Origin of the sequence: Chitinophaga sp. H8 (assembly GCF_040567655.1) — a bacterium.
In the GTDB taxonomy this organism is placed as follows: Bacteria; Bacteroidota; Bacteroidia; order Chitinophagales; family Chitinophagaceae; genus Chitinophaga; species Chitinophaga defluvii.
The window spans coordinates 2,537,543-2,595,213 of sequence record NZ_JBEXAC010000002.1 but is presented as its reverse complement, the minus strand read 5'-3'; the positions used below and the strand labels follow the sequence as shown (position 1 = coordinate 2,595,213).

The following is a 57,671-nucleotide window of genomic DNA, read 5'->3' as shown; positions in this document are numbered from 1 at the left end:
AGTAAATACCTGCTCCGGTAAATTCCGCAATACCTTTGGTGGGCAGCTTCCGGTAGTCTACGCCTGTGGTGATCACTACACTCCGGGTATTAATACAGGTATCATCCTGCAGAATAATCCGGTTATACCCATCTACCTGCTGAATATCTTTTACTGATTGCGGGGCTATAAACTCCGTACCCAGCCGGGTGGCCTGTGCAATAGCCCGGCGTGTCAGCTCTGCACCGCTCAGTCCTGCCGGAAATCCCAGGTAGTTTTCAATACGTGAGCTGGTGCCTGCTTGTCCGCCGGGGGCATGCCTTTCTATAAGTAATGTTTTTAATCCCTCGGAAGCGCCATATACCCCGGCGGCCAATCCTGCCGGACCGGCGCCTATAATCACCACATCATATACCTCTTCCTTGATCCTTGGATTCAAACCTACCTTATCTGCAATGGCAATAATAGTAGGATGCGCCAGATAGGTACCATCTTCAAAAAATATCACCGGCAGGTCTTTTACTTCCAGCCCGTTCAGGGAAAGTAAACGGCTGCCTTCTACCGCTGTCTGAATATCCAGCCACTGATAAGGAATAAGATTACCTGCCAGAAAATCTTTAATGGCATGAGACGATTGTGAAAACTGATACCCTACTACCTTGATGCCCTTAAAATCCGGATGATACGTGTTTTGCCAGTCGTCCAGCAATTCATCGATAATTGGATATAGCTTCTCCTCCGGTGGTGCCCAGGGCTTCACCAGGTAATAATCCAGCTGTACGGTATTGATAGCTTTTATAGCAGCATCGGTATCAGAGTAGGCAGTAAGCAGTACACGTTTGGCTTCCGGATAAAATGTCTTTGCCTTTTCCAGGAAAGCGACTCCCTCCATATCCGGCATACGCTGGTCCGAAATAAACATCGCTACCGTTTCTCCCTTATTCTTCAGCTCCAGCAAACTGTCCAGTGCCTCTTTTACAATCGTGGTGCTGATCACCCGGTAGTTATCCCGGTACTTACTTTTCAGGTCACGAACAATCGCCCGTAATACCTGCGCATCATCATCAATGCAAAGAATGATTGGTAAATTCATAACTATTTAAATATACTATTTCCTGCCCGGTTATCCATTGATGGGCAGGCAAACAACAAATTGTGTACTGCCGGGCATACTGGTTACTTTAACCGTACCGCGATGCTGACGGATGATCTGCATAACGATATCCAATCCCAGCCCCGTCCCTTTTCCAATTTCTTTGGTAGTAAAAAACGGATCAAAGATCCGCGTAATGATCTCTTCCGGAATACCCGGCCCATTGTCTGTAATAGTGACCTGCACATTGGTACCAGACTTTTCCGTTTTGATCTCCAACACACCATTACCATTACTTTCCATGGCATCCAGCGCATTGTCGATCAGATTGGTCCACACCTGGTTCAACTCTCCGATCAATGCTTTTACCGGCGGCAGGGTATTGTCAAACTGCTCCGTTATTATTATCTGCCCCTTGCGGATTTTATGCTGCAGCATCACCAGCGTATTCCTGATTCCATCGTGAATATCGGCCCACTGTTTGTCATGCCCCTGGTCCATATGTGTAAAGGTCTTTACCGACCCTACCAGGTGGGCTATGCGCTGGGAAGCATCTTCTATATCGGTGACCATCTTTTCCGTAACCAGGTTTGTATTGATCCAGTTAAAGATGGGGGATATATAAGCCGCTGGAATATGCGCCTTAAACCCTTCCAGGTCTTCCAGGGTAAATCCAAAATCAACAAAATTTTCTGCTACCTCTGCACTATTGGTGGTGCCGTGCTCCTCCAGCCAATCCATGATTTCATCCTCTTGGGCCGACCTTTCCATCATGGAAAGCGTTGGTTTTTCCTTTTTTTGTAATACTGCAAACAGCTTGTCATTCACGATATCCACATCTTCTTCCGGCATGCGGATAGCAATGATCTGTTTAAAGGATTCAGGCAGCAGCTGCAAATGCTGCTTCAGGGAGGTAGCTCCCCGTACCACTGCCGCGGCAGGATTGTTCAGCTCATGTGCCAGCCCGGCAGATAGTTTTCCCAATGCCATCATCTTTTCACTTTGCTGCTGTAAAGAGGTAAACTCCCTCACCCGGCTGGTCATAATATGCACCAATGCCTGTGTTAGCTCAAAATGTGTACGGATCAGCATATCCATTTTATCAATGGGAAAACGCATGATGTACGTGTCTTCCATAGCGACTCCATTCAGCGCGGCAACTTTACCTCTTGAAAAAGGGAGATAACCGGTAATTGTCCTCGCCTCCATGATACTCACCTCCCGGTCGCCCGTTTTTTGCGGCTGGTACACCCGTACCTTACCACTGAAGATGAAGGTGGTGCCCCGGATAGGAGTTCCGGCCTCAAACAACAGCTCCCCTGCGGGAATCATCTCCTGCTCGCTCTGATCAATCAGCCATTGCAGCTGACTGGCCGGCACATCCTTAATGGCATCAATAGCCTGTAACCATTCAACAGTAACCTTGTTCATAGCAAAATGGCTTTATCCTTTTAAAGTTACTTAGAATTATCTTCCGTTTTGTTTGCCGAACAGGTGAGGCCGGCATACAATAAGTGCAGCAGCGGTATCTCCGGATCCCCTTAATTTAAGCTCCGGTACTCCATAGGTGAGTAGCCTACCTTTTTCTTAAACAAACGGGTAAAATGCTGGGGATACTTGAAACCCAGCTCATAGGCAATTTCACTGACGCTTTTGGTGGTATCAAATATTTTCTCCTTGGCAATATCTATCAGCTTCAACTGAATATATTCCTGTGCCGATTTTCCGGTTTCTTTTTTGATAAGATCACCAAAATAGTTGGGGGATAAATGCAGTTCGCCTGCACAATAGGCTACTGACGGCAGACCCATGGTCTGGGGAGTATCTGCGGAAAAATATGCGTTCAGTACTCCCTCAAATCTTTCCACAATGCCACCATAAATACTTTCGCGGGTAATGAATTGCCTGTCATAAAACCTGTTACAATAATTCAGGAACAGTTCTATATTGGCGGCAATTAGTTTTTTGCTGTGCTTGTCAATGGATTGCTCCAGCTCATACCCGATTTTCTCAAAACAATCCAGTACGATCTGCCTTTCCTTTTCAGACAGATGAAGTGCCTCATTCGCATCATAGGAAAAGAAAGAATATTCCGCAATATGTTTTCCCAATGGCGTCCCCTTTATCAGATCAGGATGAAAAACCAAGGCCCGGCCTTTAAGCTCCGGTGCTTTGGTGACTCTTGGTTGTACCCCCAATACCTGACCAGGAGCTATAAATACCAGGGTGCCTTCCTGGTAATCATAATTGTTACGCCCATACTTCAGCTCTCCGCACTTCAATTCCTTCAGGTAGATGGCATACAAGCTAAAATTGAATGTTTTCTCAGGTAGTGATCTGGCTTTTGACAGATCCAGCATACTGATCAGCGGGTGCTGAGTGGCTACTCCCCGCATTTTATTATAGGCGCTTATACTATCCAGCTTTACAATGGCTTCCATATCAATGGCTTTAATGATACGAATTTACGCTTTCCGGTGTTACCCGGCATGCTCCCTGGCAGGGGCCAGTAATATGGGTAGATAATTCAGTAATCGGTATAAGTATCCATTCCCGGATACTTCGGAGATTTGTAGTGGAAAAAAAGTAGCATATGCTACACCAGTTACAACGTTTAAATCATTTTTCATGAAAAAAAGAATATTAGGAAACAGCGGATTGCAAGTATCTGCATTAGGTTTGGGCTGCATGGGCCTGAATTTCGGCTATGGCCCGGCTACCGGCAAGCAGGAAGCCATCAGATTACTGCATGCTGCTGTTGACCTGGGCATCACCTTTTTTGATACCGCAGAGGCTTACGGGCCTTTTACCAATGAGGAATTGCTGGGGGAAGCATTGGCCCCGTTCCGCGACAAGGTGGTAATTGCCACCAAGTTTGGCTTTAAAGAAGGTAAACCCGGTTTGGGAATGGATAGTCGTCCCGAAACGATCAGGGCCGTGGCAGAAGCTGCCCTGAAACGGTTAAACACAGATTATATTGATTTATTCTATCAGCACAGGGTAGACCCTGAAGTACCTATTGAAGAGGTGGCCGGTGTAATACAGCAGCTGATAAAAGAAGGGAAGATCAGGCATTGGGGCTTATCGGAAGTGGGAGCGGCTACCATCCGTAAGGCACATGCCGCACAACCGGTAGCGGCAGTGCAAAGTGAGTATTCTTTATGGTGGCGCGAACCGGAGCAGGAAGTATTGCCTGTACTCGAAGAGCTGGGAATTGGCTTTGTACCTTTCAGCCCTTTAGGCAGAGGTTTTTTAACGGGTGCCATCAATGAAAACACCCAATTTGACAGCACCGATTTCAGAAATACTTTGCCCCGGTTTTCGGCCGAAAACCGGAAAGCCAACCAGGCGCTGGTAGACCTGCTCCATGAAATTGCTGTTAAAAAGGAAGCGTCACCCGCACAAATTGCATTAGCCTGGCTACTGGCACAGCAACCCTGGATTGTACCTATCCCCGGCACTACTAAACTGCAGCGTTTACAGGAAAATACAGGTGCGGTTGCCATCACCCTGTCGACAGAAGATTTACGGCAAATTCAGGAGGCAGCATCAAAGATCTCCATACAGGGTGCCCGGTATCCGGAACATCTGCAAAAAACAGTAGGCAAATAAAAATATCACAAAAACAGTGTTAATAAAAATAGCCAGTCCTTTCGCGGGACTGGCCATTTTTATCATTTTCATTTTTCAGTTATCCGGTTAATACTAAGACGCGATAGGTTCCAATTGTGCGATCTTTTCCAGCGTTTGCCATACCTGGTATAACGCCCGCGGTACATGAAAACAACCTTTCCATTTACCACCCTTGAGTGATAATAAGGGTTGCCCCTGACGGGTAAGATATCCAAACCACTCTCCATGTTCCTGGTCTTTAAAATGTGCCCAGGTGTAAGCATGAACTTTCTCAAACCACGTTTTACAGGCTTCATTGCCAGTAATCTGATATCCCTTTGCCAGACATACCAGCGTTTCCATATGCACCCACCACAGTTTCTGATCCCACTCTAATTGCTGTACCGGATGCCCCTGCACATCCATAAAATAAAATATGCCACCATGCTCCTGGTCCCATCCATATTCCAGCGTGCGCAAAGCAATGGCCACGGCCTGTTCTGCCAGCTCCGGTCTGTTCAGTCGTACTGCCAGGTCCATAATGAACCACATCGCTTCAATCGTATGCCCCGGATTGATCAGGCGACCTTCAAAGCTATCGGAAAAACTCCCATCTGCATTGACGTTTTCCAGGATCAACCCCTTGTCAGGCTGGTAGAACACGTCCATTACTTCGTGCAGCACTTCGGGGATAAAACGGTTCACCGTTTCACTTCCCAGGATATGCTCCAGCTCCAGCGACAAATTGCAAAGGATCATCGGCAGCGCAAAGTTTTTCAGCTCACGCGTACCAGGAAAGGCTTTATTGTAAGCACCTTTGGGGTTATTACGTCTTTCCAGAATGTTATTAAACGTATCTTTTGCGATATCATAATAACGTTGTTCCGGCTGAATCTTATACAATGCGCCAAAACCCATGGCTGCAAAACAATCAGAAAAAATATTATAAGGCTGTGTCAGCGGCTGCCCCTCCCGGGTCAAAGAGAAATACCAGTTGCCTGCTGCATCCCTTCCATATTTCTCCATAAATGCAGCGCCCTGCTCGGCCAGCTTACGCCATTCTTCGCGGGGAGCTACCTTATCAAACAGCATGGAAAACAACCATACCTGCCTGCCCTGCAACCACATGAATTTATCGGTATCATACACCGCACCATCTCTTTCCAGACAAGTAAAATAACCTCCGTAAGTTTCATCCGGAGAATTTTTCATCCAAAAGGGCAGCACATTCTCCAGCAGTTCCAGCTTATACTGTTCAGCAAATTGTTTCATCTTAGTAATCAAATCTTTTTTATAGCCAGGTGCGATGCCGTACCGGCTATCAGCACTATCAGTCAGCTTAGGTTTATTTAGTTTTTAATGTTTCGAGATATTCCTTGTACCGGTTATATAAATGAGCTGCTTGTCCATAAGCAGACTGCGGGCTCATAAAATGGGAGAACTCAAACGTGATAGCCTTATCATAACCTGCCAGCCTGGCCGCTTCCAGCTTCAAACGCAGCTTCTCAAATTTAATAGGCAAAAACTTGATAGGCATATCCCGGTCAAATGACTCTGCATTGGTCCAGCATTGCAGCCCATACCGGTCAGCCATCTGCTTATTCACGGCAAAAAAATCAGGCAGCTCGTGGTAATCAATATGTCCATCCTGAAAAGCAACAGCATCTACTGCGCCACTGATATTCTCAAATATTTCGCTCCACTCTTTTTCATGTTCCTGAATAGACACCGCATCTTCTTTAGTTAGTTCAGCATGCGCCGCCATCACGGCCTTCTTGCCATCTATCCAGGGAGAAATAAAGGTGGGCAGCCCACCGCTGATCTCCTTGCATTGCAGTCCCAATGTACGGAAGGCATCTCCGGCGCCTTTTGTCCGCCGGCTGATTTCCATACTCAGGTACCACCCCCTAAAACTTTTATGGTGCCCATACTTACGCCACACCTCGGCTATCACAAACCGGTTGGCATCTATTTCAGGCTGCATATTGCCGGTATCCCAGTAATGTCCGCTATCATACAAACCAAAATAAAACTGCATGTCATATTTATCTGCCAGCTCCAGGTACATACCTACCAGGTCTACCGGGGGAGCATAACAGCCAAACTGCTGCTGCAGGTATTGGGAAGGATAGGTAATAAAACGACGGTAACCACTGCGGATCAGGATCACCGTGTCAATGCCTAGCGCTTTCATGTAAGCAAAATCCTTATCCCACTCAGCACGCCCCCAGTTTTGATGAGGAATATCGTGGCTGATCTCGTCCAGGAACGTTCCCGTTATTCTCATAGCAATCGTTTTGATGTATGCCGTTGCATCCAACCCGGCGCGTCTATCAAGCACACCAGGGGATGGCAACGGTAACAGTTATATGAATTTCTTCGCTTTCAGATATTTTACCCACTCCACATAAGCCATCGGCTTCAGGTGGATCCCATCTTCTGTCAATTCCTTTTTCAATTCTCCCTGCTCATCTGCAAATACTTCATGCAAATTGATATAGGTAAGGTGATGCTCCTGCACGACCTGCTGTATAGCCACATTCAGTTCCTGCACCTTTACATTCTTCCCTTTCAGATACGCATAGGGCAATACCGCTTCATTCAGGGGCAGCACACTCTGGATATACACTTTTGTTTTAGGCGACAGCTGTTTGATACGTGCTATGATACGCTGGTAATTATGGATGATCACCGCTATTGGCAATCCTCTTCCCAGATCATTGATGCCAATGAGCAGGTAGATGCGGGCGGGCTTTTCTGCCAGTATACCATCCAGCCGGCCCAATACACCAAAAGTATTATCACCGCCAATACCCCGGTTAATCACTTTCATGCCCGGCAGCAGGTCCTGCCATTTTCCTCTTTCCGTAATGCTGTTGCCCAGGAAAACAATATTATTATGCTGCTTGGGTACCTGATTAAAGTATTCCATCCTTTGCAGATAATATGGATTAGCGTAGTTGCTGTCTATTTTTTGTTGTGCTATCAAAAGATGCCCACAGGATAATAAAGATAGCAGCCCGAATATTTTTTTCATACACATTCAATTAAAGGAGCTTTTTTTCTTTTAAACCGGCTACCCATTTAATATAGGCAGCGGGCCGCAAATGCAATCCATCAGTGGTCATATCTCTCTTCAGCTGCCCGTTCTCATCTGTAAATACCGGGTGCAGATCTACATAAGGTACCTGGTTACGTCCGGCAATTTCCTGCAACAAACTATTCAGGCTTTTAATCCGCTCGTTGGTGATCTTCTTGTAGATATCCGCCAGTATTGGCTCATGTACGGGCAATACACTTTGCATATACACTTTAGTACCAGGACTTAATGCTTTGATCCGCTGTACTATCCGTTCCTGGTTATGGGCAATAACGGTTACGGGTGTTCCCCGTTTGATGTCATTTACCCCTATCATCAGAAATATCTTTGCCGGCTTTTCCTGCAGCGTTTCATCCAGTCTTGCCAATACACCATAGGAGTTATCCCCACTGATACCGCGGTTTTGCACCGGCTTGTTGCCAATGATCTCCTGCCAGTCGCCTACCTCTGTAATACTGTTGCCAAGAAATACAATCGCCTTCTTCTGTTTAGGTACATGCCTGAAAAAATCCATCCGTTGTTCATACCAGCCGTTGGCATAGCTACTGTCTGTAGACACCTCCGTTTGTGCGGTGGCAGACAAAAACATCGTAGCTAACAACGCACCGGTACCGATCATCTTTTTCATCATAGTTGCGCTTCTTTAATTGTTAGATGGAGTGATATTGGCAGGCATTTCATCCGCTTCTTTCAAACGGTTCCACCAGTATTTTTTCAATAGCCAGCTGGTAACGATAAAGATCAGTACCCATACCAGCATGTGATAATTTTCACGGATCATAAAGTAGATAGGAATAACTACCTGCGCCATCTGCCAGGTGATGCCCACTACAATATTGAACATATCGCGCTTGAAATCGTTATTGGGTTTAAAGCCGGGATCTTCTGCCATCACCTCCCGCTTGATAGGTCCCCAGAAACCCCATGGGCGGGTTTGACGGTAAAACTGTTTTACCGCTTCCCTGTTTTCCAATGGTGTCAAATAAGTGCCAATGATACAGCCCACAAAAGAAAACAGTAACATGATCGGGAACACGTAGATATCCACAATTTCCGGGAAGAAGAACAACTTCACGGAAGAACCGATCAGCCCGAATAACATGCCATAGAAATAACCATTCCCGGTAAAACGCCACCAGATCCATTTCAGCACGTTAGAGGCTGCGTACCCGCCATACAGGGCGGAAGTAATCCACAACGTCAGCTTGTTCAGGGAAGAAGCATTAAAGCCGAAAATGATCCCCAGCATCACCAATATTACAGACGACCAGATACTGAGCCGTATGTATTTGGCATTGGAAGCATTAGGGTTAATATATTTTTTGTAAATATCATTCACAATATAAGCAGGCGCTGCATTCACAAAGGCGGAGAAAGTACCCATGAACGCAGCCAGTAAACCTGCCAGCAATAACCCCTGTAACCCTACCGGTACAAACCGGGCAATCGCCAGCGGCAATACCTTTTCAAAATCAATGTCTTTCCCCATCGCACCCAACTCCGGCCCAAGGTATACCAGCCCCAACACCGCAAAAGCAGCTACCATCAGATAACGGGGAATGTATAATACCAGGATCGAACTCACACTCATTTTAGCAGCATCACTGGGGGTACGGGTAGACAATACCCGCTGCATATCATAGCTGGGCACCGGCCCGGCAATAGAAGCAAAAATCCCTTTGAACAGCATCATCATAAACAACAACCCGAACAACCCAAACCCATCCGAAGTGATCTTATCACTTACATTCGGCAAGGCCGTGGTGGTCCAGTCCAAACCAAGATTCCATCCAAAGGAAAGATCCTTCCACCCATTCGGTACCACGGCGTTGATCTGTTCTGCTGTAACAGAAGTATAGCCTATATAACCAATGATCAGACAGGCAATCGTCATAATAAAGAACTGAAGCACTTCGGTGGCTACCACACTGTACATCCCTCCTTTAATGGTGTATAAGGTAGTCAGGATACAAAGGATCAATGCATATCCTCTTTCAGAAGTTAAATGATAGGTGCCGATCTGCATACTCAGGTCCCACGGAAGAATAGAGGTACAGAACTTTCCAATCCCTTCAAAGAAATAAGCAATGAACCCGATTACACTGATAATGGCAAAAGCTACAATAATGATATGCGAAAGACGGGCGCCCTTCCCATCTCCAAAACGGAAGGTGATCCATTGTGCTCCCGTCATCGTATTAGACCGTCTCATCCAGATAGCCAGGTATACAAACACAAATACCTGGTTCCATACCGGCCATAGCCAGGGAATAAAAGCGCTTTTTAATCCGTAAATAAACAGGATGCTTACCGTCCACATCGTACCCGAAATATCAAACATGCCCGAAGCATTACTCAACCCCAGATAGTACCATTTCATGCTATTACCTCCCAGGAAGTAGGATTGCAGATCTTTGGAGGCCTTTTTGGAGATATAAAAGCCCAGGAAGATAACACCTATGATATAGGCGAAGATGATAACAATATCAATTACACTTAAGGACATCGGTTTGATTTAATGATAAAAACTGCTGTTATTCGGTTGATAAACAAGTTACGTTTTCCAGAACCATTTCCGTTTTACAAAAAAGATGGTGATCAGGGATACTACTCCGGTAAAAAGTATACCGCTTACATATCCTCCCCATACACTTTCCTGTAGTTTTCCATACCACGCTATTACACCGGTCAGCTTCAACACTGGCAGCAATAACAGGTTGCCTGCTGTATAAGCCACCATCGGGTTCTTACCGTTCAGTGCCAGAAAATGGATCAGTTGTTTAAGATAACCATATCTTTCCAGGATGCTGAATGCCAGCAATACCAGAAAAGCCAGTCCGCTGGTAACAAAATAATAGCTGTAGGTGGAAGGATCTTTTTTTATCCCTCCTTCCCAGGCTTCAAAAAACAATCCCAATAATAACAGGTAAATACCTGCCTGTAATAATCTGCTGAAATAAGCCGTATCACTGTTAGCTTCCATTTTACGCACCAGTAGCAACAGCGGCACGCATAAAGCAAAAGAGGCAAGCAGGTTTCCGTTTAATGCACGTGTATAAAGCCCCACCAGGTTTACCACGCATAACGCTACGCATATCAGCGCAACGATCAGCCATTTTGTACTGCCAGCTGCTGCAGGCGCTTCCTCCTTTGCTTTCATGCGTGTCAGCAACCACTCACCGGCAAACGTGCCGGGAATGATGATGAACAAATATTTGAGATAATAGAACTTATACATCCAGGGTACAGGCGACCAGTTAAACACCAGGTTATTCCAGGTGTCCGGCAATTTACCTGTCAGAAACACTGCCATAACAAAAGGCAATATCCCTATCCGCAGCCAGGGACGATCCCAGGTGGCCCACCAGATCAGGGAACCGAAAAAAGCCATATTCCCCAATACAATGATGATCACATCACTACGGTCCAGGCTAAACCCTTTTCCGGAAGCAAAAGGTAGTAATGCCAGCAAGGCAATAGCCAGTGCATAGGCCAGTACTTTTACCCCTGCTGCCAGTTGTTTACTGCTCCCCTCTTTCCAGCGGGTATACATCAGGCACAACAGCACAAAACAACCTATGGACAATAATTGCTCCAGGGCGCCGGGTGTCTGGCTCATCACCCATGCACGGGCATGCACGGTAAAGATGGCAAAGAATGTAAGCAACAGATAACGCTGCAAGATCTGGGAAAATATTGCAAAGGCAGGCGCCCCTTCTTTTACCTTACGCTGCAGGGCCAGTGGAAAGGCTGCCCCCATAGAGAACAGGAAAAAAGGGAATACCAGATCCACCCAGGTAATACCGGGTATCTCCGGATTGTAGCTGTTAGACGGCGGCGGCGTTTGCGCATGGTACATCCAGCCGGGCAAAATGCCAAAGGCAATGCTGCTGGATAATACCATGGCAAGGATAGCAAATCCCCGAAGCGCGTCCAGGCTGTTGCTTCTATTCATTTAAGCCGCGTTTTAACTCATCCCACCAACCCATATTAATCACGTGAACAATATCAAAGATCATGGCGCCATCAGAATGCGCACGGCACATTTTCAATGCTTTTACAAACTGCTCAGGATGGCCCTTGTATTGGTCTACATACAGACCGGCATACACCGGTGCTTTTCCTTTTACCAGTTTATTCACCAGCTCGGCAGAGCCTTCTACTGTATAAAAATCTTCTTTCCCTTTTCCCTGCCCCGCTTCGCCACGTTTTTCAATACTCTGGTTATTGATAGCTGCTGCTTCTGCTTTGGTTACTTCATAATAATAGTTGCCCGTGGTAAACAGGTCCAGCGCTTCTGCATAGGCATATTGCTGATACTTGTCTGTAGCCCATGGGTAATCCTTTGCAGGATCATAGGTTTTGCTGGCCCAGTTTACGCCTACCTCATAATAGGTGGGATACCAGGAACCGGTATAATCACCATAGCTCAGCTGGGGATTGATTTTTTTCAGTGCGGCCTTTGCTTCGTACACAAAATCATGGATCACTTTCGTGCGCCATTCCAGCCACTTTTTATATAAAGGCCCTTCTACCCTGGCTGGTTTTTCACCAGTACCATAAGAGAAAATATCTGCAGGCCAGTTTTTCACTTTTGCTTTGTTGTATTTTTCAAACAACTTCCTGGACTCATCAGAGAAATCAGCGGTAATGCCATCATACCGCACCCTGTCCAGGATAATGCCATCCATCTGCGGATACATTTTCACCAGCTCCTTCAGAATAGACAACTCGTATTGCTGTACATCCTTACGGGCCGGATTCAGCATAGCTGAATACTTGTTCTTCTGTTGTGTAATTGGTGTCATCCCCTCCGGCAGATAACTCAGTGTCTGCCATTTTGCTTTGGCAGGATCACTATATACCACGCCACGGTCCATATGATTATGCCCTGCTACAAACACATTGGTAGAGGCATGTACCTTCATCCCGCGCTGATGCGCTTCCGCGATGAATACGGTCATCATATCAAAACTGCCATCCTTCTTCACACCTGCCCATTCGTTCATTACCGGTGCAATACGGCTGGGATACAATACTTCTCCGGAAATAGGTTTCAGATCCACTACCACATCTGTTATCCCGGCATCTTTTGATTTGTCGAGGTAATAGATGATGGAATCCTTCACAGAAAACCTTTGAAAATTAGCGGTAGCATCAAACCACAGGATATGCTTACGGGCATGTTGTGCATTTACTGCAGACATCCCACCTAACAGGCAACTAAATAACAGGCAGACAACTTTTCTCATCGTTCCTTTTTAAGACTAATTCAATTTATCAGTATGCCAGGCTGGCTAAAGGATTCCTTCTTTAGCCAGCCTGGCAGCAATTATTCCCAACCTGGGTTGGTGGTCAGTTTATCATTCAGGTTACGCTCCTGCTGAGGAATAGGGAACAGGTAATGACGAGGCAGGAATGCCCGGTCGTCACGACTCATGATCTTATTCGCTTCGCTGGTATAGTCCGGAATGTTGTTCAGATCTGTAACAGCAGATTTTTTAAAGTTAGGTTTGCCCAGTGGATCAGCCTGCGTTTTGGCAGCACCATATACCTTACCTGGCATCACCAGTTCAGCAATCTTCCAGCGGCGGATATCAAACCAGCGGAATCCTTCCAGTGCCAGTTCCACCCCACGCTCCCGGCGTACCAGCTGACGCATTTTATTTGCATCCCCTGCTACTGCTGCAGCTACATCCGGCATACCGGAACGGTTACGTACTTTGTTGATCGCATCTGTTACTGTAGCATCCAGCTGTCCCATTTCAATCTTCGCTTCTGCATACGTCAGCAGTATTTCAGCATAACGCATGAAGATCCAGCTCACCCTTGCCTTGGTGATATCCTCATCGGTAAAGGTATATTTTGCCCACAGGTAACCTACCCCACTTTTGGCCGGGCCATAAGGACTGGATAGATCCTGGTTATCACCGGCAGCCCAGGTATTGGTGGTAAAGTTGTAAAAATTGGTCTGAGTATTATACACATCAAATACACAACGGCGGGGGGCATTGCCACTGCCATACAGGGTGATGGTATCTCCGGTCATCATCACGGTCCAGCGTAAACGGGAATCACGGTTCCTGGATGGATGAGCAGGATCATAGATAGTGGATTCGTCTATACGTTTACCTTCCTTATCTTCAAATAGATCCACCAGTCTTTGTGTCGGAAATTTACCGGACTGTGCACCCAGGTTACGGGAGCCTTGCCCTAATGCCAGGTAGTTCAGTGAATTGGCAGCGGCATCTGCAAACATCAGTTCAAACATGATCTCCTTACCGGCATTGGCAGTCTGACCAGAGCGGGTAAACAGGTCCTGGAATTTAGGGTTTAACCCATAACCCCCTTCCCGGATCACTTCGCCAGCTGCCTCTGCAGCTACCTGATACTGCCCGTCAAACAAAGCAATACGTGCTTTCAATCCCAATACTACGCCTTTGGTTAAACGGCCACGATCCGGAGAAGCATATTTTAATACCTTGGCGCAACTATCCAGCTCGTCCAGCATAAACTTCACCACCTCTGCTTTGGGTGTTCTGAGAGGCTTATACTCTGCTGGTGTTAATACCTTGGTGATCAATGGCACATCTCCATACATGTTTACCAGGTGAAAATAAGCAAACACTCTCAACGTCCGGGCTTCTGCACGGATACGCTCATACGTGTCCGCTGCTACATTGTTTTTACCTACTACCATCCCGTCCAGTAAAGTATTGGCGCGCTGGATCATTACATAGGAAAAGTTCCAGATGTTGGCCACATTACCATCATATGTATCATAGATACCTGCTGCCAAACCCGGTGCACGCTCTACCCCAAAATCTGTCCAGTGGTCAAAGGTAACCTGATAAGGTACGGAACCGGAGTTCCAGTAAGTAGATTGATATAACCCGGTCAGTGCACCGTTCATCTCTCCTTCTGTGTTCAGAAAGCTACCGGTGGTAGGTGTTGAAATCGGACTTCTGTCCAGGAAATCCTTACAGGAAGTAAATGCAAGTGCTGACAGGCAAATGCCTAATATATATAAATTCGTTTTTCTCATGTCCTTTAGAATTTAATGTTCATACCAACAGTGTAGGTTTTCATGATGGGATAAAAATCCCCTGTAGAGTTCCGGATCTCCGGATCAAAGCCAGGATAGAAATTATCTGCGGTAAACAGGTTTTGCCCGCTTACATATACCCTCCATGATTTGATCTTTGCTCTTTTCAAAATTGACTCTGGCAAAGTATAACCCAACACCAGGTTCTTCAGGCGCAGGTAAGCACCGGAACGCATCCAGTAACTGGAGTTTTTCTGGTTGTTATCAATATCCACTGTTAAGCGTGGGTAAGAAGCATTCGGATTGTCTGGTGTCCAGTAATCTTTATGCTGCTCATAGGCAGTACCCTGGAATTCAGAAGAATAAAATGCCCATGCACCGTTACCGGACAAGTAATTATCTCTTTTGCCCACACCCTGGAAAAACACGGTCAGGTCAAAACCTTTCCAGCCAGCATTCAGGTTCAGGCTATATTCATAGCGCGGGATATTGCTACCCAATACTACCTGGTCAAAAGCATCTATTTTACCATCCGGTACACCATCTGGCCCGCTCACATCCTTATAACGGATATCACCAGGTTTGGTATTGGTATAATGCGTAGGTGCCTTGTCTATTTCTTCCTGGCTCTGGAACAGTCCTTCTGCGATATAACCATAGTAGGCATCAATAGGATAACCTTCTCTTTTAATGGTCAGCCCTTCCATATAATCCAGGCCATTCAGGTTGATCAGCTTGTTACGCACATCAGACAGCGCAAACTGTGCACCATAGGAAAATTCACCTACACGGTCTCTCCAGCCCAATGCCAGTTCCCATCCTTTATTTTCCATTGCCCCCACATTCACAAAAGGAGCATTTAAACCGGTTAATTTAGGAATAGGTAATTTCTGCATGGTGTTAGCAGTACGGCGGTGGTAATAATCCGCACTAACGCTCAGTTTGCTGTTCAGGAAGGATAGATCCAACCCCGCATCAAACTGGTTAGCTTCTTCCCATTGCAGGAAAGGATTGCTGGCATCTGTTACTGCATAACCTGAATTAACAGCATTGTTGAAAAAGTAATTGTACCCTGGCAGGAAAGCAGAAACAGTAGGGTAATAATTATCCAATCCCTGCGTACCCAGTTTACCGTAGGAAGCTCTCAGTTTAGCATCGTTGACTACAGGTGCAATACCACTCCAGAAGTTTTCCTGCGACATTCTCCATCCTGCAGATACAGAAGGGAAAAAGCCCCAGCGGTTACCTTTAGCATAACGGGAAGAAGCATCCCAACGGCCATTTACTTCAAGCAGGTATTTGTCCTTATAGCTATAGTTGATCCTGGAGTAGAAAGATAACATAGCCCACTCTGCTGCTACACCATTATTGCTCATGGTATTGGCATCTCCTACGCCCAGGTAAGGCATATCCGGGTTATTAAAATTCCGGCGGGAACCCAACAGGGTATCTCCTTTATACTCTTCTGCAGAAAAACCACCTAATACTTTTACGGTATGCTGGCTCAGCGTTTTTTCATAGCTGGCCTGTGCACGGAAAATAGATTGTTTAGTTTCTCCCCTGGATTCGCTCAGACTATTATCACCAGGATACCTGGTCATCAGTTTTAAAGAGTTGGTAGTAACATCTCCGGCATATATATCATACTGCTTCTGCATGTTTTTGTTATGCAGGTTAATATTATTGGAACTATAGGTAGCCAATAATTCCATACCCGGGATAGGCTTATAGTTCAGGGTACCGGTCAGTACCTGTGTATTAATGATACTACGATTGAAACCGGAAGCTTCCGCCAGGGCAATGGGGTTCCTGTTGGCCCAGCCTTCGCCGTATTCGCCGGTATCAAATCTACCAGCTACATAAGCTGGCAACCCGATCATCTGGCGGATCAGGAAACCGGGAGTAGCAATACCCGGCCAGTTGCGCTCGGATTTGTTCATCACCAGGTCCATGGAAGCTGTCAGATTTTTAGCCAGGTTGATATCTGTATTAAAACGGAAATCGGTACGGCGGAAATCGGTATTGGCAGTCAGCCCTTGCTGGTTCAGTAAAGCACCGGAAGCAAATAACCGGATCTTATCTGTACCCATACGCAGGCTCACGTTATGATTATGCATTAAACCGCTGTTGGTCAATACCTGTTTTTTCCAGTCGGTATTAAAACGGGTAAAATTATCAGGTCCCAGGGTTTTGTAATCTTCTATTGCCTTTTCAAAAGCAGCTGGTTTACCCACATTTTTCAGTGCCACATCATACATCTGCATGTGTTCCAGCGCACTTACTTTATTAGGCAGGTTCGTAGCATTCTGCCAGGAAGCATACCCGTTATATTCTACTGATAAAGGTTGCAGAGTACCTCTTTTAGTAGTTACCAGCACTACCCCATTGGCAGCACGGGAACCATAAATAGAAGCTGCCGCCGCATCTTTCAGTACGGTAATGGATTCAATATTGTTGGCATCGATCGCATCCAGGCTCATCTCCACATTGTCGATCAATACCAGCGGATTATTACCACCAAACATACTGCTGATACCACGGATACGGATCGTACCCGCATCAGCACCCGGTGCACCGGATTGCTGGGTAACGGTGATACCTGGTGCAGCCCCTTGCAAAGCCAGGGAAGTAGAAGCCACCATCCGTTTGGAGAGTTCTTCTCCTTTTACTACGGATAAGGCCCCGGTCAGGTTCACTTTCTTCTGTGTACCATAACCTACTACCACTACTTCATTCAGATCGCTGGCTGTTTCTGCCAGCTTTACTTTTAATTGTGCAGGTACTTTGACAGGGATTTCCTGCGTGGTATATCCCATCATACTGAATATCAGCGTAGCCTCTGCAGTATTTATCTGCAGGCCAAATGCGCCGTTTCCATCAGTCTGCATGCCCTGCGATGTACCTTTAACCTGTACAGTAACGCCCGGCATCGGATTCCCTTTTTCATCGGTAACAGTACCTGTTACATTTTTTGATTGCGCCTGTGCAAACTGGAAGGAAGTTATTGCCAGCAATAACAACCAGATCCATTTGCTTTGCCTCATTTTGGTACACACGTATTTCATAAGTGATCCAGATTGGTTTGAAAATGTTAATGATGTGATAGCTTTTAGTTTTTCAGATTTCCGTTAAAATCTACCTGCTTTTCAAAAGGATGCAGGTAATGGTCCAGCATGACAGCCAGTGTGCGGCGTGGTAGTGTTCCATTTTCATTCCATGAACTATTTGGAGAAAGTGTTCCCCAACTGGCCTGTAGTTGTGCCAGCGTAACGGGTTGTTTGATCACTTCCATAATTTCTACAAAGCTTTTTGGGGTGAGCATTTCGCCAGAACCACCCAGGTATGTTTTTAACGCCGGATAGTAGCCTGCCAGCCCGCTCACCAGTTCATACTGACTCATGGGCTGTTCCGGGTAAAACCAGGTTTGGTTGGCCCACCTGTAAGGTACTCCTGTACCTTTCATAATACCGGTAGCGCCCACACGCTGAATAGCTGCAAACTGCGGATCAGTTACAGCTACATCCATAAAAGGCATGAGGTAAGCTTTGGATTGCAGTAATGCAGCCTGTACTTCCCGGATATTTACCTGCTCCGGCTGTTGCTGGTTTTTCAGGCTCACCGCAGCGAGTGCACCTGCTGCCTGACCAATACCCAGTACTACCGGTTGCAGGCGGGTAGCGCCATTCACAATATTGGATACACTGATGCTCTTTTCGGCTACGATCAATCCGGATACACCTTTAGGTACTAAAGACCCCAGCGGTATATTATAGGAAGGCACGCGGATCTTCACAAAATCGATCTGCGGTGCAGCAGTATTTTTCAGGTGATGGTGATCAATGGGATAATCCCCTACAGCAATACCCGTACGGTAAAATGCATCCGGCTGGTCATATGGCTTCGCCACATGATTCACGGTAAAGGTAACCTGTCCTACTACCCGGCGGGATTCGCGGTGATAAGGAATAAAAGGCAGTTTATCTTTAGTAGGGTATTCGTCGTCCGCAATACCCAGATGTTTGTAGCCCAGTACCGTTTGCAGGTAATAGAGGAAACGGAGGGTGTGCAGCTTGGCTTCCTTCAGCGCTGCTTCTCTTTCTGCCGGTGTTTTTTCTATGATGTTCAGGTAAATATCATTGCCGCATTTGGGCCAGTTGATCATATATTTATTATTGGGCAACTTGCCATACTGCATCATGGTGAAGCAGTTGTTCTTCGGACTGTCGAAGGAGGCGGGATCAGATACATCGCAACAGCAATCAAATTCCGCCGGATTGTATCCCGCAGGTTTAGGGATCGTTTTATCCGCACCCTTGCCATAATCTTTCAGCACCACTACATATGTCAGGTCCTGGATAATGTCGTTGGCTTTTTCCGGTGCCTGGGCTTCCCCTATTTCATCCCTGGCATCCATGCCAATACGGTATTTTGCACCTGCGGCTGCCATTACATCGCCCAGCTCGGTAGCATCTATGATCAGGCGGGCCTGGATAGTACGGCGCTTTTTACCCTGCACGACGGTCATTTCCCAGCCATCGTTCACTTTTTTCACACTTTCCCAACGGGTATCATACAATACCTGTACATTTTTCTCTGCCGCCATCATTTGCTTAAAGATCTTGTTGGCCACAGATGGTTCAAACAGGGTATTGCTCACCCAGCCGGTGGCTACCGCCTGAGGACCACCATAATAGTCGTACAGGTGCTGACGGAATTCTCCCCACAAGCCACCAGGCATATGATGGTTACCATCAATAGCCGTTACCCCTGCTGCGGTAAGCATGCCACCCAGCCAGGGTGTTTGTTCCACCACCGTTACCTGCACGCCCATGCGGGCTGCCTGTATAGCCGCTGTAGTGCCGCTGGCGCCGCCGCCTGCAATCAATAAATCCGTCTTAATCGTTTGTGCGAAGGATTGTAAACCAACCAGAGAACAAACCATTGCGATCAGCAAGTGCCGTGAATGCCGTAAAAATCCCATTATCTAATACCAGGTTTCGTTTATTAATAAGCGTTTATTTCCGTTCTTTCCGTTTGATTGATGCAGACAATAAATTGCCCGGAGGATAACCAGCAGTCATCCCTGATCTTATTATTAATTATTACGTGTTATTATCAGGTTGGTCTTTCTCTAAAGCTGCGTTAAATACACAAGTGTTTTTCTCTTGGAACCTATAATGTTGTTTGTTGCTCGTTCTGACCACTAAATAAGAATATTTTTAACAATTAATCAAATCTTTTTAATTTTTTTTCTTAACTAATACTTAATAGACTCCCGGATAATGGAAAGGAGACTGCCTGGTCCGGACTTCCAAAATGCCTGAAAAGCAAATCCATCCTGACAAAATAGCCCTCCGTTTCCCTTTTTCTGGTCTGTGAAAACGGGCGGAGAACTTTCTTTTTAATTTTTTTTATAAACCCTATATTTGTCCCTTAAGTACCACGTAAACCCGCGGGATATTCCCCGGGATTTAATCCGTACCCCCTTAAACAACGCCAAGCATGCCCGGACAGCACTCCTTTTTTGAAGAGTTGAATACAGAAAACCTTTCAGGTGTAGCCTATAAGAACCTGAATCTCAAAAAGCAGATCATTGCCTATTTTGCCAATACCGGCAATGCCACCATTGCCGACCTGAGTAAAGAACTCAATGCCAGCGCACCTAAAGTAACCCACCTGCTCACCGAACTGATGCAGGACGGGCTGGTACAGGACTATGGAAAAATAGACTCTACCGGAGGCCGCCGGCCTAACCTTTACGGCCTTACACCGGATGCAGGCTTTTTTATCGGCGTAGAAGTAAAAAGATATCATATCAACCTGGGCCTCCTGGACTTTAAAAAGAACCTGATCAAATTATCGGAAAGGGTGCCCTACGAGCTAAATAATACAGAGGCCTCCCTGGATGAACTCTGCAAGATTATCTCCCGCTTTGCGGATGAACTGCCCGTTCCCCGCGAAAAAATATTAGGCGCCGGGGTAAACCTTACCGGCCGTATCAATTATGCGACCGGTTATAGCTATAGCTTTTTCCACTTTGGGGAAGAGCCGTTGAGCAAAACAATTGAGGCCCGCACGGGCATACGTACTTTCCTGGAAAACGATTCCCGCGCTATGGCGTACGGAGAATTCAGCAGCGGCATCATCAACGGGGAAAAGAACGTTTTATTTATCAACCTGGACCATGGCATCGGGATGGGTATCCTGATCAACGGACAGCTCTACTACGGCAAATCCGGTTTTGCCGGCGAATTTGGCCATATTCCCTTCTTTGATAATGAACTGATCTGCCACTGCGGCAAAAAAGGATGCCTGGAAACAGAGGCCTCCGGACAGGCCCTGGTACGGATCTTCCGCGAAAAACTCCAGGAAGGATCCTCTACCGTTCTCACCCGCAAGCTTAAACGCCCGGAGGATGTTATGCTGGAAGATATTATCCATGCTACCAACCATGACGATGTACTGGCTATTGAACAGGTAGCCCTGGTAGGAGAAAAACTGGGTAAGGCTATTGCCATGCTCATTAATCTCTTTAATCCGGAACTGGTGATCCTGGGCGGCAGCCTTTCCAGCACCAATGATTATATACGCCTCCCTATCAAAAGTGCCATCAATAAATACTCCCTCAGCCTGGTATACAATGATACCCAACTTAAAATTTCCAGTCTGGGTGAAAAAGCAGGTATCGTAGGGGCTTGCTTGTTGGTAAGAAATAAATTACTCACCTTGTCTTAAATGCCTGAACGAAAAAAGCAGGCATCATAGGGCTCGCTTACCGGTAAGAAAATAAATTGTATCAACACCGCTGCACTTAATCTTCCTAATTTTTTTATAAAAGTTACTATTTCGGGGGATAAAATTTTACATATGCAGCGGCAGTTCCTTTATACCTTTTCCCTTTTTTTCTTGCTCTCCTGTATAGGCACTACCGTTACCCAGGCGCAACCTGCCCCGGTAATACTCCGGGAAAAAGGATACCTGAAAAAGTAATCAATATTCTTTTGTACTTTTCACCTATGCAACAAAACACTTTCCTGCTTTACGGTGCCAATGGTTATACCGGCGAACTGATTGCCCGCTTTGCCAGTCAATACGGGCTGCAACCTATTCTTGCCGGCAGAAAAAAAGAAGCTATTGAAACGTTGGCGGCTAAGCTCAGACTACCTTACCGGGTATTTGAGCTGACCGACACCACAGCGCTGAAAAGTGCCCTGCAGGAAGTGAGCCTGGTAGTGCATGCTGCCGGACCTTATGATCATACGGCTGCACCGGTAATCAGAGCCTGTATGGACACCCATACCCATTACCTGGACCTGAACGGAGATGTGGATGTATTTGAGATGTTGCAAGGATACGATCAACAGGCAAGAGCCAACAATATCATGGTGATGCCGGGGGCAGGCTTTGATGTAGTACCCACGGATTGTATGTCACTATGGCTAAAAAATCAGCTGCCGGATGCCCATGCGCTAAAGGTGGCCTTTGCTACTTTTGGCAGTACGCTCTCGCATGGCACTGCTGTTACTACCTTACAAAAACTGGGCATGCCCGGCGCTACCCGGAAAAACGGGGTCATTGTTCCGGAACCGGTAGGCAAAAGCGGGATGTGGGTGGAATTTCCGGCTTATCAGCAAAAGGCTTTTGTGATGACCATCCCCTGGGGAGATCTGAGCACCGCTTTTTATTCTACCGGAATCCCCAATATCGAAACCTATACCGGGATGAATCCTGGTACATGGCGGCTCCTGAAAGTACAGTCTTTGTTTAACTGGTTACTACGCACCAAACTGGTACACCGGATAGCCAGGAATATTATTGACCGCCGGTCGCCCGGACCGGATGATGCCATGCGGGAAAAAGCCCAATGCCTGGTATGGGCGCAGGTAACCAACCCACAGGGCAAATCGCTCTCCGCCACCATGCGCTGCCCGGAAGCCTATGATCTTACGGCACATGCTATTCTGCTCATCTCACAGAAAATATTAAACAATCAGTTTAAACCAGGGTATCAAACACCGGCCAGCGCTTATGGGCCCGACCTTGTGCTGGAAATTCCAGGCGTCACCAGGGATGCCGCTCCTACAGCATCATAAATTAGAGAATCCGGGAAAGCGATCCGCAGCTCCTTTCACCACGCATCTGCCGGAGGGATCAGATTGGATTATTCCTCTACCAATACATTTTTATTACAGGCAATTCTGTGCAGCATTTCGTATAGCTTTACCGGTAAGAGCGGCTTGTCCAGGATGTCATAGATTTGCATACCGGCAAGTTTTTCCTTTACTTCCACCATAATATCCCCGGTAAAAATAACAATGTGGGTATCCGGATATTTTTCCTGGATAATTGCGGCCAGTTCATAGCCATCTATTTCCGGCATATGAAGATCTAACAGGGCAACATGATAACTGGTTTTTTCAAGCTGTGCCAATGCTTCTTTCCCACTTTGAGCACAATCAGGCACCATGCCCATGTTTTCCAGTTGTTTTCTGATGATCATCAGATTCACCAGATTGTCTTCCACGTACAAAATAGTAAGCCCTTTTAACTTCTTCTCCATACTTGTTGTGTTAGGGATATTCATAAGGAAACCAGGCAGGTTGCTGCCCTTTACATATTCAAAGCTGATATCAAAATAAAACTCCGCCCCCATGCCTGCGGCACTTTCCAGCGCGATGCTACTGCCATGAAGCGCCACCAGTTCCTGCGTGATGGTAAGCCCCAATCCCGTTCCGGTTTGTTTGTAACTGGTTGTCTGATGCCCTTGCATGAAACTTTCAAAAACCGTTTCATGAAATTCGCTGGAGATCCCTATTCCCGAATCCTTTACGGAAAAGTGAATCGTAGCCCGGTCATTTTGTAATGCTACTAACCGGAGTGCAATAGTGACCTCTCCGTTTTCGGTAAACTTAACCGCATTGCTGACCAGGTTATTTAAGATCTGAGCAAGCCTGATCGGATCTGCCAGCAGCTTTCGGGGAATATTGTTGTCAATAATGCAATTGATATTCACCCCTTTCGTGGCGGCGATAGATTTAAACTGATTCCTGATATTATGAATCAACTCAAAAATATTTATCTCTGTTTGTACCAGCGCTACCTTCCCGCTTTCTATTTTAGCCAGGTCAAGGATATCATTAATCAAATTCAGCAGGTGATCAGCAGAAAAGCTCAGTCCATTGATATATTCTTCATACTCCCGGCCGGCACTGTAGTCCAGCTTCAACAGGTTGGCAATGCCTATAATACCATTGAGCGGTGTTCTGATCTCATGGCTCATTTCAGATAGAAAATCAGCTTTGGCCCTCGCAGCTTTTTCTGCCACATCTTTGGCACGGATCAATTCAAGTTCCCCTTCTTTTTTCCCGGTGATATCCATTGCCGCCCCATGAATTGATACCACCCTGTTTTCTTTTATAACAGGTATGCCAATTATTCTGGCCCATCTTTTTTCTCCGCTGGAAGTATGTATCTGAAATTCAAATTCATAGGGTTGTCCATATTCAATAGCAGCTTTCATTTTTTCTTCCATCACCGGCAGATATTCTGCGGTGCAAAGCCCCATAATATTATCATAGCTCAGTTTAAAATCAGCACTCACATCGTTAATCAGGTATACCTGCTTGGTCCAGAATATTTCACCAGTCAGCACATTAAATTCCCACCCCCCGGTTTTGCTCAATTGCTGGCTTACTTCCAATAAGCGGTTACTTTGTTCCAGCTTGTTAATGGTTTCCTGCAACATTTGTTCCCGCAGCTGGTGTGCGGTAATGTCTTCCACAAAACCAATATAATACAGGGCATTCCCCACAGCATCAAAAATAAATTTGCAGTTTACTTTTACCCAACGAATCCCTTTCAATGGATTTTTAATCCTGTACACTAATCCAAAAACTTCCTTATTGTTGGCAATCCCTTCCGCCAGTGTGCGCTCAATCAGAGGCATATCTGCTTCGTAAATTAATCTCATCCACCCATCCCCCATTGATTCTGCTGTTGTAACACCTGATATATGTTCCCATTGCTTATTAGCGAATATGATATGGCCTTTAAGATCTGCCTGAAAAGCACCAAGCGGGCTTATTTCAAAAATGGTCTGGAGCAGTTTGGCATTTGTTTCATCAGTGGTGGTATTCATAAAAAATGGTTTATATCAGCGTTGGGGAACAGCTAACGGATTATTTCAAAAGAACATGGTCAGTTATTCCACCCCAACAATCAAAGTACAGTAGGTCTTTCGTGAATCAACAAGCAATCTTATAACAAAATAACGATTATTACCCTAATTTCCAGCGCTGCCGGTCATAATAATTACCTAATCATTTACCATGCCGTAATACCATTATAGCAGGCATTTTTGAGGGACCACCTTAACATGGTCCCTCCCCTTTCCTGCATCCGTGATTTATTGCTGGTTTTCTTCCAGTATGCGTAAAGCGTCCTTGTCTTTATACTGCTGCATCAATGCTTTTAACCGCGCTTTCAGCGTGGCTGTTAAAGCAGTGGTGGCAGGTGTACCATACAGGTTATGCACCTGTCCGGGATCTTTTTGCAGATCATACAGTTCCCAGGTATTGATCTTCCCATAAAAATGTACCAGGGTATACCTTTCCGTGCGGATACCAAAATGAGGGTGCACATGGTGCGGCTGAGGAAATTCGTAGTAATGATAGTAGGCATCTTTTCTCCAGGCCGTTTTGCTGCCCTTATTTTGCAACAGGGGCATAAAAGATTCACCCTGTATATCTTCCGGCACCTTTACCCCCGCCATATTCAGGAAGGTAGGCGCCCAATCAATATTCAGCATCAGCTGGGGGATGGTGGTGCCTGGTTTTACCACGCCCGGATAACGTATGATAAAAGGCGTGCGTAAGGATTCTTCATAGATAAATCTTTTATCGAACCATCCGTGCTCTCCCATATAAAAACCCTGGTCGGAAGCATAGACCACCACAGTATTCTCGGATAATCCGTTTTTATCCAGGTAATCGAGCAGCTGGCCGATATTTCTATCGAGCGATCTGGCAGTAGCCAGGTAATCTTTCAGGTAACGCTGGTATTTCCATTGTACCAGTGCCGGCCCGCTTAGTTTTTTCTCATCAAATTCCCTGCTCACCTTACCCTCATAATAGGCTTCAAACACTTTGCGCTGTTCCGGTGTAAAGCGGCCATAGATCCCTTTTTCGTAGTTGGCATGTACCTTCAGATCTTCCTTCAGGCGCATGGTTTTATCAATGGTCATGTCCTGGTCCATTGCTGCTGCGCGGCCCTGGTATGTATCATTAAAAGTAACAGGCAAAGGAAAGGTACGGTCATCATAAGCACCCAGATCTTGCAGATCGGGCAACCATTCCCGGTGAGTGGCTTTTTCTCCTATCACCATAAAAAACGGTTTAGTCGTATCGCGGTTGTTCAGCCAGTTTTCTGATAACTGCGTAATGATGTTGGTCACATAACCCTCCATGCGGGTAGTATCACCGGGGCCGATCAGATCGGGGTTATAATAAGTACCCTGCGAGTTGAGAATACGCCAATAGTCAAATCCCTGTGGCAGACTGCCCAGGTGCCATTTCCCGATCCAGGCAGTCTGATATCCATTTTCCTGCAGGATACGGGGAAAGAGTTGCTGACTTACATCAAAGCGTTTTTCATTGAGGGTATATCCGTTGATATGGCTATATTTTCCGGTAAGCAGGGTAGCCCGGCTGGGCCCACAGATGGAATTGGTGACCAGGGCGTTTCTGAAAATGGCCCCCTGCCTTGCGATACGGTCAATATTAGGTGTTTTCACCAGCTTACTGCCATATGCGCTAATGGTTTGATAGGCATGATCATCAGAAAAGATAAAAATGATGTTGGGGCGCTTACCACCAGGTGCTGTTACCTGAGCAACCGCGTGGGCAGCATTGATCAGCAATATCCCTGTCAGAATCCAACCAAAAGAGCGTAGACATGTTTTCATACCATTCATTTTATTGCAGTTAAAGTAATTGAAAGTAAGCGAGGGAAACATCACATGCATTCTGTTATATTTATCGTTACTTTGCTATATCAATTAATAATCATTTTAGTTATGAGTACAATTCCCAGGTTTTTAGCGTGCGATAATTTTATGGAAGACGAAGACACCGAATACGTTTTCCATACACAGGCCCCCCGTTTCCTGGCCAGATGGGATGACGAAAAAGAGGCGTTCGACATTGCAGAAGAGTATGATGATATTCATGCACACTTTAATAACAACGAAGCCAAAATACTGGCATTAATGCAGGAAATGGTGCAATGGTTCAGCGATTATGATGCCTGGCTGGAAGTGGATGAAGAAGAGTAGTCCATGCCGGTCATCACAACCATTGACTATTGCATGAACACCCATTTGATATTTGCATACTGCTGCTGCAGCTTCAGAGGATTGCGAACCTGTACTGTTCCTTTCCAGCGGCCATGCCGGTCTTTAGCTGCAGTCAGCAGGTAAGTGGTATACTTCCCCTGCTGATAGTCAAATGTTTCTCCATCATCATCATACACCTGGCTGCTTCCTGGCAACTCACCATAATGACGCACTTCCAGGGGTAACACGCCATTCCCCGTTGCCCGCATTACCGGCGGGATCATGGGAATAATACCACCATCCTTTACAAATACGGGAATCTTATCCAGGCCGGGAGCCACTTCTATCACCTCTCCCGCACCGGCATACTTACCTGTATAAAAATCGTACCATTTCCCTTGGGGCAGAATCACCGTCCGCTTTACTTCGCCCGCAAACATTGGTGCTACCAGCAGGTAATCACCCAGCATAAACTGGTTTCCCACATCTTTTCTTACCGCCATTTCATACGGATTGTCCGTAGCATTCAACGCACCTTTTACCGCCTCATTCCGGAAAGCAAATCCATCTACCAGGTTCATTGCCCGCACCGGAGGTTTGCCTTCAAAATAATACTGTGCAAAAGTGGAATACAGGTAAGGCAGTAAACGCATCCTTAGCACCGCCACTTCATTCACCTGTTTTTCCACTTCCGGATAGCTCCAGGGTTTAGTACCATCCGCCCAGGCATTCAGCATGGCCATAGGAGAAAAACATACCGATTGCATCCGGCGCAGCCATTCCTCTGCTGTTTTGGAAGCGCGCACTTCCGGTGTCCACAGCACCCCGATAAAACTACTGTTGCATAGTGCGGTGATAAAATCACGATGATTGTAATAATCGTTGTAAATGACATAAGGAAAAGAAGAGGCACCTGCATTGGACGCGCGGATCAATCCATATGTCCTTTTATTCTTTTCCTTAAACCAGGCGGTCGTCATACGCTGTAGCAACAGGCCATATACCTGCCGCATCTGTTCGGCAGCAGTGCCTGAAGGGAAGGTTGCAACATCCGGCCACAGCCAGAAATCATACCCATCTACCTCATCAATTTTATACCCCGAAACACCAATATCGAGATGTGTTTTGGTGAACAGGTTTTTATAAATCTGCTCCGCGGCAGGAAGGGTAAAATCGGGTACCAGCCCATTCCATACGGTATGGGATCCTGACAGTGGTTTTACCGCCGGATACAGCGAAGAAGCAGGTGACAGGTAGGGATTTAACCACAGGTTCAAACGGATACCTTTGTCCAGCATCTCTTTAGTAAAGGCAGCAGGATCGGGATAACGTCTTTTATCCCATTCAAAAGTGCAGGGATACGCCTTTGTTTGCCATCCGGGTTCCAGTCCTATGAAGTCCAGCGGGAACCGGTGTGTTTCAAAAGCAGCCACTTCATTCCGTATATCCGCAGCGGTCGAGAGGGTAGGCATACGTTCTGTAAATCCCAATCCCCATTTGGGTGGTAATACCCCACCGCCATTAAACAGGTTGTAACGCTGTACCACTTCCATCGGGGTATTTCCGGCAAATACATATATTTCTGTACCCGGTGCTGGTACTAACATTTCTACTGCGTCGGAATAGGGTTGAGGATTCCAGGAAGGGTCCGTATTCCGGTCCTGAGGCATGGCAGGCGTTTTGCTATCCACCCGTACACCGGTACCCGCATATACGGTAATATAGCGTGCGCTGTTGATCAATACCCCATATCCCTTATCCGAAACATAAAAGGGTACCGGAGCATGTGTACGGCCATTATCTGTTTCTCCGTAATGATCTACATGGAGGTTTAATATCCGGCCACGCTGATTCACTGTCTGGAAGTGCAGCCCCAGACCATACAATTGTTCTTCCTGCTGTAATGGAAAGCGGAGGTATATTTTCCCCTCCTGAATAGCGGCATAACAATCTTCTTTCGGCAACGGGAAATTACGTGCGCCCAATTGTTGCAATGCTTCCTGTCTGGGTTGCGCCCCGGCAGCCTTCAGCAAATTCACATTTTCCGGCTGGCCGATAGTCGCCTTCCATATCCCCGCAGCCACCTCCTGCCATTGCAAGGGTACCGATTGTGCCCGAACAGTAGCAGCCGATAAAAAAAACAATATGCAGTAGAAGAAACCTGCTTTTTTCATAGCCTTTGATGGTTTAAAATGATGGGGATGAAAAGCGGTCCTTACTTAGGGTATGATTTACTCTTTCCAGGAATATAAGGTCCTTATTTTTTATATGATGTAATTTAAGCTACCAGCCTCATATCCTTTTGTAATTAATTCTCCTTTATCAATGTTATTTTCTCTGCGGGAGGAGGTGATGGGAAAATGCGGAGGAAAGGGCTGGTATTTCAACTGCATATACGTCAACAAGCCTCCCGCGCGCAATCCCGATTTACTCCGGAGTTAGACCAGCCATGGTGTAGTGTTTCCTTAGGGATGTTCCACATATGTTCCACTGTTGTCCCACTTATGTCCCACTGTTGTTCCACCCTAAAAAGCAGTGGAACATCTATGAAACATTTCTTGTGCATGGGTCTGTTGATCTCGAGGATTTTACTTATATTGAATAAGTAAACATTATTAATTTATTAAACCAACCAAAGATGGCTATTTTAAAGAATAGTATCCAGTTTACTGGAAAGCTAAACGATCTTTCCGCCTACACGTTGAAAGGCTCTGACAAGATCATCCTGCGGACTAAAGGCGGCCCTACAAGAAAACAGGTCAAAAAATCTCCTGCCTATCATAATACCAGGCTGAATAATTCAGAATTTGGAGGTAGTGCTAATGGTGCCAAACACATCAGGATGGCCATATATCCGGTAAAGCATCTTGCAGATTATAATTTTACGGGCCCCCTTATTGCCTTATGTGGTGCTATTCAGAAAATGGATCCGGTAAACAAATGGGGAGAACGGTCCGTCTTGTTTTCGAAGCATTCCCATATATTGGCCGGCTTTCAGCTGAACCGGCAAAATCCGCTGGACAGTGTTATCAGGCATCCGCTGCGCACCACGATAGATCGCGCTACCGGTACTGCCACCGTACAAATACCTGACCTGTACCAAAACCTGAACCTGTTCCTTCCGTGGGAAGCTCCCTGCTTCCGGCTGATTGCAAGCCTGGGCGTGGTGGCCGACAGGATCTATAACGGTCAGGACTATAAAGACGCTGCTACCACAACCAGTTTTCACACCCAGACCTTTTACACACCCTGGCAGCATACCCAACAGTCTTTTACCGCAACTACCATTACCCTGCAGCTGGATCATCCAACCGCACTGCAGGATCATCATACTCTGATACTCTCTTCTGGTATTGAAATGGGGATGCCGGTGTCTGATGGTTTGATCAACCGGATACGCCATACCGGTAGTGCCAAGATTATAGCAGTAGGGTGAGCGGAAGATGATATCTTTGTCATGTAAAAAAAAATGGAATATATTTACATGACAAACACCTCATGCTAAATGTTTTTACATGACAAAAAAAACAAGCAACACTTTTGTCAGTGCTGAAAAACCTTTCAATCATCTTCCTCTCTTACCACCAGCAAGGGAAAAAATTGAAACATTAAACGTGTTAAGGCAACTTGTACATTCATCTGTAGCTTTAGCAGAATTAAAAGGGCTTGCTAATACTTTACCTAATCCACATATTCTTCTCAATGCAGTAATTTTAAAAGAAGCCAAAGCAAGCTCTGAAATTGAAAATGTAATTACCACACAAGACAAATTATATCAGGCCCTTTCAGCCAAAGGAATTGAAATAGATGTGGCAACCAAAGAAGTACTGCGTTATCGGGAGGCAGTACTATTTGGATTTCATTTAATTGAGAAGAAAGAATTCATAAATACAAATGCTATCATTTCAATTCAAAAGATCCTAGAAGAAAGTAATGCGGGAATACGCAAATTACCAGGTACTGCATTACGCAATGCATCAACTGGACAAGTCATCTATACTCCACCGGATAATCACGAAAGCATCCTAAGGCTAATGAAAAATTTGGAGGAATATCTTAATGAGAAGGATGATCTATCTCCTTTGGTAAAATTAGCTGTCCAGCACTATCAATTTGAAAGTATTCATCCCTTCTATGATGGAAATGGGCGAACAGGTCGGATCATTAACGTATTGTACCTGGTTCTGCATGGGTTGCTAGCAAGTCCGATATTGTATTTAAGTGCGTATATTATAGCAAATAAAGCAGCCTATTACAGGTTGCTGCAAGAAGTACGATCAACAGGCAACTGGGAAGAATGGGTACTTTATATTTTAAAAGGTATTGAACAAACTGCCAGAGAAACCATTAGCCAGATAGCCCTTATTAACAACCTATTCAAAAAAACACAAGAGAAGATAAAAACAATATCTCCAAAGTCCTATAACAAAGAATTACTTGAAATTTTGTTCGAACATCCCTATAGCAAAATAGAATATCTCACTGAGCGATTAAATATTTCACGTATCACAGCATCTAAATACCTTAAAGTTCTAGAAAAAATGGGCATTGTCGAATCAAGAAAAGTATGGAAGGAAACATTATATATTAACACCCAACTCTTTGATCTATTAAAAAAATAGGTTGAAATTAATATTCCATCAACTTAATTCAGCATCAGCAATCCACTACATGTCCTTCAAAACATGCTATTCTTAACAAAAATCTCAACTCTCCCTATTAATGCTCCCCTGAAAACAAAGCAATACCCATTTTTATTCCACAAAAAATTCCTGGATCATTATATTTACGGATATATTCTCCATAAATCCGGAAGGAAATGAAAAAACTGTTGCTGCTATTGCCGCTTATTTTTCTGCTGACTGCTTTCACTAAAAAAGATACTACCTGGCTGGCCCTGGGCGATTCCATTACTTATCTCAATGATCATCCGGACGAAACAGGCAACCGGGTCACCAAAGGATATTTAACCCAGGTAACCGATCAATTAAAATATATCCGGTATATCAATAAAGGCTATAATGGCTGGACCGCCGTAGGCATTGCGAAAGAAATTGAAAAGCTGGGCCTGCAAAAGGCAGATGTATATTCTGTTTTTCTCGGTACCAACGACTGGTGGGCAGGAATGCCACTAGGTACCATCCAGGATTACCAGAATAATACCGGCAATGGTACTTATTACGGCGCTTACCGCACCATCATTAACAAACTCCGGGAATTAAATCCACAGGCTAAAATCATCCTGATCACTCCTATGCAACGGGCCGATTTTGTATACCTGGGAGATATGAACAACAACGCCTGGGGATCTTATAAAGAGAAAAACGGACAGTCACTCGAACAGTTTGCCAACGCCGTAAAAACAATAGGCAGCCAGGAACATTTTAAAGTAGTAGACCTCTATCACACCAATAGCCTGTCCGTAAAAAACCTGGTGAAATTTAAGCGGCTGAAAGATCCTGCTACCGGTGCTTACAAAAACTACCCCTATCCCGACTTTATCAACATCCCTTTAAATACCGCCTCGGACGAATATCCTTATCCGGTAGATGCCATTGATGTTACCTATGATGGATTGCATCCATCCGATAAGGGGAATCAGATCATTGCAGGTATGCTGGTAAAGGTGATGAAGAAATTATAAGCTGCCTATTGCGCTTTGTAAGGTTCATTTCTCCTTCCTTTCCATTGCTGCCATTCGTTGCTCTAAAGCGGTATTTTTCTTATTCAGCTCAATGATATGCAAAGTCAGCTCTTCTATTTTTTGTAAGAGCTTCGCATTCATTTCTCCCAGGTCGATACCATTTTGCTGGACTTCTTTGGCAGAAGGGATATCAGGCAGGTGTTTGTTTTGCTGAATATACTTTTCCAGATCAGGTAACGCTTGCAATTGGTAGTCGTCCTGGAATACAAAATCGGCCCAGGTAGTCTGCTGGGTAACTTTCACTTTACGGGCACCAATTGTACCCTCTACTGCCAGTTTATAAGATCCGGGGCTGGAAGTACCAATCCCCACATTACCATTTCCCTTCACCACCATCCGCGGAGTTGGTGTACTACCAGTCACAAACACCAGGTCTTTATTTACTGTGCCCGCCTGTAGTATCAGATTATCGTAAGTATCAAACGGATAGGTAAGACCGTTTACACCACTACGATAGATGGTTGGCTGGGTGCCATCCACATCAAGCGTAAATGTAGTGGGATTGCCAAAAATTTTCAACTTTCCGCCTAAATTTAAAGCATGCTCAGGCAAACCAGCGAAGGGAGCCATGCCTACCCAGATGTTTTTAGTGGTAGCATTTCCATTATCTGTAACAGATTGTAAAGTTTGGATTTGTGCATTCACACATAAAGTACAAAGCATACTCAGGGTAACAAGGGATAACTTTTTCATTATTGGTAAGGGTTTTCTTTCAACAATGATAATACTTTTTTCAGGAAATATAAACACTCCATATACATACCGCCAATCCTGTATTAGCAGTTAGGAAACCAGTAAAAAGTTGCCTTTCCTGTATTATATTCGTACAAACTGTATTTATAAAATCATACCAGATGGAAATAAATGAACGGTTTACCTGGGCTGCCGGCATTATTGCACCCAAGCCCGGATCACAATTGCTGGAGATAGGCTGCGGGGCTGGCCTACTGGCGGGGTTATTAGCGGATAGGTTAAACACCGGGCATATCACGGCTATTGATAAATCCCAGCCTATGATCAAGCTGGCGGTTCAACGCAATCGGGCATATATTATGGCAGGCAAAGCCTCCTTTCAAGCGGCAGATTTTGCACAGGCAGCGCTACCGGAAAACACCTTCGATAAGGTAGTAGCTTTTAATGTTAATTTCTTCTGGAAAAAACCTGCCAAGGAGCTGCTACTGATCCAACATAGCATGAAACCTCAGGGAAAGTTGTTTGTTTTTTATCAAACACCTTATGGCATTGATATGAAATTATGCGAATTGATAAAAAAGCATTTGCAGGAACATGCTTTCCGGGTAGAAGATACCATATTGGGCAGGTTTACGGCTTCAGCAGCTTTCTGTATACTTGCAAAACCGATGACCGTCTCCTGATCACTGACCTACTTATCCGTTTTCCAGAACGGTTTTGTTTTCAGGTTTTGTGCCGGGAACCCTCTTTCCTTTTTAAAGTAATTGTGCAACATCACACTGGTATCCGGATCCCCTACAATATAGGCCATCGCCTGATCAATATCTTCCGGCAGATACAACATTACCTGACGGGTAATCACCTTTGCCGATACTGGATAAATGAGATGATAACTAAACGGAAGACTTCCATCAATATCCGGAAAAATATCTGCGGCTGCTTTTGCATAAATAAAGCTGAATATTTCTTTCTCTGCCGGAAGATGACGGTATATTTCATACAGGTGCGAAAGCGCGGTAACATCTCCAATCAGCAAATATTTATCTGCACTGGTATCTGCCAATAATTTCCCTCTGGGTGGTTTAAAATAAACCATCTCTCCCGGTTGTAATGTTTGAATCCATGCCGCTCCTTTTCCTTTGGAGAAAGTGCAGATAGCAATGTCTGCAATTTGATTTTCACTGTCATAATTCCAGAAGGAATACTTCCGGTCTGCTACCTCCGGTTCGGTAAACGGATCGCCCAGGTACATATCCATTGTAAATCCCGGTACATATGCCATCTGTTTAAAATCATCGCCCTGAATTTTCAGGTGATAGGTATGCCGGGCAATTTGCCGGATGTCCAGGATCATTGCCTTTTGAATATCGGGTATCACTGCTGTCTGCTCCATACACTTATTATTTAGTAGTGCAAAGTTGGTAGTTATCATTTACCTGAACATTGATCTATGTCAATAAAAAACGCTGTTGTTGCTAACGCAAATACAACGCGCACCTGACAGATAACTTTGATCCTGTTGTATTGTTAACCCCAATTTTAAATCAGTTAAAAAAGTATGTTACCCTGATCCTTTAAATGAGTGCTATCCCTACCTATGGACTACACTCCCATTTCAAACAGCGTATTACATCCCTATGAGCAAATGCATGGCAATCATTGCCTTGCCATGCATTTGCCACCCTATTGAAATCACTGCGCCTGCTGCAAAGTGTTATGCAGGCTTACAATAAAGTAGTTATTAATAACGATTCTTCATTTTTTAAAACAAAAAACAATTATGATTATTGCTACCAACTCTGCCAGATTGATAAACACTACAGAAGACATCAGCGGAAAATTAAAGAGTTTATCTGCTAATCAAACCACTGAATTTCTGGCATTCAAACCCACCACTGTTTGCAGGGTTTCAGGGTATTTAACATTAGAAATAAATGGATTGGTCTACATGTATGAGGATAATATGACGTTCAATCTGGATTTAGGAATCACCATTCCGGGATCCACTACTTACACTTATCCTATTATACTTGACAGGGTACTTATGCAGGGCACGACAAACTTCACTGCAAAAGTTAACATTCCGCTGATAACGTCTCCCACCTCGGATGACAGGTATGTTTATGCGACTTCACATGTAGGTAATTTCACTGCTGTACAAAAAACATTAGGAGTCATATTTGTTGATGCAGATCAGGTGGTTACCATGGGATTTTCGTACAATATTCCAGGGGTTCCTGCTACTCCGACAAGTTCGGTTATAGTATACAACGTCATCGCTGAATACAAAGAGAACTAATCTTTTCCCTCTCTTTAAAGGCTATACTACAGTGACTCGCTATCCAGTAAAGCTGGACATATATCACGCCGGTCTGCCGGGTTAAATCCCAGCTGTTTGTATAGTTTCCCGACAAGCCGTTACCGCTGAATAACCAGCGGCAGCGGCTTGTTGCGTAAGGGCTGTTAACGGCTAAATAAATGGAAATTTTATCAGTTTTTATGGTTATTTTAGTAAAAAGAACTATATGCGTTGCCCCATCCGCTACTCCTGTGGCATGTTTGGTATTTGTTTAACCATCCTGCTACTCTTTTCCGGTTGTTATTCCTATCGTGTTGCTACACATGCGTTGCCTGTTACAGATGTGACGCCTGCCAATACCATGAAGGCCTATAGCTTGTTCTGGGGGCTGATTAACAAACCCCAGGTGATACAGACCCCCATCTGCGATTCGCTGCGGGTAAATGGTGTGGCAGAGGTAAGGGTAAGAACGAACCTGGGTAATTCCCTGCTCACTATTTGTACACTGGGGATCTATTGTCCGATAAGAATTGAATGGAAATGCGCAGCCCCCTGCCCGCTTCCGGTACAACCTTTATAACCTGTTACGCTATTCTTTTCACCCCATCATTCATCCCGTTTATGAAAATTGTTAAGAACGGTCCTTTCTCCTGGAGCAATGAGCATGACACTTTTACACAACCTGTAAAAGATCTTTATGATCTGGCCAATGAACACCTCAGCAGAACGTTTGGCACTACACTGGACATTTACAATGATACCACCAAAGGGATCCAGCAGATTATTAAAAAGGCCATACAAAGCGATACCCCGCTGCGTGCATTGGGAGGGAGCTGGTCATTTTCTCCGATAGCAGCGAGCAGTGGTATCCTGCTCAACACCAAACCGTTGAACATCCGCTTTTCCATTACTGAAAGCAGTACTGCCGCCGCATATACCGGCGAGGCATCGCGGTTATGCCTGGCACAATGTGGCAACCGGGTATGGGAGCTTAACCAATACCTGCGTGATCACGACCTGTCCCTGTCTGCCTGCGGAGCCAGCAACGGGCAAACCATTGCAGGGGCTATTGCCACAGGCACGCATGGCGGTGCTATTGATTTTGGCGCTATCCAGGAAGCGGTAGTAGGTTTGCATATTATTACCGGGCCAGACAGCCATATCTGGCTGGAACGTGCCTCCTATCCGGTAGTAGCCAGCTCTTTTGCCAGCAAACTGGGGGCTACCCTGATGCGCGATGATGATGCTTTTAATGCCGCGCTGGTAGGTATAGGCTCATTTGGATTTGTACATGGCGTGATGATAGAAGCAGAAGATGATTATCTGCTGGAATGTTATATGCGCCGCATCCCCTATGATGATGCATTGATACAATTGCTTACTTCAATGAACTTCTCTCATCCCGGCCTGCCCTTTCCGGGTGAAAGACCTTTTCATTTCCAGGTAATGCTGAATCCTTATGACATGGAGCATGGTGCCTATATGACAACGATGTATAAACGGCCTATGCGGGATTATGATCCTCCGGTAGCGGAGGGAGGAAAAGCCGGTCCGGGTGATGATGCACCCTGCTTTATCGGAAAAATTACCGGCGCAGTGCCTTCCCTTGTTCCGGTATTGGTCAACAAGATCCTCGCCAACAGCCTGGAACTGTTTGAAGCAAAGTACGGCCGCCTGGGAGAAATTTTCAGTAATACCACCCTACAGGGTAAAGTATCCAGTGCCGCGGTAGGCATACCTATCAGTGCAGTAGGAAAGGTAATGACTGCAATGCTGGAGGTCAACGAAACACACGGTCCCTTTGCAGGACTATTCGCCTTCCGCTTTGTAAAAGCTTCCAGTGCTACGCTTGCCTTTACCCGCTTTGCACCCATTACCTGTGTACTGGAATTGGATGGGGTACTATCTCCCGCTACCCAACGGTTTTACGAGGCTGCCTGGAATAAACTGGAACAACTCAACATCCCTTTTACTTTTCACTGGGGCAAGATGAGTATACTTACTCCCGAACGTTTACAACGCATGTACGGCGACAGCCTCAACAAATTCCTGACGGCAAGAAACAGCATTATAGACCCCGCTATGGTTCGTATTTTCGGTAACGACATCATGCGCCAGTGGGGAATTGATCCAGCAAGCTGATCAGTACCATCCGGGAGCATTTCTTAGAGATTTGTTAAAAAGCAGTATTCTCCATTGCGGCAGCTTCCCCACGCAACATAAAAGGGATATCTTTATTCCATGCTGCAATTGATGAACGTCACAAAGTATTACAATAAACATTTAATACTTGAAATACCGGCGCTGCTACTAAAGAATGGATTCTACTGGATCAAAGGTGCCAACGGCTCCGGTAAAACTACTTTACTGAAAATGATCGCAGGACTGATCCCCTTTGATGGTGATATTTCCTTCAATGGCATCAACCTGCGTAAACATCCGCTTGCCTACCGGCGAAGTATCAGCTGGGCAGAAGCAGAGCCTTCCTATCCTCCGTTTATGACGGGAGCAGAACTCATCGCGCTTTACCAGCGGATCAGGAAAGCTACACTCAGTGAAGTCCGTGCTTTTCTCGACCTTTTTAACATGCACGATTATGTAGATAGTGCGATTGGCACCTACTCTGCCGGTATGGTTAAAAAGCTGTCGCTCGTGCTGGCATTTATCGGCAGCCCGGCGCTCGTTATATTAGACGAACCGTTGATCACCCTGGACCCGGATGCGCTCACAAAGGTATGCACGTATATTCACGAACAACATCAGCACAGTAACACTACTTTTATCATGAGTTCGCACCAGGAACTGGATGCCCACTTATTATCATCCGGCGAAGTGCTTACCGTCAACAATAAGCAGATTTCCTCCTAAATGCACTACCCCGCCCGCATATTATTTCAATCGCTGGTAAAATCTTTTTACCGCGAAAATGCAGGCGCGCTGTTTTTTTTCTTTACCATCTTATTTTTCATTGTAGGCGATTTCCATGGGGCAGGTATCATTGAATACCATTATTCCCTGATCACCGGAATGCTGGAAAATACTTACTTCTTACTCTTTGTGTGTTTTGTCTGGCTGCTATATGCCAGGAAATGTGCTGCACATGTAACGGGGATATTATACAGGCCGGAGTACGCCTTTCTCCATATACTCAACTACCTGAACAAAGCAAAGCGATACAGCCTCTTCTTTTTCACCGCTGTTTTATTGCTCATACCGGTATTGCTCTATGCCTGCCTCATTATCATCGTTGGCTGGAAAAGGCAGTTTTATACTTCCGCAATAGGGGTAGGATTATACCTCGTGCTATTATGTGCGGCTATGGCCGCCCGCCATGTTCACCAGTTAAATAACCTGGAAAACATAACAGTCCGCCCCGTAAAAAAAGCCGGGTGGCTTACCAGACTGCTGGCCACCTATCCGGTGGTGCTACTCCGGTTTGTTGCGCATAAACAACGTTTTGTATGGCTGGGCATCAAACTATTTACCTGTGGGATCCTATATGCGATATCCCGCAATAATACCTTAACCACTTACGATTTCAGTACCGTATTTTGGTTTTTTAACTTTGGGATCATTGCCAATGGCATACTGGTGTATCGCATCCGGGAATTTGAAACCAGTTATCTGACCTTTTACCGGAGTTTAGCAGTGTCATTACCCAAAAGACTGCTGGAGTATGCGCTTGTTTATTTTGCGCTGCTGCTGCCGGAGTTTATTACATTAGGTAAACTCGTCCCTGTACACCTGCATTACAATGATGCTGCTGGTTTTGCACTCAGCAGTTTTAGTTTATTATTACTCCTGCACAGTATCACCTTTCTTCACCGTTTCAGCATGAACGCTTACCTCAGGATCGTATTGCTGATTGCTGTTATCCAGTTTATCTTTTTAATATTTTCGTCTCTTATCCTGCTATCATTGCTGTTTTTGCTGCTGGCTATCCTGCTGTTCATGTTCCGCTATTACAAATCCCACTGCCATTAAACAACATCATCTAAAGACAGTGGGACTTTTTTAGCAGCAGACTAATTCATCCATACCGACATAATCGGTTGCTCCCGGTTGGTATCCTGCACCGGTAAATCATACATTGCTTCAATGGTATGTAACACACTGTAGTGATTGATCTTTTCCTTGTACACACCCGGCTTTACACCTGCCCCTACAATGATAGTAGGGATATGGTTTACCTCTTTAAAATCATCTTCATCAAAAGTAAGGATCAGTATACTGTTATGTGTTTTAGCCCATTCCACATACGCTTCCAGTTTATCTTTCAGCCAGTGGTCGGCCCGTTGAATAGCCGCCGAATCTCCCGGCTTTCCGATGTTATGCATATCATTATCCATATCAGGTATTACGTAGGCCAGCGTTGGCAACTCGTTGAAATCTTTCGGGAAGGCAGTCATAGGCTGACTTAACTCCGCCGGGATACCATTGGGTTGTGTTCCCTGCCAGTTTACCCAGGGTGCATGTTTACGCGCATAGAGGTGAGCACCTGTTAATTCACTTCGCTGGTTATAACAATCTAAAAATCCGGGTGATGGCATCGTTTCTGCAAATCCTTTAAATGTAAATCCACCTCTGATCAAAGAAGCGGCAATATTGGGCGTGGTATAAGGGAGCGTATCTTCCAGGCATTCATCTGCAATCACCCCCTGGGTGCTACCGGAAAATATAGCCAGGTAATTGGGTTGGCTGGGATGCACCACACCATGTGCATCTGTAAACAGCGCCCCTTCTTTGGCCAGCTGATTGATGTAAGGTGCATTGGCACTACCCATCACTTCATCATAACTATGGTTTTCTTCCATCACAATGATGATATGGTCCGGGCGGGGAATACCTGGTTTCTTTTTGCAAGAAGTGATCCCACCCAATACAATAGCGCAAATAATTAAAGTCGATAATTTCATTTATTTAATACTTTATAGGAATCAATATATTTTGAACGGCTCATCCGTACCGGTAGGATACCATGAGCAATTTTCAGATACAGGAGAAGGTATCCCGTACTGCTATAAGTAGACTAAATAAATGAAATCAAATCAGGAACCGGCACAATCGCTTATAACAACTGTTCTCCGGCGATACCTGGAAAACAGTAGTGCTGTACCTGTAGTGTTGCTTGCTGAAAAGAAAGGATAAAACATGATGAGAAAACAACAGCAATATGGCAATGGGAAAACGCCGTTTTATTTTATCGTCGGGCTGCTCCGCCACCTCTCCTTCTCCCACATACTGGTGCTCATCTTTTTTGGCTACCAGCCGCTGTAACAAAGCCCCTGCTTTAGCCTGATTACCGGACAACCCCTCCAGCTGTATCACCTGCAATACACTGTATGGACGCAAAACCAGCATTACCACTCCCAACGTAAAAAAGAGGATGGCACATGTTTTACTAAATATGCTGTTTTGCTTTTCCAATATTCCGGTAACTAAGTAATCAATTGGCTTGTTACGTTCAAATTTAATAAAACCGGATTAAAGATTTTTGTATTTCTGCTAATCACCCCACTCATCATTCTTTTAATGCCCTACCCGCTTTCTTCTCTCCCGCTCTGCTGCTGAAGGATTGTCCGGCTCGAAAGCGCCTAATTTTATTTCACCTGCCGGTGCATAACTGGCGATAATAACGCCGGTGGAAGATACTTTTGAGTCCAGTAATTTCCAGTTGCCGGGTTGAGTGCCGTCTGCAAACAGACGTTTTCCTTTTCCAATGGTTATCGGGAATACCCAGAGATGCAGTATATCCACGAGTCCATGCTCCAGTAATGTTTGTACCATTTTCCCACTGCCATTGACCAACAGGTTGGGACCATCCTGGGTTTTCAGTTGCTTCAGTCCTGCTACGATATCCCCGGTGATCAGGGTGGAATTTTCCCAGGTTAGTTCCACCGGCTTACCCGAAACCACATACTTATGAATACGATTAAACTTCTCTGCAATAGGATTATTTTCTTTATATGGCCAGTAGGCTGCGAAAATATCATAGGTGAACCGGCCCAGTAAAAGGTCAAAATCCTCCTTCATCGAATCCGCCATGGTCTGCTGCGTAAGCTCATCCCCATGTGGTACGATCCATCCTCCCCATTTAAAACCATTGGACCTATCTTCTTCAAATGCTCCCGGACCCTGTATTACACCATCCAGTGTAATAAACGTAGTGACAATAATTTTCCTCATAGTAGCTGTTTTACAATTGATTGATTAAAAGGTTGCCTGCATGGCAGCCTCATTGAACAGATAATTCAAAAGTACTTTCAATGCATACAACCGGTGCTGTGTAAATGCGACTTTATAAGGGGGTAATTACGCCCACTCCTTCACGTGAGGTGATTGATGGCAGTGGGAAGGCTGTTGGAGCTGCTATGCAGTATGATGCGGCTCTTTTCCGTTCAATACAAATACCCGGTACATTACCAGTGCGCTGACCAGGATCAGTGCTATATAGCTGAACGACAGGTTTACCCCGTCTTTTGCGGGCAACAGATAGATCAGGGTATAACTCAGCATGGAAACAATGACATAACATAAACCACCGGTAAGCCCTCCGGCTATACCCGCATTTTGGGGAAACTTCTGCAAACAAAAGGTAAAATAATTATTATAGGTAAATCCGGCACCCACATGCACCATAAAGGCAAAGACCAATACCGTCCACAACTGATTAAACAGGGAAAAGGTAAGCAACAATGCCAGCGCCGCTACAAGCTGGAAGGACACATTGATATTCATTTTCCGGATAAAAGGTTTGTTGATCGTCCCCTTGCCCAGAAAACCACCTACCATCCAGGCAAACCCCAGGAGCAGAGAACAATATCCGGTAATCACCGGCGACAGATTGAAATAATGCTCAATGATAAAAGGCCCGGACATGTTATACACCATCACCATAGAATAGGCCAGTCCCAACATCCCGATACCCAATGTAAAACTGCCTGTACGGACCATCTCCACATAAATAGCAAGTATTTTTGCCGGATGAAAAGCAGTGGTATGTTTGATGGTTTCGCCACTGAAAATAAGCTCCAGCAGCAACAGGATGGCACCAAAACCTCCCAGGAAATAAAAGTTGGAACTCCATCCAAAATTCACCTCCAGGAAACCACCTATAAAAGGCGCCACTATAGGCCCGGTAGACCAGATAATAGTAAATATGCTGAGGTAATTTTTAAGCTGTTCTCCTGAATACAAATCAACAAAAAAGGCACGCTTACTCACCACCATCGCAGCAATAGTGATCCCATGCAATATGCGCATGGCGTATATGACATAGATACTCTTTGTATTGGCAATAATGACGCAGGAAATACAAAAGACCAGGATGGATACCAACGATATTTTATACCTGCCGTAGCTATCCAGCAGGCCTCCCACAAAAAGCTGGGACACACCATAGCTGATCAGGAACAAACTCAGGGTAAGCTGTGTCTGGCTGTTGGTAATTCCCAGTGCACCAGCCATACCCGGCAGCGAGGGGAGATAGATGTCTGTAGCAAAGCCGGACATCGGGATCATGGCAAAAGCAAGCAGGGTAGCTATCCAAACATTACCATCCTTTATTCTCTTCAATTTAATAGCGCCAGTAGTCATTTTTACAATTGCTGATGATTCATGGAGTGCAAAATTAGCGATTAATGATTTATTTACTGTCATGGTATTTGTCATTCCTTTCTAAGGATACCATTTTCAAATGCCCTGCTGTTCTGATTTTAGAAAAACTTAGTTTATATTTAAGCCTCCATCTTCACCTATTTAATTATAAGGAAGCATATGAATAAGTATTTAAACCCTCATTTTTTGACCGCGATCTGCATAGGAAGCGCATTGACGTTATTTTCCTGCGGACAAGGTGCTCCCAAAAGCGCTGATGCGGAAAAATCGGCTGACAGCACCGCTGCACCTGTAGAAACCAAAAAGGCGAATACAGACTATCAGCCGGCATTTGCCGGTCAGACCAGGATAGCTGGTGTAAAAACAGCTACCCCCTATGAATACAAGATGCTGGATAGCACCCTTAAATTTCCCTGGGGCGTTACCAGTTTGCCTGATGGCCGTTTGATCATCACGGAAAGAAAAGCAGGTACCATGCGGATCGTTACCCTGGAAGGAAAGGTGGGCGAAGCGATCACTGGTATCCCCGCAGTTAATCCCGAAGGACAAGGAGGTTTACTGGGTATCCGCGTAGATCCCGACTTTGGAAACAACCGGATGATCTACTGGGTATTTTCAGAAAAACGCCCGGAAGGTAATCTGACAGCTGTTGCTAAAGGAAAATTATCAGCAGATGAAAAAAAGATAGAAGGTGCTACCGTGATATACCGCGCTACACCTGCTTATAAAGGCACCTTACACTACGGTGGCAGGATCCTGATCGACAAGGACGGCAATCTGATCATCAGCACCGGAGAGCGTTCAGACCTGGAAACAAGACCACAGGCACAGGATCTCACTTCTGCCTTAGGTAAAGTGATCCGGATCACCAAAGATGGCCAGCCTGCTGCCGGCAATCCATTTGCGGGTAAAACGGATGCAAGGCCCGAACTCTATTCTTACGGTCATCGTAATGTACAGGGGCTTGCTATTAACCCTGTTACCGGCGACCTGTGGGAAACTGAATTTGGTCCAAGGGGTGGAGATGAACTCAACCGCATAGAACCAGGTAAAAACTATGGCTGGCCTATCATCACCTACGGTCTTGAATACAGCGGCCAGAAAGTAGGCGATAGCATTCAGCAGAAAGCAGGACTGGAACAACCGGTTTACTACTGGGATCCGGTGCTTTCTCCCAGCGGCATCACCTTCTATAGTGGCAGCAATATGCCGGAATGGAAAAATAACCTGTTCATCTGCGGGCTGAGCAGCATGCACATTGCACGCCTGATTATTGAAAATAATAAAGTGGTAGGAGAAGAAAGATTACTGGCTGGTGAAGAACAACGTTTCCGCGATATCACAGAAGGTAAAGACGGTGCACTATATGCTGTTACAGATATGGGCAGGCTATACCGGATTGCCAAGAAATAATATGATGCGGATGATTGTCTGACAGACAATGTATCCTATCAGGAACAGGCAGGGGCCGACCAAAAGTAACCATCTCTTTTGTGTTGGCCCCTGCTTTTTTTAAATTACAGAAAAGAAGGTATGGCCGGTGCCGCCAGGTATATCCTGCGCTTAAAACCGAACACCTCATGTCCGTATCCGGACATAATATCTTTTAAAATGAGCATCATTGAAGTATAAAAACGGCCACTGCACCGGCATCAGCGGGTATCCGGCCAAGTGGTATGATAATTGGCTTACTGGCAAATATCCGGCGTGATTTTAAAAACGCCGTTTGGCATTATAGCACCTGACAGCTTAACACTACTTAATTTAAATCTACCAGATGTTCCTGAACTACCTGAAGATAGCTTTCCGTGTTCTTTGGCGCAACAAGATTTATGTGATCCTCAACATAGCAGGTTTAGGTTTTGCCATTGCCTGCTGTATACTGGCCTACCTCAATTATAATTACAGGGCCAGCTTCAACCAAAACCATACACATACCGAACATATTTACCGGGTAAACAGTACACGGCTGGTGGATGGCAATAAGCAACCCTGGGGAGTGATACCTTTACCACTAGCACAGGCCATGCAGCAAGGACAAACAGGGATAGCGCAGATGGCCAGACTCAGCAGTGCGGCCGTTGTGGTAAAAGCCGGGGAAAATACTTTCGATGAGCATATTCACTACGCAGATAAAACCTTGTTTGATTTTTTCACCTTTCCACTCCAATCCGGTAACCTGTCCGGCTTTAGCAAACCGGATCAGGTAATCATCAGCGCAGCTTTTGCAGAGAAATACTTTCCTAAGCAAATGCCGGTAGGCCAATCGCTGACGATCATTGACCAGGAAGGAACATCCAGATTATATACGGTAGCAGCCGTAACGCAAAAGATACCCGCCAATTCAAGTATTCAGTTTGACATCATCACCTCATTTGAAAATGGATTTATTCATGGGCAGGTAGCTCCGGATGACTGGGCTAACCAGCGTCTTATTACCACATTTGTAGCATTAAAAGAGGCACAGGAGGCACGTTTTGTAACCGCCAACCTGAATGCTTATGTTGCCCCTCATAACCATAACCACACAGATTGGCCCATAGCAGGTTTTTCGCTCCAACCATTCTCAGCGCTGGCAGCTAGTTCGGATATTGACATGCCAGGATACGTATATGGTAGTCAGTTAACTCCCAACCCCCGTGGGGTGCTTGTGATTGTTCCGGCCATCATGTCACTGTTTATTCTGATTATTACCTGTTTTAATTTCACAAATATTTCCATCGCATTTTCCAGTCGCCGGTTAAAAGAAATCGGTATCCGTAAAGTAATAGGCGGTTATAAACGGCAACTGATATGGCAATTCTTAACCGAAAACATTATACTGTGTCTGTTCGCAGCTATATTGGCAATGTTATTTGTCCGCCTGCTGTTGCCAACAGTTATGCAGCTCACCAACGTTGATCTTTCGCCTGACTATGGGCAGGATGATGGTTTTTGGTTATTACTGATATTGATTCCCTTTGTGAGCGCTGTCTTTTCCGGCCTCTATCCGGCTGTATACATCAGTTCTTTTCAGCCGGTACGCATTCTTAAAGGCAAGACTTCCTTTGCAGCTTCCAACCGTTTTACACGTTTGCTGATGATCGCACAATTCAGTCTGTCGTGTTTTGCACTGGTAGTAGGCATTGCCATGTCACAGTATGCATCCTTTCAGGAAAAAGCAGATTTTGGTTATGCGATTAATGAAGTGGCAGTTGTAGCTGTTAACAGTCCGCAGGAGTACCGCGTTTTTAGCCAGGCTATCCGGCAATATCCCGGCATTAAAAGTGTAGCCGGGTGCGCGCAACAAATTGGTGGCGGTACCTACACCCTCACCGCCAAAACTGAAGATGCACAAATACAAACGCAGGTAGCTCATATCAGCGGGGAATCCTATCTTAATACCATGGGGATCCGTTTAATTCAGGGGCGTCACTTTTATACCACGGATGCAGATGCAGCTATCCTGGTCAATGAAACCTTTCTGAAACGCTTGTCATTGACGCATCCCCTGGGGCAGCGGGTAACACTGGATAGTACCAGCTACACAATTGTTGGCGTTGTGAAAGATTACAAAGAATATGGCTTGCACGATCTTGTACCTCCTTGTGTGCTGCGGATGGCTAAACCGGATGAATACAGGTTTATAGTGGTTCGGGCAGCCGAAGATAAATTATCGCAGGTCACTAAATACCTGCAGACAGCGTGGCATGAGGCAGCCCCCAATGTACCCTACCGCGGATATTTACAATCAGATGTAATTGAAAAGGAGGTCCGGATGACCCAGGCATTTAAATCTATCGCATTTTTTCTGGCAATCGTTACCTTGCTTTTGTCTGCCTCCGGCTTGTTTGCACAAATATCCCTGAACATAGACTACCGGAGCAAAGAAATAGGTATCCGCAAAGTATTGGGTGCTTCTGTACTACAAATTATAGGATTAGTAAACCGGGAATTCATCCGCATTCTCCTGATTGCATTTACGCTTGGCGCTGCTTTAGGTTACCTGTTTACAAACAGGTTTATTTTCCAGGTTATTTATAAATATCATCAGGAGGCGGGGCCGATACCCTACATAGGCACCTTCCTGATCGTACTGCTTTGTTGTAGTGCTATCATCGGAACAAAAGTATTCCGGGCTGCCAATGCCAATCCGATAAACAGATTACGGACTGAATAGCCGCATTACGCCACCTAAATATTTTTGTTTGATTCTTTCGTTTAAATAGTAATTTTGGCTGGTATCAACTAAAATCACGCGTTGCGTATTCCTACAGATAACGAAAGAGCACTGTTATCATTGATAGCAGAGGGAAACGAGCCTGCGTTCAGGGCCTTCTATGATCTTTACTGGGAAAAGTTATACAACTACCTGATGAGCATCATCAAATCCAGGGAGATTACGGAAGAGATTGTCATAGACATTTTCCTGAAATTATGGACCGGCCGGGAGTTGCTGCAAGACATCCAGCACCTGGATGGTTTTCTGCGTAAAGTGGCTTATAACAAAGCCATGGACTTTTTTAAGATCGCCAGCAGAGATGCCCAGCTGAAGCGGGTGATCGCCGATAAAATGGTAAATGAAACTGCTATTGGCGCAGATCAGCTGCTGCTGGATAATGAATCGCGGAATATCTTACATCAGGCTATTCAGCAATTATCGCCACAGCGCCGCCTTATATTTACCCTCAGCCGGGAAGAAGGCCTAACACATGATCAGATAGCCCGGCAGCTCAATCTCTCCAGGAACACCGTGCGCAATAGCATGGCAGAGGCTTTAAAAACCATCCGTCATTATCTCAGGCATAATGATATAGAGCCGCTCATCGCCCTTGGTGTGCTGTTTAAACTGTAAACCTCCCCCCTCCCTCATTTATTTTTCAATTATTTTTTTACTGCCAATAGTACTACCCCCTTATTTCAGCAGTCTTAAAGGTATGTCGTCTAATCCTATCAGGTTAAAATACCTGTTTGAGAAATATTTACAGAATACCTGCAATAAAAAGGAATTGGAAGAATTCTGGCAACTCATGTCCCAGCTTTCCGAAAATGACCTCATCAGCGGGGAAATGATGGCGCTCTGGGACAAGATGCCACCAGCCTATCAGCCTTCCCGGAAAGCAGATAAGGAAAAAATCTATGCCAGCATCTTTGAAAGAGCTGCAGCACAAGAGATCAATTACAAAATGCTGCATCAAAAGACCAGCAGACCACTGGTCAGACTATGGCAGGCAGCAGCGGTATTACTCATTTGCCTGGCATTGGGGTGGTGGCAATGGGGACGGCAGGTATCACCACCTCCTCAACAGGTAGCAGTAACTGAAAAGAAAGCACGGGTACACCAGGTGATCAGTTTGCCCGATGGCTCTACGGTAATCCTGAACAATGACAGCAAACTGGATTTTCCGCCTGTTTTTTCGGGCAACAGCCGGGATGTATACCTGACAGGAGAAGCTTACTTTGAGGTCCGCAAACAGGCTCACAAACCTTTTATTGTACACACCGGCAGGTTTGTGACTACGGTACTGGGTACCAGATTCAATATAAAAGCACAGCTGGATGATCCTGATTTTGCGGTAACCGTTACTAATGGTAAAGTCCGGGTGTCTGATGATAAAAAAGAGCTGGGCACCCTGCTTGAAAACGACCAGATGGTGGTCAGCAAAGCATCCGGGCAGGCTACACAGCAGGTGGTAAACGGCCGGGAAGTGATCGCATGGACCAGGCAGGACCTTTTCTTTAAAAACATCACCCTGGAAGCAGCTATGATGATCCTGAGCGATCATTATAATACAAAAATCCTGTTCCGCAATGATGCCTTGCAGCATTGCCGCTTTACAGGTACTTTCTTCAGCAATAACGGACTGGAACAGGTATTAAACATCATCACCGGTGTAACTGATACAGAATGGAAAAAGGAAAACGATACCATCTGGATTGAAGGAAAAGGCTGTACCGGAAACGAATAGTGTATAAACATAAAAAAGGCTACACTGACTGCAGATCAGCGTAGCCCGGCGTTTTAAACAATCAGAACTCTTTAAAACTTAATCAAGTTATGAAATTTTTCATTACGGAGTGGCATTACTATGCCTTATTCCACCGTGAGCGCTCACGAAAATGTCTTGTTTATTATGCGAGCCGGATCCCTTGTCCTTACCATTCTTTTTCTCTCCGTCAATTTACTGTTGGCGCTACAGGGAAATGGGCAAAACATCAAGCATACAATGGTGGCTATTAGCCTGAAGGATGAGCCGCTGGTAGCTGCATTCCAACAGATAGAACAGCAAACCAGCTTCCGGTTTGCGTATGTGGAAACGCAACTGAGTGCTTATCAGCACCAGCACCTGGCAGCGGGCACCCGTACCCTGGAAGCAACACTGGAGCTATTGCTCAGCAATACACCATTTACTTATCAGATAACCGGCAACAGCATCGGCATCATGAAAAAGAAAGTGGAACGGGAAAATATAACAGGTACTACTACCAGCAATCTGCTCACCGTACAGGGAAAAGTTTTGAACGAAAAAGGAATGCCCTTACCAGGTGCTGCTGTTATTGTAAAAGGTACAGCCAAAGGTGCTACAACAGATACCATAGGAATATTCACCCTCCATCAGGTGCAGGCACCGGCAGAACTGCAGATAAGGATGCTGGGCTATGCTTTACAGGAAACAGGTATCAGCAAACATCACAGCGACTTCTTAAATATTGTTTTAACAGCAGATACAAAATCACTGAACCAGATAGTAGTGGTGGGATATAATACACAGCAGAAAGGTAATATCATCAGCTCCATTGCTACCATATCAGGGATGGAATTACAAAAAACACCTACAGCCAATATTTCCAACACGCTGGCTGGCAGAGTGCCTGGCATACTGGCCGCTACCACCAGTGGCCGACCTGGAAGCGGGGCCTATCTCCGGATAAGAGGAAAGGTTTCTTTAAATGAACCCGGTCCGTTAGTAGTGATAGATGGCATTGTCCGGAACGACGATTATGGTAGTATCAACCCGGAAGAAGTGGAAAATATCTCCGTACTGAAAGATGCCGCAGCTACTGCTGCATACGGCGCCAGGGCGGCAGGTGGCGTAATACTGATTACCACCAAAAGAGGAAAAGTAGGTAAACCCGTTATGACCTACAACGGATTTACCGGCACAGAAAGTCCTACTAAATATCCCAGCCTGATGAATCCCTATACCTATGCCATCACCCGTAATCAGGCGGCTTTAAATGCGGGATATGATCCCGGCAATCCTACCCAGGCCAGCAGGTTCTATTCCCCGCAGCAACTGGCGGATTTTAAATCAGGGAAGGTAGGTACGGATTGGTGGCAGGAGAACTTTTCCGGGAAAGGAGCTTTGTCACAACACAATATCGCTGTCCGGGGTGGCTCCGAACAGATCAGGTATTTTGCGGTACTGGGTTATGTGAACCAGCAGGGATTATGGGATGCTTATAACTATAAGCGCTTTAACCTGCGGTCCAATGTAGATGCCAAAATAAATGCAACACTCAATATCGGTCTCAACCTGGAAGCAAGGCGCAGCATTACCAAAGCGGCGGGCCTGGACGCCTACACTATTTTTGAACATACCGTACAAACACCTCCTACGCTTGCGGCCTATACTCCCAGCGGCAGATACAACGATCTGATGGTACCACATCCGATCGCAGATATCACACAAAGCGGCAGCAACAAACAACAGGATGAAATATTTCAGGGGACCCTCTTCTTTGAACAACAGCTGCCATTTATTACCGAAGGGTTATCCCTAAAAGGTACGGCCGCAGTGGTCAGAAGACAGTACTTCCAAAAATTATGGCGCACACCTTATCTTCTGTACAGTGAAGACCCGCAGGGAAACATCACCGGTTCCAGAACCATTGGTATCAGCGGACTCACCACCACGTCCCTGTTTCAGGAACTCAAGCAGTTTACCAACACCACCGCCAATATTTCGCTTAACTATACCCGGACTATTGGCAAACACGAACTGAGTGGCCTGGCCTTGTACGAAAGGATCGAACAGCACAGTCATTACTTTAACGCCAGCAGACAACAGTTCCCTACCAATCAACGGGATGATTTTTATGCAAGTGGAGTAGACCAACAGGCCGTAGATGGAAAATCTGCCGTAGATGATGCGAGGAAATCATTTGTAGGCATATTCAATTACGCCTATAACACCAGGTACCTGCTAAATGCTACCATGCGGTATGATGGTTCTTATAAGTTTCCGCCGGGCAAACGCTGGGGATTGTTCCCCTCCGTTTCTGCGGGATGGCGCTTATCTGAAGAACCTTTCCTGAAAGGTGCCGGTTTTATCAATGACCTGAAACTGCGGGCCTCTACCGGGGTAACAGGCAATGATAACGTGAATGCTTTTCAATACCTGGATGAATATACTTTTTCACAGGGGCAGGTACCCGGTACTTTTCCGCCATTTTATGCCCCTGTTATTGACAACCAGCCTACGGTTGTTTTGAACAATGGTGTGTATGCCAATCCCAACATTACCTGGGAAAAGCTCCACACCACCAACTTCGGGCTGGATGCTACTATCTTAAACGGTCTGCTGGAAATAACCTTTGACTACTTTCTGCGTACCACCAGCGATATGTTATGGGACCGGGCCAGTTCTGTACCTGCTACATTTGGCAGGAAACTGCCCAAAGAGAATTATGCCGCGATGAAAAGCAACGGGCTGGAATTTGTACTGCGACATGCCGGCCAGGCGCATGCCGTACAATATGATATCAGTGTGCAGGGAACTTTTTCGGCCAACCGGATTACGAAGATCGATGATCCGGAAAATGGGAATGCCTGGGAAAAAAGATTAGGCCGGCCTTTAGGCTTTACTACCGGCTACCATGCCTTAGGGCTCTTCCAGTCGGAAGAGGAAATAAACAAGTGGTATGGAGGCAAACAATTTGGCCAGCAGCAGGTACCCGGTGATATTAAGTATGCAGATGTAAACGGAGATGGCGAGATTACCGATCAGGACCAGGCTGTAATCAGCAATTACGATGTACTGCCGCAGATCATCTATGGTATTTCCGGCGGGCTGCGCTGGAAGAACTTTGATATGGATTTCCTGTTCCAGGGAGCTGCACAGCGGTCGTTAATATTGAGTATGGAGGCTATTACGCTTTTCAGAGGAGGGCAATACAACTCCTTCCAATACCTGTCGGAGGGGGCCTGGTCACCTCAGCATACTACCGCAAAATATCCCCGTGCTACGATTGATGCCAGCTTTAACAATAACAGGTATTCCAGCTTCTGGCTCAGGAATACGGCTTACCTGCGGCTAAAAGCAGTGAACATAGGATACACTTTTAATGCGTCATGGTTCAAACAGCATAACAAAAAATTACGTTTATACGTAGCTGGTGCAAACCTATTCACCTGGAGTCCATTCACAGAATTTGATCCCGAAGCCGAAAGCGGAGTAGGATACTATTATCCGCAGATGCGCACTTTTACGACTGGTGTAAATTTCTCATTCTAAATTTTTTTAAACAGCCAAACATCAATTAAGTCCACTTATGAAAAAGAATCTGTTAAAAGGATTACTGGTAATCCTATGCGTTAGCTATGCCCCAATTTTATCGGCGCAAACAACTGACATCACCAATAACGGGGGTAAAAAGAAAGCGCAGTATAGTCCCGAAAAGCTGGAGGAGGACTATGACAAGTTGTTCGACAACAACAAGAACACCAAGTATTGTTACGGGTTTTCCAGCAATTTATGGATACAGTACCAATCCCCGGAACCTGTAATTGTAAACGGTTATTCTCTTTCCTCTGCCAATGATGTGCCTGAGCGGGACCCCAGAAACTGGAAACTGCAAGGCTCTGTAGACGGCAAAAAATGGACAACGCTCGACAGCCGTGCGCGGGAAGTTTTTGAAGAAAGAATGCAAACAAAGGTATACACGTTTGACAACACAACACCTTATGCCTATTACCGCCTGCATATCACGGCCAACAATGGCGATCAGGCTACCCAGCTCTCCGAATGGCGGCTTTTAAGTGAAACAAAATAATAATTAATGGCTTTGTCCTAACACGATTTATCAACTACTCAAATGATGACAGCATGAAAAGATTATTTACCGGACTAGGTATATGCCTGATGGTTACAGGAGTAATAGTATCCTGTAAAAAAGAAATAGATACCTCTCCCTATTTGCGGGTAGTGGCAGTTTCAGATTTTACCGCAGTGATTCAGGCGCCCGACAACCTGACGGTTAAGTTCTCCAACAAATCAAAAAATGCCAAGGAGCTTACCTGGGATTTTGGCGATAACAGCCCTGTTTCCAATGAAACGGATCCTACACATACCTATGCCGCACCAGGGCCCTATACCATCACCTTAACCATCAAAAGTGCTACAGGCAACGAATCGGTGAAAACGATGCAGGTAACAACCAAGCCGGTAGACATTATACCTGAAATCAACTTTACCTATGCAGAAGATCCGGCAAATCCCCTGAAGCTAAACTTTACCAATCAATCTAAAAACGGGATTTCCTTTTCCTGGGATTTTGGCGATGGCAGCGCAGTATCTACAGAGGAATCACCCTCACATGCATTTGCAGTAGCAGGCAGGTATAACATCACGTTAACCGCCAAAAGCACCACCGACAATGAAAACACCAGGATGATCAATATCCGGGTGCCGAAATTAACCGCACCGGAAATGATTACAATCGCCAACCCCAGCTTTGAGCTGGATCCGAAGGACAGTTATGTGGTAACAGGATGGGATCCCGTGAAAGTAAGCTATCCCGGAAGCCCCGGATGGGGTGGTTTCTTTATTGCAGAAAGGCCCAAAACCGGCACCAGGGGGTTGTTGTTCTGGACACCTTCTGTAGACCCCGGCAATGGACACAAGTATGAACTCGCATATGTAGGCTCCGTAACACAAACGATCACCGGTCTGGAAGATGGGAAATATACTTTCAAAGTATGGATCAACTCCCAGGATATGGAAGGCATGTCGCTGATTGCCAATGGTGGCGGTGCAGATGTAAAGAAAGCAGTAGGAAACAATAACGGATATACGCAACTGAGTGTAGACTTCAACGTAACAGGAGGAAAAGCTAAGATCGGATTCCTGATGGACAGACCTAATGACATAGGAGATAACTGGAGCCCGAATTTTGAAGCAGATGATGCAGAGCTATGGATCAATCCATGATAACATCCATACCCTCTTTTTTAAATGTTGCGAAAGCATTAACCAAAATAAGTATGAAAAAAATATTCACAGGAGTTATACTCTTTCTTCTTACCACGCTAGTTAATGTGTCCGCTTTTGCGGCCGACATTACCGTGAAAGGTACCGTATCAGATAAAGCAGGGAAGGTACCAGGCGTATCCATCGTGATTGAAGGTACCAGTAAACATGCCATTACAGATGAAAATGGTAACTATTCCATCACTGCACCGGAAAATGCAGTATTGGTATTCTCGGCTACCGGTTATGCCAAACAAAGGATCCCTGTTAACAATCAGATAAGAATTGATGTGATCCTCATCGCTGAAATCCAGGGATTGGATGAGGTAGTAGTGAAGGGGTATACTTCCCAAAAGAGAGCCAATTTAACCAGTGCGATTGCTACCGTTTCCGGTGAAGAGTTGCAGAAATCACTCACCTCCAACATTACCAACTCCCTTGCCGGCCGTGTCACCGGTGTACTGGCCACTACCCAATCCGGCCGTCCCGGAACAGGGGCCTGGATACAGATCAGGGGCAGAAGCTCTGTAAATCAGCCCGGCCCGCTGATCCTCGTAGATGGTGTAGTAAGAGAAGACTTTGGTAATATTGACGCCAATGAAATAGCCAGCATCTCTATCCTCAAAGATGCTTCTGCTACAGCAGTATATGGCGCCAGGGCTGTTGGCGGTGTAATCCTGGTGACGACCAAACGCGGGCAGATCGGTAAACCCACCATTACCTATTCCGTTTCTTACGGGTCCGAAACACCTACCAGATACCCTGATATGATGAACGCCTATCAATACGGTATTGCCAGGAATCAGGCCCAGCGAAACGCAGGATTTGATCCATCCAATCCCTCTCAGGCCAGCAAGTTTTTTACGAACGAACAACTGGAAGGCTTTAAAACAAAAAGCACCGATTGGTTCAGGGAAACTTTTAAGGGCAGCAGCAATCTGAGCCAGCACAACATTTCCGTAAATGGTGGTACAGAAGCCGTGCGGTACTTTACCTCCCTGGGATATACTAATCAGACAGGTATGTGGGACCAATATAACTTCCAGCGGTTTACCCTCCGCAGCAATGTAGATGCCAGGATCAACAGTACCCTGAATGTGGGGATCAGTGTGGATGCCAGAAGGGAAAACACCAATGCTGCCGGGCTGGATGCCTATCCGATTTTTATGCATGCTATCCAGGCATCCCCTATTTACGGCCCTTACAATACTTCCGGAAAATTCAATTACCTGAATGGACAACCCAACCCTTTGGCAGAAACCAGCCAGTCGGGATACGATAAAAACCGGGTGGAGTCTTTCGGCGCTACCATGAATTTTGAACAGCGGTTAGACTTGCTGACCAAGGGTTTAAGCCTAAAGGGTACTGCTTCTATCATCCGGAACTCCACCTTTCATAAAGTATTTAATACCCCATACCTGGTATACAAAGATGACGGAGAGGCCAGCCTGATCAATGTAAACAACTTAAACAAAACACAGCTGGATCAGAATATCAGTGAGGGCAATCAGATTACATTAAATGCTTCCCTGAACTACGCCAGACAATTTGGCAAACACAATGTTTCCGCAGTGGCGTTGTATGAACAACTGGAAAGCAAAGGATTTATAATGGGTGGCCTCAAAAGGGACTTCGTATCCAACATCAAAGATGAACTGAATGCCAGCGGACAGCTGGAACAATCCTTATCCGGCACATCTACCCTCGCAGATGCAAGAAGATCTTTTGTGGGTATATTAAACTACGGCTATAACAACAGGTATTTACTGGAAGCTTCTGCAAGAAGAGATGGCTCCTACCGGTTTGGCACCTCTAAAAAATGGGGGCTGTTTCCCGCTGTATCCGCAGGATGGAGAATCTCCGAAGAAACTTTCTTTAAAAATACCAAAGCGCTCAATTTCATAGATAACTTAAAAATACGTGCATCCGTTGGAGAAACCGGGAATGATAAAATTGCCTCTTTCCAGTTCCTCGATTCCTATAACTATATGCAGGGAAAATATCCGGGGATATGGCCCGACTTTTTCCCGCCGGTCATAGAAAACGAATCGCAAATAAACCTGGTATCCGGTGTTTTTCCCAACTACGATCTTACCTGGGAAAAGCTCATTGCAAAAAACATAGGATTGGATGCGATGTTGTTTAACAACCGTTTGGGCGTTGAAGCAGATTACTTTTTCCGTACCACCAAAGACATGCTGCGGCCCCGTATCCTATCTGTTCCTGCCACATTCGGACGTAAGCTGCCCGATGAAAACTATGCAGAAATGGAGAGCAAAGGTATTGAGCTTACCCTCTCCTATCGCGGAAACATCAATTCATTAGGCTACAACCTGAGATTCAACGTGTCCTATGCTACCAATAAACTGACCAAGCTGGACGTGCCCGAAGGGATTGCAGATTATCAAAACAGTCTTGGGCGGCCACTGAATGCCACTGTTGGTTATCTGGCCATGGGCCTGTTCCAGACACAGGAAGAAGTGGATAACTGGGTCAATCAATTTGGCTCCAAACCAAATGTAGGAGATATTAAATATGCAGATGTAAGCGGTGACGGAGAGGTGACCGAAGGCGACCAGCTCCAGATCAGCGATAACTCCGGCGCTCCCCTGGTAGTGTATGGATTTTCTTCCAACTTCCGCTGGAAGAACTTTGATGCCGACATCTTTTTCCAGGGCGCTGCCAAACGGGATATTATGCTGGGCGAAGAAGCCATGGTATTTTTCAGAGCAGAAGTAAACAATAGTTTTGCTTATCTTAACGATTACTGGACACCTGAAAATCCGGGTGCAAAGTATCCCAGACCTACCATCGACTACAGCAACAACAATTCCCGTGGGTCTACTTTCTGGATGCGGAACGCCGCTTATCTCAGACTAAAAACAGTGAATATAGGCTATACCTTTAATAATCTTGCCTGGATGAAGAAGCGCAATATGAAATTAAGAGTATTTGCTGCTGGTGTGA

General features: G+C 45.5%; 44 protein-coding genes (2 of these 44 running past the window's edge). 22 read left to right on the top strand and 22 right to left on the bottom strand.

The features are described 5' to 3' along the window. The 3 genes from ABR189_RS24170 to ABR189_RS24160 all read right to left on the bottom strand — a co-directional run. Positions 1-1,072, bottom strand: the 5' portion of a protein-coding gene (locus ABR189_RS24170; protein ID WP_354663069.1) for an NAD(P)/FAD-dependent oxidoreductase. It extends 593 nt beyond the left edge of the window; 1,072 of the gene's 1,665 nt are visible here — the first part of the coding sequence; it begins with the start codon at positions 1,070-1,072; the stop codon falls past the left edge of the window. 30 nt (positions 1,073-1,102) lie between these two features. After that, entirely contained in the window at positions 1,103-2,503 is a 1,401-nt protein-coding gene (locus ABR189_RS24165) for an ATP-binding protein (protein ID WP_354663068.1), read from the bottom strand. Between the two features lie 110 nt (positions 2,504-2,613). Continuing rightward, on the bottom strand, positions 2,614-3,513 hold the full coding sequence (locus ABR189_RS24160; RefSeq protein ID WP_354663067.1) for a helix-turn-helix domain-containing protein: 900 nt from the start codon (positions 3,511-3,513) through the stop codon (positions 2,614-2,616). Positions 3,514-3,700: 187 nt separating this feature from the next. Between ABR189_RS24160 and ABR189_RS24155 the strand changes: the two genes are divergently transcribed. Then, positions 3,701-4,684, top strand: coding sequence for an aldo/keto reductase (locus ABR189_RS24155; RefSeq protein ID WP_354663066.1), 984 nt, complete (start codon positions 3,701-3,703; stop codon positions 4,682-4,684). Between the two features lie 93 nt (positions 4,685-4,777). Here ABR189_RS24155 and ABR189_RS24150 read toward each other — a convergent pair whose 3' ends face one another. The 10 genes from ABR189_RS24150 to ABR189_RS24105 all read right to left on the bottom strand — a co-directional run bounded on the left by ABR189_RS24150 (position 4,778) and on the right by ABR189_RS24105 (position 19,810). Continuing rightward, entirely contained in the window at positions 4,778-5,956 is a 1,179-nt protein-coding gene (locus tag ABR189_RS24150) for a n-acyl-d-glucosamine 2-epimerase (RefSeq protein ID WP_354663065.1), read from the bottom strand. Between the two features lie 73 nt (positions 5,957-6,029). Then, positions 6,030-6,971 (bottom strand): DUF4434 domain-containing protein, encoded by a 942-nt coding sequence (locus tag ABR189_RS24145; protein ID WP_354663064.1) that lies wholly within the window; start codon positions 6,969-6,971, stop codon positions 6,030-6,032. Between the two features lie 78 nt (positions 6,972-7,049). After that, entirely contained in the window at positions 7,050-7,721 is a 672-nt protein-coding gene (locus ABR189_RS24140) for a GDSL-type esterase/lipase family protein (protein WP_354663063.1), read from the bottom strand. Between the two features lie 10 nt (positions 7,722-7,731). After that, positions 7,732-8,415, bottom strand: coding sequence for a GDSL-type esterase/lipase family protein (locus tag ABR189_RS24135; RefSeq protein ID WP_354663062.1), 684 nt, complete (start codon positions 8,413-8,415; stop codon positions 7,732-7,734). A 12-nt stretch (positions 8,416-8,427) separates the two neighbouring features. Next, positions 8,428-10,290: a sodium:solute symporter family protein gene (locus ABR189_RS24130; protein ID WP_354663061.1), complete on the bottom strand. Its 1,863-nt coding sequence runs from the start codon at positions 10,288-10,290 to the stop codon at positions 8,428-8,430. A gap of 48 nt (positions 10,291-10,338) precedes the next feature. Next, positions 10,339-11,739, bottom strand: coding sequence for a DUF5009 domain-containing protein (locus ABR189_RS24125; RefSeq protein ID WP_354663060.1), 1,401 nt, complete (start codon positions 11,737-11,739; stop codon positions 10,339-10,341). Beyond that, positions 11,732-13,036: an alpha amylase family protein gene (locus tag ABR189_RS24120; protein ID WP_354663059.1), complete on the bottom strand. Its 1,305-nt coding sequence runs from the start codon at positions 13,034-13,036 to the stop codon at positions 11,732-11,734. Before ABR189_RS24120 ends, ABR189_RS24125 begins: the two co-directional genes overlap by 8 nt. A gap of 80 nt (positions 13,037-13,116) precedes the next feature. Next, positions 13,117-14,829 carry a RagB/SusD family nutrient uptake outer membrane protein gene (locus ABR189_RS24115; RefSeq protein WP_354663058.1) on the bottom strand — a complete coding sequence of 571 codons (1,713 nt, stop codon included), beginning with the start codon at positions 14,827-14,829 and terminating at the stop codon, positions 13,117-13,119. Between the two features lie 5 nt (positions 14,830-14,834). Continuing rightward, entirely contained in the window at positions 14,835-17,894 is a 3,060-nt protein-coding gene (locus ABR189_RS24110; RefSeq protein ID WP_354663057.1) for a SusC/RagA family TonB-linked outer membrane protein, read from the bottom strand. Between the two features lie 44 nt (positions 17,895-17,938). Next, positions 17,939-19,810 (bottom strand): FAD-dependent oxidoreductase, encoded by a 1,872-nt coding sequence (locus ABR189_RS24105; protein WP_354663056.1) that lies wholly within the window; start codon positions 19,808-19,810, stop codon positions 17,939-17,941. 521 nt (positions 19,811-20,331) lie between these two features. Here ABR189_RS24105 and ABR189_RS24100 point away from each other — a divergent pair. The 3 genes from ABR189_RS24100 (at position 20,332) to ABR189_RS24090 (ending at position 22,922) form a co-directional block, all read left to right on the top strand. Then, positions 20,332-21,564, top strand: coding sequence for an ROK family transcriptional regulator (locus ABR189_RS24100; RefSeq protein ID WP_354663055.1), 1,233 nt, complete (start codon positions 20,332-20,334; stop codon positions 21,562-21,564). A gap of 132 nt (positions 21,565-21,696) precedes the next feature. Next, positions 21,697-21,819 (top strand): hypothetical protein, encoded by a 123-nt coding sequence (locus ABR189_RS24095; protein WP_354663054.1) that lies wholly within the window; start codon positions 21,697-21,699, stop codon positions 21,817-21,819. A 26-nt stretch (positions 21,820-21,845) separates the two neighbouring features. Beyond that, entirely contained in the window at positions 21,846-22,922 is a 1,077-nt protein-coding gene (locus ABR189_RS24090; protein WP_354663053.1) for a saccharopine dehydrogenase family protein, read from the top strand. 68 nt (positions 22,923-22,990) lie between these two features. Here the strand turns inward: ABR189_RS24090 and ABR189_RS24085 are convergent, their stop codons facing one another. Both ABR189_RS24085 and ABR189_RS24080 read right to left on the bottom strand, forming a co-directional pair. Continuing rightward, positions 22,991-24,967 (bottom strand): ATP-binding protein, encoded by a 1,977-nt coding sequence (locus tag ABR189_RS24085; protein WP_354663052.1) that lies wholly within the window; start codon positions 24,965-24,967, stop codon positions 22,991-22,993. 267 nt (positions 24,968-25,234) lie between these two features. Then, the gene (locus tag ABR189_RS24080; protein WP_354663051.1) at positions 25,235-26,791 is read right to left on the bottom strand and encodes a sulfatase family protein; all 1,557 of its coding nucleotides are present in this window, start codon (positions 26,789-26,791) and stop codon (positions 25,235-25,237) included. Positions 26,792-26,902: 111 nt separating this feature from the next. On the opposite strand from ABR189_RS24080, the gene ABR189_RS24075 reads away from it, so the two are divergent. Further along, a complete protein-coding gene (locus tag ABR189_RS24075; RefSeq protein ID WP_354663050.1) occupies positions 26,903-27,160 on the top strand; it encodes a hypothetical protein in 258 nt (85 codons plus the stop codon). 26 nt (positions 27,161-27,186) lie between these two features. On the opposite strand, the gene ABR189_RS24070 is transcribed toward ABR189_RS24075, so the two are convergent. Beyond that, a complete protein-coding gene (locus tag ABR189_RS24070) occupies positions 27,187-29,334 on the bottom strand; it encodes a glycoside hydrolase family 31 protein (protein ID WP_354663049.1) in 2,148 nt (715 codons plus the stop codon). Between the two features lie 464 nt (positions 29,335-29,798). Here ABR189_RS24070 and ABR189_RS24065 point away from each other — a divergent pair, with 464 nt between their 5' ends. The 3 genes from ABR189_RS24065 to ABR189_RS24055 all read left to right on the top strand — a co-directional run bounded on the left by ABR189_RS24065 (position 29,799) and on the right by ABR189_RS24055 (position 32,804). Beyond that, on the top strand, positions 29,799-30,596 hold the full coding sequence (locus tag ABR189_RS24065; RefSeq protein ID WP_354663048.1) for a hypothetical protein: 798 nt from the start codon (positions 29,799-29,801) through the stop codon (positions 30,594-30,596). 79 nt (positions 30,597-30,675) lie between these two features. Then, the gene (locus ABR189_RS24060; protein WP_354663047.1) at positions 30,676-31,782 is read left to right on the top strand and encodes a Fic family protein; all 1,107 of its coding nucleotides are present in this window, start codon (positions 30,676-30,678) and stop codon (positions 31,780-31,782) included. 197 nt (positions 31,783-31,979) lie between these two features. Further along, positions 31,980-32,804 carry an SGNH/GDSL hydrolase family protein gene (locus ABR189_RS24055; RefSeq protein ID WP_354663046.1) on the top strand — a complete coding sequence of 275 codons (825 nt, stop codon included), beginning with the start codon at positions 31,980-31,982 and terminating at the stop codon, positions 32,802-32,804. 24 nt (positions 32,805-32,828) lie between these two features. On the opposite strand, the gene ABR189_RS24050 is transcribed toward ABR189_RS24055, so the two are convergent. Next, positions 32,829-33,557, bottom strand: coding sequence for a hypothetical protein (locus ABR189_RS24050; RefSeq protein ID WP_354663045.1), 729 nt, complete (start codon positions 33,555-33,557; stop codon positions 32,829-32,831). A gap of 161 nt (positions 33,558-33,718) precedes the next feature. On the opposite strand from ABR189_RS24050, the gene ABR189_RS24045 reads away from it, so the two are divergent. Next, positions 33,719-34,240, top strand: a complete 522-nt coding sequence (locus ABR189_RS24045; protein WP_354663044.1) for a class I SAM-dependent methyltransferase — start codon at positions 33,719-33,721, stop codon at positions 34,238-34,240. Positions 34,241-34,248: 8 nt separating this feature from the next. On the opposite strand, the gene ABR189_RS24040 is transcribed toward ABR189_RS24045, so the two are convergent. Beyond that, positions 34,249-34,950: a siderophore-interacting protein gene (locus ABR189_RS24040; protein WP_354663043.1), complete on the bottom strand. Its 702-nt coding sequence runs from the start codon at positions 34,948-34,950 to the stop codon at positions 34,249-34,251. 387 nt (positions 34,951-35,337) lie between these two features. Here ABR189_RS24040 and ABR189_RS24035 point away from each other — a divergent pair, with 387 nt between their 5' ends. The 5 genes from ABR189_RS24035 to ABR189_RS24015 all read left to right on the top strand — a co-directional run bounded on the left by ABR189_RS24035 (position 35,338) and on the right by ABR189_RS24015 (position 39,840). Beyond that, the gene (locus ABR189_RS24035; protein ID WP_354663042.1) at positions 35,338-35,856 is read left to right on the top strand and encodes a hypothetical protein; all 519 of its coding nucleotides are present in this window, start codon (positions 35,338-35,340) and stop codon (positions 35,854-35,856) included. Between the two features lie 226 nt (positions 35,857-36,082). Beyond that, positions 36,083-36,436 (top strand): Bor/Iss family lipoprotein, encoded by a 354-nt coding sequence (locus ABR189_RS24030; RefSeq protein ID WP_354663041.1) that lies wholly within the window; start codon positions 36,083-36,085, stop codon positions 36,434-36,436. Positions 36,437-36,477: 41 nt separating this feature from the next. Next, complete coding sequence (locus ABR189_RS24025) at positions 36,478-37,998, top strand: FAD-binding protein (RefSeq protein ID WP_354663040.1); 1,521 nt, start codon at positions 36,478-36,480, stop codon at positions 37,996-37,998. Between the two features lie 111 nt (positions 37,999-38,109). Then, the gene (locus tag ABR189_RS24020; RefSeq protein ID WP_354663039.1) at positions 38,110-38,724 is read left to right on the top strand and encodes an ABC transporter ATP-binding protein; all 615 of its coding nucleotides are present in this window, start codon (positions 38,110-38,112) and stop codon (positions 38,722-38,724) included. Then, positions 38,725-39,840, top strand: coding sequence for a hypothetical protein (locus ABR189_RS24015; RefSeq protein WP_354663038.1), 1,116 nt, complete (start codon positions 38,725-38,727; stop codon positions 39,838-39,840). It abuts the gene before it with no gap. Between the two features lie 41 nt (positions 39,841-39,881). On the opposite strand, the gene ABR189_RS24010 is transcribed toward ABR189_RS24015, so the two are convergent. The 4 genes from ABR189_RS24010 to ABR189_RS23995 all read right to left on the bottom strand — a co-directional run bounded on the left by ABR189_RS24010 (position 39,882) and on the right by ABR189_RS23995 (position 43,515). Beyond that, positions 39,882-40,772: an alkaline phosphatase family protein gene (locus ABR189_RS24010; protein ID WP_354663037.1), complete on the bottom strand. Its 891-nt coding sequence runs from the start codon at positions 40,770-40,772 to the stop codon at positions 39,882-39,884. A gap of 127 nt (positions 40,773-40,899) precedes the next feature. Further along, positions 40,900-41,283 (bottom strand): hypothetical protein, encoded by a 384-nt coding sequence (locus tag ABR189_RS24005; protein WP_354663036.1) that lies wholly within the window; start codon positions 41,281-41,283, stop codon positions 40,900-40,902. 102 nt (positions 41,284-41,385) lie between these two features. Further along, positions 41,386-42,042 carry a dihydrofolate reductase family protein gene (locus ABR189_RS24000; RefSeq protein WP_354663035.1) on the bottom strand — a complete coding sequence of 219 codons (657 nt, stop codon included), beginning with the start codon at positions 42,040-42,042 and terminating at the stop codon, positions 41,386-41,388. A gap of 183 nt (positions 42,043-42,225) precedes the next feature. Next, complete coding sequence (locus tag ABR189_RS23995; protein WP_354663034.1) at positions 42,226-43,515, bottom strand: MFS transporter; 1,290 nt, start codon at positions 43,513-43,515, stop codon at positions 42,226-42,228. Positions 43,516-43,632: 117 nt separating this feature from the next. Here ABR189_RS23995 and ABR189_RS23990 point away from each other — a divergent pair, with 117 nt between their 5' ends. From ABR189_RS23990 to ABR189_RS23955, 8 genes are all read left to right on the top strand, one after another. Beyond that, on the top strand, positions 43,633-44,886 hold the full coding sequence (locus ABR189_RS23990) for a PQQ-dependent sugar dehydrogenase (protein WP_354663033.1): 1,254 nt from the start codon (positions 43,633-43,635) through the stop codon (positions 44,884-44,886). Between the two features lie 364 nt (positions 44,887-45,250). Further along, on the top strand, positions 45,251-47,632 hold the full coding sequence (locus tag ABR189_RS23985; RefSeq protein ID WP_354663032.1) for an ABC transporter permease: 2,382 nt from the start codon (positions 45,251-45,253) through the stop codon (positions 47,630-47,632). A gap of 81 nt (positions 47,633-47,713) precedes the next feature. Further along, entirely contained in the window at positions 47,714-48,307 is a 594-nt protein-coding gene (locus tag ABR189_RS23980) for an RNA polymerase sigma factor (RefSeq protein WP_354663031.1), read from the top strand. 82 nt (positions 48,308-48,389) lie between these two features. Beyond that, positions 48,390-49,421 (top strand): FecR family protein, encoded by a 1,032-nt coding sequence (locus ABR189_RS23975; RefSeq protein WP_354663030.1) that lies wholly within the window; start codon positions 48,390-48,392, stop codon positions 49,419-49,421. Positions 49,422-49,586: 165 nt separating this feature from the next. Next, on the top strand, positions 49,587-52,970 hold the full coding sequence (locus ABR189_RS23970) for a SusC/RagA family TonB-linked outer membrane protein (RefSeq protein WP_354663029.1): 3,384 nt from the start codon (positions 49,587-49,589) through the stop codon (positions 52,968-52,970). A gap of 37 nt (positions 52,971-53,007) precedes the next feature. Next, positions 53,008-53,508: a discoidin domain-containing protein gene (locus tag ABR189_RS23965; protein ID WP_354663028.1), complete on the top strand. Its 501-nt coding sequence runs from the start codon at positions 53,008-53,010 to the stop codon at positions 53,506-53,508. A 53-nt stretch (positions 53,509-53,561) separates the two neighbouring features. After that, a complete protein-coding gene (locus ABR189_RS23960; RefSeq protein ID WP_354663027.1) occupies positions 53,562-54,665 on the top strand; it encodes a PKD domain-containing protein in 1,104 nt (367 codons plus the stop codon). A gap of 53 nt (positions 54,666-54,718) precedes the next feature. Next, positions 54,719-57,671, top strand: the 5' portion of a protein-coding gene (locus ABR189_RS23955; RefSeq protein WP_354663026.1) for a SusC/RagA family TonB-linked outer membrane protein. 113 nt of this gene lie beyond the right edge of the window; 2,953 of the gene's 3,066 nt are visible here — the first part of the coding sequence; it begins with the start codon at positions 54,719-54,721; its stop codon lies off the right edge, out of view.

Coding starts and splice junctions, on each gene's coding strand:
- ABR189_RS23985 (WP_354663032.1), top strand. CDS start 45,251: ATGTTCCTGAACTACCTGAAGATAGCTTTCCGTGTTCTTTGGCGCAAC.
- ABR189_RS24025 (WP_354663040.1), top strand. CDS start 36,478: ATGAAAATTGTTAAGAACGGTCCTTTCTCCTGGAGCAATGAGCATGAC.
- ABR189_RS23965 (WP_354663028.1), top strand. CDS start 53,008: ATGAAAAAGAATCTGTTAAAAGGATTACTGGTAATCCTATGCGTTAGC.
- ABR189_RS24075 (WP_354663050.1), top strand. CDS start 26,903: ATGAGTACAATTCCCAGGTTTTTAGCGTGCGATAATTTTATGGAAGAC.
- ABR189_RS24055 (WP_354663046.1), top strand. CDS start 31,980: ATGAAAAAACTGTTGCTGCTATTGCCGCTTATTTTTCTGCTGACTGCT.
- ABR189_RS24010 (WP_354663037.1), bottom strand. CDS start 40,772: ATGAAATTATCGACTTTAATTATTTGCGCTATTGTATTGGGTGGGATC.
- ABR189_RS24000 (WP_354663035.1), bottom strand. CDS start 42,042: ATGAGGAAAATTATTGTCACTACGTTTATTACACTGGATGGTGTAATA.
- ABR189_RS24145 (WP_354663064.1), bottom strand. CDS start 6,971: ATGAGAATAACGGGAACGTTCCTGGACGAGATCAGCCACGATATTCCT.
- ABR189_RS24130 (WP_354663061.1), bottom strand. CDS start 10,290: ATGTCCTTAAGTGTAATTGATATTGTTATCATCTTCGCCTATATCATA.
- ABR189_RS24035 (WP_354663042.1), top strand. CDS start 35,338: ATGATTATTGCTACCAACTCTGCCAGATTGATAAACACTACAGAAGAC.
- ABR189_RS24040 (WP_354663043.1), bottom strand. CDS start 34,950: ATGGAGCAGACAGCAGTGATACCCGATATTCAAAAGGCAATGATCCTG.
- ABR189_RS24030 (WP_354663041.1), top strand. CDS start 36,083: ATGCGTTGCCCCATCCGCTACTCCTGTGGCATGTTTGGTATTTGTTTA.
- ABR189_RS24020 (WP_354663039.1), top strand. CDS start 38,110: ATGAACGTCACAAAGTATTACAATAAACATTTAATACTTGAAATACCG.
- ABR189_RS24015 (WP_354663038.1), top strand. CDS start 38,725: ATGCACTACCCCGCCCGCATATTATTTCAATCGCTGGTAAAATCTTTT.
- ABR189_RS24090 (WP_354663053.1), top strand. CDS start 21,846: ATGCAACAAAACACTTTCCTGCTTTACGGTGCCAATGGTTATACCGGC.
- ABR189_RS24095 (WP_354663054.1), top strand. CDS start 21,697: ATGCAGCGGCAGTTCCTTTATACCTTTTCCCTTTTTTTCTTGCTCTCC.
- ABR189_RS24060 (WP_354663047.1), top strand. CDS start 30,676: ATGACAAAAAAAACAAGCAACACTTTTGTCAGTGCTGAAAAACCTTTC.
- ABR189_RS23970 (WP_354663029.1), top strand. CDS start 49,587: ATGCGAGCCGGATCCCTTGTCCTTACCATTCTTTTTCTCTCCGTCAAT.
- ABR189_RS23990 (WP_354663033.1), top strand. CDS start 43,633: ATGAATAAGTATTTAAACCCTCATTTTTTGACCGCGATCTGCATAGGA.
- ABR189_RS24165 (WP_354663068.1), bottom strand. CDS start 2,503: ATGAACAAGGTTACTGTTGAATGGTTACAGGCTATTGATGCCATTAAG.
- ABR189_RS24045 (WP_354663044.1), top strand. CDS start 33,719: ATGGAAATAAATGAACGGTTTACCTGGGCTGCCGGCATTATTGCACCC.
- ABR189_RS24050 (WP_354663045.1), bottom strand. CDS start 33,557: ATGAAAAAGTTATCCCTTGTTACCCTGAGTATGCTTTGTACTTTATGT.
- ABR189_RS23995 (WP_354663034.1), bottom strand. CDS start 43,515: ATGACAGTAAATAAATCATTAATCGCTAATTTTGCACTCCATGAATCA.
- ABR189_RS24105 (WP_354663056.1), bottom strand. CDS start 19,810: ATGGGATTTTTACGGCATTCACGGCACTTGCTGATCGCAATGGTTTGT.
- ABR189_RS24110 (WP_354663057.1), bottom strand. CDS start 17,894: ATGAAATACGTGTGTACCAAAATGAGGCAAAGCAAATGGATCTGGTTG.
- ABR189_RS24070 (WP_354663049.1), bottom strand. CDS start 29,334: ATGAAAAAAGCAGGTTTCTTCTACTGCATATTGTTTTTTTTATCGGCT.
- ABR189_RS24115 (WP_354663058.1), bottom strand. CDS start 14,829: ATGAGAAAAACGAATTTATATATATTAGGCATTTGCCTGTCAGCACTT.
- ABR189_RS23960 (WP_354663027.1), top strand. CDS start 53,562: ATGAAAAGATTATTTACCGGACTAGGTATATGCCTGATGGTTACAGGA.
- ABR189_RS24135 (WP_354663062.1), bottom strand. CDS start 8,415: ATGATGAAAAAGATGATCGGTACCGGTGCGTTGTTAGCTACGATGTTT.
- ABR189_RS24065 (WP_354663048.1), top strand. CDS start 29,799: ATGGCTATTTTAAAGAATAGTATCCAGTTTACTGGAAAGCTAAACGAT.
- ABR189_RS24150 (WP_354663065.1), bottom strand. CDS start 5,956: ATGAAACAATTTGCTGAACAGTATAAGCTGGAACTGCTGGAGAATGTG.
- ABR189_RS23975 (WP_354663030.1), top strand. CDS start 48,390: ATGTCGTCTAATCCTATCAGGTTAAAATACCTGTTTGAGAAATATTTA.
- ABR189_RS24085 (WP_354663052.1), bottom strand. CDS start 24,967: ATGAATACCACCACTGATGAAACAAATGCCAAACTGCTCCAGACCATT.
- ABR189_RS24160 (WP_354663067.1), bottom strand. CDS start 3,513: ATGGAAGCCATTGTAAAGCTGGATAGTATAAGCGCCTATAATAAAATG.
- ABR189_RS24120 (WP_354663059.1), bottom strand. CDS start 13,036: ATGAGAAAAGTTGTCTGCCTGTTATTTAGTTGCCTGTTAGGTGGGATG.
- ABR189_RS24140 (WP_354663063.1), bottom strand. CDS start 7,721: ATGAAAAAAATATTCGGGCTGCTATCTTTATTATCCTGTGGGCATCTT.
- ABR189_RS24100 (WP_354663055.1), top strand. CDS start 20,332: ATGCCCGGACAGCACTCCTTTTTTGAAGAGTTGAATACAGAAAACCTT.
- ABR189_RS24080 (WP_354663051.1), bottom strand. CDS start 26,791: ATGAAAACATGTCTACGCTCTTTTGGTTGGATTCTGACAGGGATATTG.
- ABR189_RS24125 (WP_354663060.1), bottom strand. CDS start 11,739: ATGAATAGAAGCAACAGCCTGGACGCGCTTCGGGGATTTGCTATCCTT.
- ABR189_RS24155 (WP_354663066.1), top strand. CDS start 3,701: ATGAAAAAAAGAATATTAGGAAACAGCGGATTGCAAGTATCTGCATTA.